53 protein-coding genes and 1 pseudogene are annotated in these 51,737 nt (G+C 56.3%); 34 read left to right on the top strand and 20 right to left on the bottom strand.

Going from position 1 to position 51,737, the window contains the following annotated elements; genetic code table 11:
* Positions 1-256: 256 nt before the first annotated feature.
* The 5 genes from mazF to V7730_RS11975 all read right to left on the bottom strand — a co-directional run bounded on the left by mazF (position 257) and on the right by V7730_RS11975 (position 4,661).
* Positions 257-583 (bottom strand): endoribonuclease MazF, encoded by a 327-nt coding sequence (gene mazF / locus V7730_RS11995; RefSeq protein ID WP_335747831.1) that lies wholly within the window; start codon positions 581-583, stop codon positions 257-259.
* A gap of 1 nt (position 584) precedes the next feature.
* A complete protein-coding gene (locus V7730_RS11990; RefSeq protein ID WP_335747830.1) occupies positions 585-827 on the bottom strand; it encodes an AbrB/MazE/SpoVT family DNA-binding domain-containing protein in 243 nt (80 codons plus the stop codon).
* A gap of 171 nt (positions 828-998) precedes the next feature.
* Positions 999-2,882 (bottom strand): TRAP transporter permease, encoded by a 1,884-nt coding sequence (locus tag V7730_RS11985; RefSeq protein WP_335747829.1) that lies wholly within the window; start codon positions 2,880-2,882, stop codon positions 999-1,001.
* Between the two features lie 14 nt (positions 2,883-2,896).
* Positions 2,897-3,841 (bottom strand): TAXI family TRAP transporter solute-binding subunit, encoded by a 945-nt coding sequence (locus V7730_RS11980; protein WP_335747828.1) that lies wholly within the window; start codon positions 3,839-3,841, stop codon positions 2,897-2,899.
* Between the two features lie 25 nt (positions 3,842-3,866).
* The gene (locus V7730_RS11975) at positions 3,867-4,661 is read right to left on the bottom strand and encodes a maleate cis-trans isomerase family protein (protein WP_335747827.1); all 795 of its coding nucleotides are present in this window, start codon (positions 4,659-4,661) and stop codon (positions 3,867-3,869) included.
* A gap of 124 nt (positions 4,662-4,785) precedes the next feature.
* On the opposite strand from V7730_RS11975, the gene V7730_RS11970 reads away from it, so the two are divergent.
* Entirely contained in the window at positions 4,786-5,643 is an 858-nt protein-coding gene (locus V7730_RS11970; protein ID WP_335747826.1) for an isocitrate lyase/PEP mutase family protein, read from the top strand.
* Positions 5,644-5,663: 20 nt separating this feature from the next.
* On the opposite strand, the gene V7730_RS11965 is transcribed toward V7730_RS11970, so the two are convergent.
* On the bottom strand, positions 5,664-6,407 hold the full coding sequence (locus V7730_RS11965) for a GntR family transcriptional regulator (protein ID WP_335747825.1): 744 nt from the start codon (positions 6,405-6,407) through the stop codon (positions 5,664-5,666).
* A gap of 17 nt (positions 6,408-6,424) precedes the next feature.
* Entirely contained in the window at positions 6,425-7,621 is a 1,197-nt protein-coding gene (locus tag V7730_RS11960) for an FAD-dependent oxidoreductase (protein ID WP_335747824.1), read from the bottom strand.
* Between the two features lie 104 nt (positions 7,622-7,725).
* Between V7730_RS11960 and V7730_RS11955 the strand changes: the two genes are divergently transcribed.
* Together V7730_RS11955 and V7730_RS11950 are read left to right on the top strand one after the other, a co-directional pair.
* Positions 7,726-8,451 (top strand): SDR family NAD(P)-dependent oxidoreductase, encoded by a 726-nt coding sequence (locus V7730_RS11955; RefSeq protein WP_335747823.1) that lies wholly within the window; start codon positions 7,726-7,728, stop codon positions 8,449-8,451.
* Positions 8,448-9,251 (top strand): SDR family NAD(P)-dependent oxidoreductase, encoded by an 804-nt coding sequence (locus V7730_RS11950; protein ID WP_335747822.1) that lies wholly within the window; start codon positions 8,448-8,450, stop codon positions 9,249-9,251. Before V7730_RS11955 ends, V7730_RS11950 begins: the two co-directional genes overlap by 4 nt.
* Here the strand turns inward: V7730_RS11950 and V7730_RS11945 are convergent.
* Positions 9,244-9,885 carry an isochorismatase family protein gene (locus V7730_RS11945; protein WP_335747821.1) on the bottom strand — a complete coding sequence of 214 codons (642 nt, stop codon included), beginning with the start codon at positions 9,883-9,885 and terminating at the stop codon, positions 9,244-9,246. The two genes, V7730_RS11950 and V7730_RS11945, sit on opposite strands and share 8 nt — an antisense overlap.
* 125 nt (positions 9,886-10,010) lie before the next feature.
* Between V7730_RS11945 and V7730_RS11940 the strand changes: the two genes are divergently transcribed.
* The 15 genes from V7730_RS11940 to V7730_RS11870 all read left to right on the top strand — a co-directional run bounded on the left by V7730_RS11940 (position 10,011) and on the right by V7730_RS11870 (position 24,767).
* Positions 10,011-10,241 (top strand): hypothetical protein, encoded by a 231-nt coding sequence (locus V7730_RS11940; RefSeq protein WP_335747820.1) that lies wholly within the window; start codon positions 10,011-10,013, stop codon positions 10,239-10,241.
* A gap of 231 nt (positions 10,242-10,472) precedes the next feature.
* A complete protein-coding gene (locus tag V7730_RS11935) occupies positions 10,473-11,795 on the top strand; it encodes an ABC transporter substrate-binding protein (protein ID WP_335747819.1) in 1,323 nt (440 codons plus the stop codon).
* A gap of 76 nt (positions 11,796-11,871) precedes the next feature.
* The gene (locus tag V7730_RS11930) at positions 11,872-12,774 is read left to right on the top strand and encodes a branched-chain amino acid ABC transporter permease (RefSeq protein WP_335747818.1); all 903 of its coding nucleotides are present in this window, start codon (positions 11,872-11,874) and stop codon (positions 12,772-12,774) included.
* Positions 12,771-13,712: a branched-chain amino acid ABC transporter permease gene (locus tag V7730_RS11925; protein ID WP_335747817.1), complete on the top strand. Its 942-nt coding sequence runs from the start codon at positions 12,771-12,773 to the stop codon at positions 13,710-13,712. The genes V7730_RS11930 and V7730_RS11925 overlap by 4 nt, the downstream gene beginning before the upstream one ends.
* The gene (locus tag V7730_RS11920; RefSeq protein WP_335747816.1) at positions 13,709-14,461 is read left to right on the top strand and encodes an ABC transporter ATP-binding protein; all 753 of its coding nucleotides are present in this window, start codon (positions 13,709-13,711) and stop codon (positions 14,459-14,461) included. The genes V7730_RS11925 and V7730_RS11920 overlap by 4 nt, the downstream gene beginning before the upstream one ends.
* Complete coding sequence (locus tag V7730_RS11915) at positions 14,458-15,141, top strand: ABC transporter ATP-binding protein (RefSeq protein ID WP_335747815.1); 684 nt, start codon at positions 14,458-14,460, stop codon at positions 15,139-15,141. The genes V7730_RS11920 and V7730_RS11915 overlap by 4 nt, the downstream gene beginning before the upstream one ends.
* Positions 15,110-15,979 carry a FadR/GntR family transcriptional regulator gene (locus tag V7730_RS11910; RefSeq protein ID WP_335747814.1) on the top strand — a complete coding sequence of 290 codons (870 nt, stop codon included), beginning with the start codon at positions 15,110-15,112 and terminating at the stop codon, positions 15,977-15,979. The genes V7730_RS11915 and V7730_RS11910 overlap by 32 nt, the downstream gene beginning before the upstream one ends.
* Before the next feature lie 27 nt (positions 15,980-16,006).
* A complete protein-coding gene (locus V7730_RS11905; RefSeq protein ID WP_335747813.1) occupies positions 16,007-17,512 on the top strand; it encodes a class I adenylate-forming enzyme family protein in 1,506 nt (501 codons plus the stop codon).
* A 123-nt stretch (positions 17,513-17,635) separates the two neighbouring features.
* A complete protein-coding gene (locus V7730_RS11900; RefSeq protein ID WP_335747812.1) occupies positions 17,636-18,826 on the top strand; it encodes an acyl-CoA dehydrogenase family protein in 1,191 nt (396 codons plus the stop codon).
* Entirely contained in the window at positions 18,823-19,896 is a 1,074-nt protein-coding gene (locus tag V7730_RS11895; RefSeq protein ID WP_335747811.1) for a phosphotransferase, read from the top strand. The genes V7730_RS11900 and V7730_RS11895 overlap by 4 nt, the downstream gene beginning before the upstream one ends.
* An 86-nt stretch (positions 19,897-19,982) precedes the next feature.
* On the top strand, positions 19,983-20,681 hold the full coding sequence (locus tag V7730_RS11890) for an enoyl-CoA hydratase/isomerase family protein (protein ID WP_335747810.1): 699 nt from the start codon (positions 19,983-19,985) through the stop codon (positions 20,679-20,681).
* A gap of 37 nt (positions 20,682-20,718) precedes the next feature.
* On the top strand, positions 20,719-21,834 hold the full coding sequence (locus V7730_RS11885; protein ID WP_335747809.1) for an NADH:flavin oxidoreductase/NADH oxidase: 1,116 nt from the start codon (positions 20,719-20,721) through the stop codon (positions 21,832-21,834).
* 119 nt (positions 21,835-21,953) lie between these two features.
* On the top strand, positions 21,954-22,634 hold the full coding sequence (locus V7730_RS11880) for a GntR family transcriptional regulator (RefSeq protein ID WP_335747808.1): 681 nt from the start codon (positions 21,954-21,956) through the stop codon (positions 22,632-22,634).
* Entirely contained in the window at positions 22,631-23,515 is an 885-nt protein-coding gene (locus V7730_RS11875) for an HpcH/HpaI aldolase/citrate lyase family protein (RefSeq protein ID WP_335747807.1), read from the top strand. Before V7730_RS11880 ends, V7730_RS11875 begins: the two co-directional genes overlap by 4 nt.
* Positions 23,508-24,767, top strand: a complete 1,260-nt coding sequence (locus V7730_RS11870) for an amidase (protein ID WP_335747806.1) — start codon at positions 23,508-23,510, stop codon at positions 24,765-24,767. The genes V7730_RS11875 and V7730_RS11870 overlap by 8 nt, the downstream gene beginning before the upstream one ends.
* A 9-nt stretch (positions 24,768-24,776) precedes the next feature.
* On the opposite strand, the gene V7730_RS11865 is transcribed toward V7730_RS11870, so the two are convergent.
* Genes V7730_RS11865 through V7730_RS11840 form a run of 6 tightly spaced genes read right to left on the bottom strand, consistent with a single transcriptional unit; the run spans position 24,777 to position 30,612 of the window.
* Positions 24,777-26,297 carry a malonate--CoA ligase gene (locus tag V7730_RS11865; protein WP_335747805.1) on the bottom strand — a complete coding sequence of 507 codons (1,521 nt, stop codon included), beginning with the start codon at positions 26,295-26,297 and terminating at the stop codon, positions 24,777-24,779.
* A gap of 3 nt (positions 26,298-26,300) precedes the next feature.
* Positions 26,301-27,182 (bottom strand): FAS1-like dehydratase domain-containing protein, encoded by an 882-nt coding sequence (locus tag V7730_RS11860; protein WP_335747804.1) that lies wholly within the window; start codon positions 27,180-27,182, stop codon positions 26,301-26,303.
* Positions 27,183-27,184: 2 nt separating this feature from the next.
* Positions 27,185-27,997 carry an enoyl-CoA hydratase gene (locus V7730_RS11855; protein ID WP_335747803.1) on the bottom strand — a complete coding sequence of 271 codons (813 nt, stop codon included), beginning with the start codon at positions 27,995-27,997 and terminating at the stop codon, positions 27,185-27,187.
* A 16-nt stretch (positions 27,998-28,013) separates the two neighbouring features.
* A complete protein-coding gene (locus V7730_RS11850; RefSeq protein WP_335747802.1) occupies positions 28,014-28,781 on the bottom strand; it encodes a short-chain dehydrogenase/reductase in 768 nt (255 codons plus the stop codon).
* Between the two features lie 18 nt (positions 28,782-28,799).
* On the bottom strand, positions 28,800-29,162 hold the full coding sequence (locus tag V7730_RS11845; protein ID WP_335747801.1) for a cupin domain-containing protein: 363 nt from the start codon (positions 29,160-29,162) through the stop codon (positions 28,800-28,802).
* A complete protein-coding gene (locus V7730_RS11840) occupies positions 29,155-30,612 on the bottom strand; it encodes an MmgE/PrpD family protein (protein ID WP_335747800.1) in 1,458 nt (485 codons plus the stop codon). Before V7730_RS11840 ends, V7730_RS11845 begins: the two co-directional genes overlap by 8 nt.
* Before the next feature lie 437 nt (positions 30,613-31,049).
* On the opposite strand from V7730_RS11840, the gene V7730_RS11835 reads away from it, so the two are divergent.
* The 8 genes from V7730_RS11835 (at position 31,050) to V7730_RS11800 (ending at position 39,721) form a co-directional block, all read left to right on the top strand.
* Positions 31,050-32,216: an ABC transporter substrate-binding protein gene (locus tag V7730_RS11835; RefSeq protein WP_335747799.1), complete on the top strand. Its 1,167-nt coding sequence runs from the start codon at positions 31,050-31,052 to the stop codon at positions 32,214-32,216.
* A 75-nt stretch (positions 32,217-32,291) separates the two neighbouring features.
* Entirely contained in the window at positions 32,292-33,140 is an 849-nt protein-coding gene (locus tag V7730_RS11830; RefSeq protein WP_335747798.1) for an ABC transporter permease, read from the top strand.
* 10 nt (positions 33,141-33,150) lie between these two features.
* Entirely contained in the window at positions 33,151-34,038 is an 888-nt protein-coding gene (locus V7730_RS11825) for an ABC transporter permease (RefSeq protein WP_335747797.1), read from the top strand.
* Between the two features lie 20 nt (positions 34,039-34,058).
* Positions 34,059-35,156, top strand: a complete 1,098-nt coding sequence (locus V7730_RS11820; protein ID WP_335747796.1) for an ABC transporter ATP-binding protein — start codon at positions 34,059-34,061, stop codon at positions 35,154-35,156.
* 21 nt (positions 35,157-35,177) lie between these two features.
* A complete protein-coding gene (locus tag V7730_RS11815) occupies positions 35,178-36,095 on the top strand; it encodes a polysaccharide deacetylase family protein (RefSeq protein WP_335747795.1) in 918 nt (305 codons plus the stop codon).
* A complete protein-coding gene (locus V7730_RS11810) occupies positions 36,092-37,285 on the top strand; it encodes a CaiB/BaiF CoA transferase family protein (RefSeq protein WP_335747794.1) in 1,194 nt (397 codons plus the stop codon). Before V7730_RS11815 ends, V7730_RS11810 begins: the two co-directional genes overlap by 4 nt.
* Before the next feature lie 17 nt (positions 37,286-37,302).
* A complete protein-coding gene (locus tag V7730_RS11805) occupies positions 37,303-38,493 on the top strand; it encodes an acyl-CoA dehydrogenase family protein (protein WP_335747793.1) in 1,191 nt (396 codons plus the stop codon).
* Positions 38,494-38,503: 10 nt separating this feature from the next.
* Positions 38,504-39,721, top strand: a complete 1,218-nt coding sequence (locus V7730_RS11800; protein WP_335747792.1) for an MFS transporter — start codon at positions 38,504-38,506, stop codon at positions 39,719-39,721.
* An 803-nt stretch (positions 39,722-40,524) separates the two neighbouring features.
* Here the strand turns inward: V7730_RS11800 and V7730_RS11795 are convergent.
* A complete protein-coding gene (locus tag V7730_RS11795) occupies positions 40,525-41,505 on the bottom strand; it encodes an IS5 family transposase (protein WP_335747791.1) in 981 nt (326 codons plus the stop codon).
* A gap of 273 nt (positions 41,506-41,778) precedes the next feature.
* Here V7730_RS11795 and V7730_RS11790 point away from each other — a divergent pair, with 273 nt between their 5' ends.
* The gene (locus tag V7730_RS11790; protein ID WP_335747790.1) at positions 41,779-42,039 is read left to right on the top strand and encodes a hypothetical protein; all 261 of its coding nucleotides are present in this window, start codon (positions 41,779-41,781) and stop codon (positions 42,037-42,039) included.
* 193 nt (positions 42,040-42,232) lie between these two features.
* Here V7730_RS11790 and V7730_RS11785 read toward each other — a convergent pair whose 3' ends face one another.
* A complete protein-coding gene (locus V7730_RS11785) occupies positions 42,233-42,952 on the bottom strand; it encodes a helix-turn-helix transcriptional regulator (protein ID WP_335747789.1) in 720 nt (239 codons plus the stop codon).
* Between the two features lie 55 nt (positions 42,953-43,007).
* Between V7730_RS11785 and V7730_RS11780 the strand changes: the two are divergent.
* A pseudogene (locus V7730_RS11780) lies at positions 43,008-44,024 on the top strand (alpha/beta fold hydrolase).
* Between the two features lie 144 nt (positions 44,025-44,168).
* Here V7730_RS11780 and V7730_RS11775 read toward each other — a convergent pair.
* The gene (locus tag V7730_RS11775) at positions 44,169-44,738 is read right to left on the bottom strand and encodes a TetR/AcrR family transcriptional regulator (RefSeq protein ID WP_335747788.1); all 570 of its coding nucleotides are present in this window, start codon (positions 44,736-44,738) and stop codon (positions 44,169-44,171) included.
* Positions 44,739-44,843: 105 nt separating this feature from the next.
* Here V7730_RS11775 and V7730_RS11770 point away from each other — a divergent pair, with 105 nt between their 5' ends.
* Positions 44,844-45,614: an SDR family NAD(P)-dependent oxidoreductase gene (locus V7730_RS11770; RefSeq protein WP_335747787.1), complete on the top strand. Its 771-nt coding sequence runs from the start codon at positions 44,844-44,846 to the stop codon at positions 45,612-45,614.
* Positions 45,615-45,739: 125 nt separating this feature from the next.
* Here V7730_RS11770 and V7730_RS11765 read toward each other — a convergent pair whose 3' ends face one another.
* On the bottom strand, positions 45,740-46,171 hold the full coding sequence (locus tag V7730_RS11765) for a DUF4345 family protein (RefSeq protein WP_335747786.1): 432 nt from the start codon (positions 46,169-46,171) through the stop codon (positions 45,740-45,742).
* A 122-nt stretch (positions 46,172-46,293) separates the two neighbouring features.
* Between V7730_RS11765 and V7730_RS11760 the strand changes: the two genes are divergently transcribed.
* A complete protein-coding gene (locus tag V7730_RS11760) occupies positions 46,294-46,908 on the top strand; it encodes a TetR/AcrR family transcriptional regulator (RefSeq protein ID WP_335747785.1) in 615 nt (204 codons plus the stop codon).
* Positions 46,909-46,910: 2 nt separating this feature from the next.
* On the opposite strand, the gene V7730_RS11755 is transcribed toward V7730_RS11760, so the two are convergent.
* Entirely contained in the window at positions 46,911-47,813 is a 903-nt protein-coding gene (locus V7730_RS11755; RefSeq protein WP_335747784.1) for a LysR family transcriptional regulator, read from the bottom strand.
* A gap of 132 nt (positions 47,814-47,945) precedes the next feature.
* On the opposite strand from V7730_RS11755, the gene V7730_RS11750 reads away from it, so the two are divergent.
* Genes V7730_RS11750 through V7730_RS11740 form a run of 3 tightly spaced genes read left to right on the top strand, consistent with a single transcriptional unit; the run spans position 47,946 to position 50,259 of the window.
* A complete protein-coding gene (locus V7730_RS11750) occupies positions 47,946-48,650 on the top strand; it encodes a DUF4386 domain-containing protein (RefSeq protein ID WP_335747783.1) in 705 nt (234 codons plus the stop codon).
* 12 nt (positions 48,651-48,662) lie between these two features.
* The gene (locus tag V7730_RS11745) at positions 48,663-49,700 is read left to right on the top strand and encodes an NAD(P)-dependent alcohol dehydrogenase (protein ID WP_335747782.1); all 1,038 of its coding nucleotides are present in this window, start codon (positions 48,663-48,665) and stop codon (positions 49,698-49,700) included.
* Positions 49,693-50,259, top strand: a complete 567-nt coding sequence (locus V7730_RS11740) for a DUF4386 family protein (RefSeq protein ID WP_335747781.1) — start codon at positions 49,693-49,695, stop codon at positions 50,257-50,259. Before V7730_RS11745 ends, V7730_RS11740 begins: the two co-directional genes overlap by 8 nt.
* 260 nt (positions 50,260-50,519) lie before the next feature.
* Here the strand turns inward: V7730_RS11740 and V7730_RS11735 are convergent, their stop codons facing one another.
* Positions 50,520-51,068, bottom strand: a complete 549-nt coding sequence (locus V7730_RS11735) for a hypothetical protein (RefSeq protein WP_335747780.1) — start codon at positions 51,066-51,068, stop codon at positions 50,520-50,522.
* A 419-nt stretch (positions 51,069-51,487) separates the two neighbouring features.
* Between V7730_RS11735 and V7730_RS11730 the strand changes: the two genes are divergently transcribed.
* Positions 51,488-51,718: a hypothetical protein gene (locus V7730_RS11730; RefSeq protein ID WP_335747779.1), complete on the top strand. Its 231-nt coding sequence runs from the start codon at positions 51,488-51,490 to the stop codon at positions 51,716-51,718.
* Positions 51,719-51,737: the final 19 nt, after the last annotated feature.

The raw sequence follows: 51,737 nt of genomic DNA, 5'->3' as shown, positions 1-51,737 counted from the left end.
GCGACGATCAGCGTTGAATTTGTGCGGCATATACAGCATCCTCAAGAAGACAGGCCGCAACCAATATCAGCCGAGTGGGGGTCCCTGCAACAACGCCATCAATATGAAAGTAACATAAGATAGGCTATCAAACTTTTCAAAATATTACATAATGTTGATTACAGGTAATTCTCTAATACATTGAAATTACAGTAGTATTGCTGGCATTTTCATGCCCTGAGTGCGTGAAATTCCCTTGCTTGCGCACTGGCAGGCCTCAACCTTGGATCAGCGCCACGGACTTGGCGCGCACTTCCGCAAGCTCCGATGAAGTCACCTGGCCCTTCCGCTTAGCTTTTCTAACTTTCCAATCCAAGCTTTTCACCTGATCGGCAAGCGCTGCGCTGTTCTGCGGCCCTTGGATAACCACTTCAAATGGATATCCTTTAACTTTGGTCGTCATCGGACAGCACAGCATCAATCCAATCTTGTTGTACTTTGCCGGGCTCAAGACGAGCGCCGGACGGTGCCCGGCTTGCTCGTCTCCCGCTTGCGGATTGAATTGTAGCCAGACAATGTCACCGGCCTCTGGAATGTAGGCCATATCAGAGCGCTTCTTGGCCCAGTGGTACGCCGGTCTCGATTGCTTCGTGAGCGTTTTCGTTGGTAATCCCATCCAGCAAATCGTCCAATAAGAACTCTGGCGATTGATCCGGCTCGATGATTATACGTCCGTTTTCCTCGCGAACATCGACGGGTGTGTCGAGCGACAGCTTTGCCGCCTGCATAATGGCTGCAGGTATCCGAACGGAGGCACTGTTGCCCCATTTTTTCACAATCACGCGCATCTCTTATCCTCAACTTGAACCCAAGATATAGGCGTTAAGCGAGTATGTGTCAACATTGTTGATACGCCTGTAATCAACATTATGTAATTTGTGGAGCTTGACCAGTCTGACAGATCGGCAGCGTGGGTCGATTCAAATTCTGCTTTTTGGCAAATTGCCTGCTGGTAGGAATCATGCCGGTTTGCGCAGGCGAAGCGTTAAGTAGCTCAACGCAAATAAAAGTCCGGCTGCATTCAGCCATATAGAACCTGCAAACACCTCCAATGGGCATAAAATGGCGAGCCCACAGATTACAACTATGATCCGTTCGTAGGCTAACAACTTGCGAACCAAAAAGCCGACAAGACCTGCGGTGACTGCATATACACCGACCAATGCCTTGATCGTTGTTAGAATGATAAGCCAAAGCGGACCATCAAAAAGCAGAGCTGGCGACGCTGCAAAAAAGAACGGGATCAAGTAGGCGGGCCAACCGATACGAACGGCCTCAACAGCTGTGGACATCGGTGGTGCTTTGGCCATGTTGGCAGCTACAAAAGCCGCGATCGCAACAGGTGGCGTTAACATCGATAACATCCCGAAGTACAACACGAATAGATGCGCGGCCATGGGCTGTAGGCCAAGCTCCACAAGCGGTGGGGCAGCAAGAGATGCAAGCAGCAGATACACGCCGACTGTCGGCAAACCCATGCCCATAACGATGCACACCAACGCGGTGATCAGCAGCAAAAGCAGCAGGCTGGATTGACCGATCTGGACCAAGAAGAACCCCAACCCGAACGAAAGACCGGACCGGGCAACCAGCCCAATTATCATCCCTGCGATGGCGCAGATCAGGATGATTTCCACCGCCGCTTTTCCGGCAGAGACCAACACACAGATTAACACCGAGAGGCTTATCCGGCTGCCGTCGTAGGTTTTGATCAAGGACAATCCAAGCAGCACGAGAACAGCGACAAGTGCTGACGTTTCAGGGCGTAGATTGAATTGGAATAGCCCCACCAGCAACACCACAAAGGGGGCAAAAACATACCAGCCTTTGCGCATGACAGAACCCATAGGCGGGATTTTATCTTCGGCAACCCGCGCGATATCGAGGCGTCCGGCCTCCAGATCCGCAAAAACGAATAGACTGAAATAATACAAGATCGACGGGATTAATGCGGCGAGCATCACGTCGACGTAGCTGGCTTGGAGGTTTTCAGCTAAGAGGAAGGCTGCGGCCCCCATGATCGGAGGCATCAACTGGCCACCTGTCGAGGCTGCCGCTTCAATCGCGCCAGCTGTTTTGGGCTTATAGCCGCCGTCCTTCATCATCGGGATGGTGATCGCACCGGTAGAGGCCACGTTGGACACAGCACTGCCCGAAACCGAGCCGAAGAAGGCCGATCCAAGGATTGCAATTTTGCCCGCGCCACCACGTTTTCGCCCCGCCAACGCCAGCGAAAGATCCGAGAAAAAGGCCGAGCCGCCCGTCGCTAACAGCAATTGTGATAGGATCAGAAATGGCACGACAACCGCGACTGCAATCGACAATGCGGCGCCGGCAAGCGAGGCGCTGTCGAGCATCAGAAAGGTCAGTAATCGATCCGGCGCGATCGAGCGGCTTTGCAAAGGCCCAGAAAAGTTACTTGAGAACAGGGCGTAAAGGCAGACCGCCGCAAGAATAACGATCAAGCTCCAGCCCATCGTGCGCCTGACTGCATCCAGAAGCAGAACAAAGCCCACAGCCGAAATGATCAGTGCCTCGGTCGGGTGATAGAATACATTCTCGGAAAGAACGGGAAATCTTGCCGCGAGCCACGCGCCAAAAACAAGAGATGCAAGCGCTGCAAACCGTGTCCACCAAAGAGGCCCTGATTGGCTCGTGATAAACGCAACGGCCATGGAAAACGACAAGGCAGCAATCAAAACTTGTTCGGAATAGACACGCCAGCCAATCCACAGAGGGGCGCCGGAGGACCACAAAATGGCTGTTAAGGTGATTAGCGCGGCGAGGATGGCCGTAATCGGTACTCCGCCGCGCGTCTGTGTCTTAATGCTCTGGTCTAACAAGGCTCTGCTCTGCTTTACTCAGCCCATACACCCATTTCCTTGTAGAACTTGATCGCACCCGGGTGGTAGGTCAGCCCGACATCCTTGCCCATGGCTTCCTTTGCGAAACCATTCCAGAATGGCCCACCGCCAAGCAAATCCGCCTCTTTTTCCCAAAGCGCTTTGGCGGCTTTGTATACCATGTCTTCGGAGACATCTTTGCCCGCAAAGAAGGTGTAATCGAACACGTTAACATTGGTTGCTTCTTCGATACCGGGGACCGAACCTGCGGGCATTTCCTGCATGTATGTTTGGGGCAGAAGCACCCGCATGCGTTCTAGCGCTTCGGGGCTATCATCGAAGGAGAGGTAACGAATGCCAAAAGATGCATCATACTCGCGGCTATTGCCGGCCCCGACCACGACGATGGCAACATCTGCTGATCCTTCTGCAAAGCTGGCCCACATGCGCGGGAAGTTCGGGACTGCAACACCTTCGACCTCTTCGAGGCTGACATCTGCATTAGCAAAATAGCCTTTGGTCACGTAATCCCCCAAGGCTTTGTCGGCGAAGACAGGTACGCGTTTCCCTTTGAGGTCCGCCACCGTTTTGATGTCGCTGTCTTTGCGCACGATGTAGGCATTGCGGAACGGCATGAGCGTGGCCACCATCTGCAAGTTGTCGTTGGGCCGCCCTTCTGACATGCCAGTGCCGTTGACCGCGTAGGTAAGCTGCACGACATTGGCGATGCCAAACTCAATCTCACCGGCATTCACAAGAGGGATGTAATCAGCAGTATTGGCGAGTTCCTGCGGGCGCATTTGCAGATCACCTACTTCCGAGATTGCAGCCGATAGCGTTCTGCCAATTTGACTTGTGCCGCCACGCGCGGTGGATCCAAGCGCTGCAAGCTCTGCGGCGACAGCGCCTGCGGTAAGCGTCAATGCAATTGTGAGACTTGTAAGGTGTTTCAGTGACATAAGTTCAATCTCCCCATTATTTTGTTTAGTGTTTTTCGAATAGTGTTCCATGGCCCGAGAACTGGTCCGTGATCCCCATAGCGCGCAAAGCATGCCAGTAAGTCGCGGCGTTAATGGCGACAAAGGGCTTTCCATATTCCGTTTCTAATTCTGTGCACAGGCTGCACATGCTGAGGTTCGTGCCGACCTGCACAAAGGCATCCACATCATCGCCGTCCATCTCAGCGATATGCGCACGCAACTCATCCTCCTGCACCTGCGCAATCGCGACAGGGCTAGAGCATTTCAGCCCTCGAAACCGCACAACCTCAAACCCACAATCCTGAAAGAACAGCGTTACGTTTTTGTCCGATATCGGGAAGTAGGGCGAGATCACCGCAATCCGCTTGGCCCCCGTCAGGTTCAAAGCAGCTTCGCAGGCAAACGACCCCGCCGAGACTTGCAAGCCACAATGATCAGATAGTTCCTGCATCCGTTTTTCAGACGCGGCCCGTCCATCCCAGAACATCAACGCCGACATGCCCATGATCAAATAATCGGGTTCAGCGGTGGAGCATCTGTCAACAGCATCATAGAGCGTCGCGCCGATTGCCTCGACGAGGGCTACAAATTCATCGTCATTGCTGACCTTCATGTTGGGCACATAAATACGTCCAAAATGGTTGGTGACCCCCCTCACCCGAAAGTCGTCCATATCGGGCTGCACAATGGTATTTGTGGAAGGAGCCACGACCGCGAATTTGCTTCGCCATCCACGCGCATCTTTTGCCATTTCCCGCCCCTCGACTTGATCCATCCCTGAACGAATAAGATATCGCATTTACCCATCCGTCAAGAATTTGTCTGGACAAATTCTTGACCACAGGCCGCATCGCGCACTATGCACTGTGGAAACGCCGTATTTTTGCGGTAATTTTAGCAGCAGACCTGATCGGAGAAGACAGATGGCCGACCCAAAACTAAAGCAAATGATCGAATCGGGCGAGTTTATTGCAGCTCCGGGCGTGTTTGATATGATTTCGACGCTTGTCGCAGACCGCATGGGTTTTCCGGCGCTTTACGTCACCGGCTATGGCATTGCCGCTTCGCATATGGGGCTGCCCGATGCGGGGATCATGACCTACACGGACATGGAAACCCGCGTGCGCCAGATTGTGCAAGGCTCCACCACCCCTGTGATTGCCGATGCGGATACAGGGTATGGCGGACTGCTGAATGTGCGTCATACGGTGCGCGGTTACGAGGCGGCTGGTGTTACGGCGATCCAAATCGAAGATCAGGAATACCCCAAGAAATGCGGCCACACTCCGGGGCGCCGCGTTGTGCCACTTGAGGATATGGTCGCTAAGATCAAAGTTGCAAACGACAGCCGCTCTAGCGCGGATTTTTTGATCATTGCACGCACGGACAGCCGCACCGCCCTCGGCTTGGATGAAGCGTTGCGCCGCGGTGAAGCGTTTGAGAAAGCTGGCGCTGACGTTGTGTTCATCGAGTCGCCCGAAACCGTCGGAGAAATGCAAACGATCAATGATCGTATTGGCAAACCTACTCTGGCCAACATGGTTTCTGGTGGCCGAACGCCGATCCTGCCATCGGCTGAATTGGCCAAGCTTGGATTTGCCATTGGCATTCACCCCGCTTTGGGGTTCTTGGCCGTCGGACAAGCGTTGAAAGAGGCTTACGGTGCGCTGGCTACAAGTGGTGATGTGTCAGAGACAAACCTCGAAGATTTCGGCGAATTCAGCAAGTTGATGGGATTTGAAGACGTCTGGGAATTCGACAAAAAATGGGCCGAGGTTTGAATCCGCACTCAGAGCGGAAATCAGTCTGACCCCAAGCTAATCCGCGTCCGGTGAATGTAGCGATCACCACCGTAGTGCCAGTTGAAAGATGCGATCAGGAGGCTGGAAGCGGTGGCGTAGCGCCGTAATATCCTCAGGGTGGGCGCGTGCTCCGCGATGCCTAATGCTTCGGCAACATGATAGGGCGCGGGCAGCGCTTGGGTTTCTTGATCAACGCGATCAATATCGGCGCCTGCGACCTCGGCCAGCCCTTTGTAGATTGGCCCGTTGCTATGGACCAAATCAGGCGCAATCTCTTTGAATTGCTGGGCGATGTAGCTTTCAACCAGCGCAAGGGGCGCCCCTTCAGGTGTGCGGCGCAAAGCCCTCATGAGCACCCAAGTCTCGCCGGCTTTTTGCCCAAGTCGCTCCGCAAGGTCATCGTCCAGCACCGTATCCTCGATCTTGAGCAATTCGAGCTCAGTTTCGGCCGCATATTGAGTCAGGTCCGAAATCGAGCGGTAGTTCTGCACAAATATGCCCGACGGTGCATCGCGCAACACCCGACTGCCCGCCCCTTGTATCCGTGAGACCATACCATCCGATTGCAGACGACGCAGCGCCTCGCGCACCGTAAAACGCGACACTTCGAACCGCGCGCACAGGCTTGCTTCACTGGGCAAAAGCGCGCCTATGGCAAATTCACCAGACCCGATATCTGCGCGCAGTGCCTTGAAAATTTCAATGTAGCGTGGCGTTTTCGCGGTGCGTGCCGGTTCTGACATCAAGGTGGTCCTTTATCTTAGCACACGTCCTCAAGATCACGCAAAGATTGGATCATCGACGAGCGCATCACATATGCTAGGTGCCTTTTGGGGTCATCGACGGTTGCGCGCAAGTCGTCGTGGTGCGCGCGGCGCTTGTCCGGATCGGTTTCGTTCAACACAGCACGGTTGCGCAGCGCCAATGCCTGCACAGTTTCAATGGCAACTTTACGTCGCTGACGCTCATAGCGGCCCATCAACTCAATCGTTTCACCACGCCAAACCTGCGCCAGCTTATCGGTCAGGTTTACAGCATCATGAATGCCCCCGTTCATCCCCATCCCGCCCAAAGGATTATTCAAATGCGCGGCGTCCCCTGCCAAAAAGACACGGCCGTGCACATAGTGATCAGCGACGCGCTCGTGCACGCGGTAGGCTGTTTTATGCGCTATCTCATAGGGTTGGCCGGGCAATAGCCCTTGCATCCGCTCTTCGATCCTGGCGGGATTAAGGACCGCCTCGTCGCTTAGGGTGGGGTCAGTCGGAAACAGCACCCGCCACAGTGTTGGTGTGCGCAGCAGTACCAGCCATTCCTCGGGATCAGAGATATAGCAGATATCCGCCAGCCCCTCGATCGCTTGGTCGTAGCGGAATGGTGTAGAGAGAGAGAGGAAGATTTCAGGGATCGTCAGCCCGGGAAATGCGGTGCCCGTGGATTTACGCACGGTTGAGCGCGCGCCATCCGCGCCAATCAGATAGGCCCCCGTGAAAGTCTCAACTTCACCCGTCTTTCGCCGCGCTGTGACTGTTACGGTGTCGGCATCCTGCGCCACATCTTCAACCAGAATATCGGTTATCAACTCCGCCCCTACGTCAGCTTCCAACCGCGCACGCGCCGCTTCTGTCAACTTCCATTGCTCCGCTTGTAATCGGTAGGGATGCGCCGTTTCATCCGCCAACAGGCCCAAATCAAAGGTTGCAACCTCCCCCTCCTTACGATCGCGAAATTGCCAGAGCGGACATTTGATGCCGCGCTCAATCAGACCCTCTGCCAGACCCAGCCGATCCAGAAAATCCATTGTGGGCGGATGAAAGGTCGAGGCGCGCAGGTCCACTGCAAGGTCAGCCGATGCTTCCAATACGGTGACGGGTATGCCCTGTTCCAGCAATGACACGGCTGCGACAAGGCCGACGGGGCCAGCCCCTGCGATTAAAACACGGTCTTCGGCTTTCATTCACGAACCTTCCCTCGGCTTGGCCCTAACGGTAAGTGTGCAGCAAAGATCGTCAAGATAAATTTGTCTGGACAAATTCAATGGGGTGCTCAAGATTTGGAACCATGACAGGTAAACTTGCCATATTATGCGGTGCAGGCGGCATTGGACGTGCGTTAACCTTGCGCGCCGAGGCCGAGGGTTGGGACATAACCGTGTTGGATTTGCAGGCATCGTTGTCCGCGCATCCCGTTTCCGACGGTGTGTCATCGGCTGCCATCGATGTTTCTGACCCAAGTTCGGTTTATGCAGCCTTCAACACGCTTGGCCCGCTGAATGGTTTTGTAAACCTTGCTGGGTTCATGTCTCCCCATCAAACGCTCGCAAACACGCCGCTTGAAGACTTTGACGAAGTGATGACCGGAAACTTGCGAGGGGCGTTTTTAGCGGCGCAAGCAGCCCTGCCACTTCTGCAACGGGCATCCGGTGCGATGGTCAATGTCGCCTCAGGCCTCGGGGCGCATGCGCGTCCCGGCTTTGGTCCCTATGCCGCCGCCAAGGCAGGAATGATCAGCCTGACAAAGACGCTCGCCCTTGAGGCAGCACCGCATGTGCGCGTCAATGCGGTCGGACCAAGTGCAGTCGATACGGCGTTTCTACGGGGTGGCGAGGGGCGCGACGCCACCAAACCTGTACCCGTTGATCTGAAGGCAATGGCAGCGGCCACACCGCTTGGGCGCGTTGCCACCCCTGACGATGTGGTCGGCCCAATCCTGTTCCTGCTGGGCAAAAATGCGTCGTTCATGACGGGCCAAGTTCTATGGATCAATGGCGGAGGGTATATGCCGTGAGCGATGCGTCGTTACTGAATCGCGTGGTTCTGATCACCGGTGGGTCGCGTGGGTTGGGTCGGGAAATGGCGCTTGCATTGGCCGAAGCTGGAGCCAAAATTGCGATTACGGGTACGATTGAATCTAAAGCAATGGAGGCAACCCTCGAAGAATTGGGCAAAGGTGCCATCGCGTTGCCCGCCGATGTCACAAACCCAGAAGCTGCGGCTGATGCCGTGGCCAAAACAGTGGAGACTTTCGGGCGCCTCGATGTCCTCATAAACAACGCGGGGATCGGGATGCGCCTGATCTCGGAGACGTTCAACACGCAACCTACCAAGTTTTGGGAAACGGACCCAGACGTTTGGCGCCGCATCGTGAACACGAACGTCAATGGCACGTTTCTCATGGCCAGCGCAGCGGTCCCTCACATGCTGGCGCAGAGCTTTGGCAAGATCATAAATATCTCGACTTCGGATCAAACCATGGTGCGGCAGGGCTATGCGCCTTATGGGCCAACCAAGGCTTTTCTTGAGGCCACAAGCCGCGTTTGGGCCGCAGATTTGGCAGGCACAGGCGTTGACGTAAATGTACTGCTTCCCGGTGGGGCCGCCGATACCGATTTGCTGCCGCCCTCGCCAAACAAAAAGGGAGCAGATGGCAATCTCTTATCCCCAACTGTGATGCGAGCCCCTGCCCTTTGGTTGGCGTCGGATGCATCAAACGGGATCACTGGTGCGCGCTACATCGCGCGTCTTTGGCAGGACACAAATCCAGACGCCGCCCGAGATGATGGCGGCGAAAAGCCTCGGATCATGTGACCGCGCAAGACTGTAAATAGGCCACTGCATCCGTCGTTGTGATCAGGTCAGCGTATTTGGCGCTCATGTCGAAAAGGTTTGCTTCATGCGGACCACTTGCACGGTCGCCGCAAGCCTCATGCGCGATCAAAGTTACAAAACCGGACGAAATGCTGTCGATACAAGTCGCACGCACACATCCTGACGTCGTGAGACCGCCAATAATCAGCGTGTCGATTTTATGAAATTGCAGCGTTGCCGCGAGAGAAGTACCAAAAAATGCACTGGGATATTGCTTGGTGATCATCAGATCGCCATCCTCAACGTCCAGTCCGTCCACCAGCTTTTGCGTATCGCGCCCCGCATCAAAACATGACAACGCAGGAACTTTGGCATAGAAGGCTCCACCATCGCCACCACCGCGAAGGTATTTTACTTCTGTAAATATAACCAGAATACCTGCTGCACGCGCAGCATCCGCCAGTGCAATCGCATGATCACGGGCCGCAACGCAGCCTTCTCCGCCATAAAGTGGCGCGTCCGGATCGAAGTAAGCCTGCGCGAAATCTACCAACACCAATGCGGGCCGTACGCCATGCGTTTGCTTGGCATGGTAACCAGCTTTATCGTAATTCTGCTCTAGTGATTCAGTCATGTGGTCATCTCCCTAGCTTCATTTTAGTTTGATGCTTTCAAACGAGTTGTCCAGATTCTTCTGGTCTGTGCGCTGTCTATATTGAATGCTCTTTTGGGGATATCCCTTCGAGACGGAGGCAAATCGTGGTACATAAAAACAAGGTAATCCAATCGGTCAACGGGCCTGATGGATTCGTGTGTGTGGACGTATTCCGCCGCCCCGATGGCAGCTTTGGATTTGACGAATTCCGCCGTGACCCGGAAGACAACCGCGGATGGTATAGCATTGGCCATCACGGGTCTTTGATCTTTGCGAATGAAGTAGAGGCGAGGGCGAAAGCCAAAGAGACAATCAATTGGTTTGCTGAACTTTGAAAGCCCAAAGTGCGCGACTCTCGCCTGCACCATTCGGTAGGTCTCAAAATCGCCCCGACACACAGGGCGGAAAGATTCCAGTTTGACAGAATCGGAATTGGCCTTAGTGTCCAACAATCGGACACTAAGATGACATCGACGCTTAAGCCGTCCAAGCTACCAAAACTTGAATTCGGACCTAAGCCCTACTCACGCTCAACAGACATCCATTCATACTTCTGGGAGGAAAACATGATGACACGAAAGACAGGAATTGCGGGCGCATTGAGCGCTCTGGCTTTAACGGCAGGTCTTGCCGCGCCAGTTGCGGCTCAGGATGATACGTTCAAGATTGGCGTGATCACCTTCCTTTCTGGCCAAGCGGCAGAAAGCTTTGGCGTGCCTGCGTGGAATGGTGGCAAGTTGCTGGTCGATATGTTGAACGAGGGTGGCAAATTGCCCGCACCTTATGACACCACGGGTTTTGGTGGCATGAAAATCGAAGTTGTCGTGGTCGACGAAGCCGGCGGTGCGACCAAGCAGGTGCAGGAATTCCGCAACCTTGTGCAACGCGAAGAAGTCGACGCGGTTGTGGGCTATGTCTCTTCGGGCGACTGTCTGGCGATCCCGCCTGTCGCGGATGAGTTGAAGGCGTTTACGATCCTTTATGACTGTGGCACGCCGCGTGTCTTTGAGGACAACAGCTTTGAATATGTGTTCCGCACGGCGGCGCATGCCACGATGGATAACGTCAGCCTTGCCCGCTATTTGAAATCGCGTGATTTCGACGTACCCAGCTTTGCTGGGCTTAATCAGGATTACGCATGGGGTCAGGACAGCTGGGCCGATTTTAAAGGCGCAATGAGCCAACTTTACCCCGATGCCGAAGAAAAAACCGCCCTGTTCCCAAAATTTGGCGCGGGTCAGTATGGCACTGAAATCTCGGCATTGCTGCGCGAAAAGCCTGCTTTGGTTCATTCCTCAAACTGGGGCGGTGACTTGCAGGGCTTCCTTATTCAGGCAACGGCACGCGGCTTGCACAAACGCTCGCAACTGGTGCTAGCGGCAGGCGATCACGTGATCCCGCAGTTGCAGGATAAAATGCCTGATGGCATTTTCCTTGGTGCACGCGGTGTGAACGGATTGGCGGCGAATGCGCGTGGCGGCGATCTGAAAGAGCTGACTGACACGATGTGGAGCGCCTATGAGGCTGAATATGACACCTTTCCGGTTCAGGCCCCCTTCCGCATGTGGCAGGCGATCTTTGGTCTGAAGACCGCTGTGGAAAAAGCGATGGCCGACAATGGTGGCACCAAGCCGACCGACGAACAGCTGGCCGCGGCGATGCAAGGGCTGGCGTGGGATGCGCCCTCTGGCCGGATCGAAATGGCGCTGGCAGGTGGGCATCAGGCAATCCAGCCCAATGCCATCGGCACCACCAAGTGGAACACCGAAACCGGCAAGATGGAGCTGGTGGATGTTGAATACTACAACGCCCGCTGCGTGAACCCGCCAGAAGGCATGAAGTCTGCCGATTGGCTGGCTCAGGGTTTCCCCGGCGCTCAGTGTGACTGACACCTGACGCCAAACTGGCCAGTCGCCGCAAGGGGACGGGCCAGTTTCTCACTCCCATCACTTGGACATTTGACCTATGGACCTTGTTGCCACCATCCTTGTTGATGGCCTGATCTATGCTGGCTGGCTGTTTATCGTCTCTGTCGGCCTGACGCTTGTTTTTGGCGTTCTGAATATTCTCAACATCGCGCATGGCAGCCTTTATGCGATTGGCGCTTATGCCTCTGCATCACTGGTTGGTGCGTATTTCGGCGCTGGCGGTGACGCCTTTCCGTACGGCAGCTACGTGGCCTTGATCCTGGCCGCCGTACTGGTCGCTGTTGTTCTGGGCCCCCTGCTGGAGCGAGGGCTGTTGCGTTACTTCTATGGCCGTGACGAGGTGTTGAACGTGCTGGTCACCTATGCGGTTTTCCTGATCCTTGAGGATGTGATGAAGCTGGTCTGGGGCGTGAACCCCTATTTCGTTTATGAGCCCTACACACTGCTGGGCACCGTCGAGATGGGATCGCTGTTCTATGTCGGCTATGATTTTGCGGTGATCGCAGCGGCAATTATCGTGGGGCTGGCCGTCTGGCTGACCCTGAACCGCACGCAGATCGGCAAGGTGGTTCTGGCCGTGATCCATGACGCCGAAATCAGCCAGACCATGGGTGTGAACGTCAAACGTATCTATCTGGGTGCCTTTATGGCGGGCGCGTTCCTTGCCGCACTTGGCGGGGCGCTGACCGCTCCGATGATCTCGGTCACACCGGGGCTGGGGGTAAATGTGGTTATTGTCGCCTTTGCGGTAGTGATCATTGGCGGGCTGGGCTCGGTCCCAGGTGCCGCGATTGGCGCATTGATGGTGGGTATTAGCCGCGCGGCGTCGGTGCATTTGCTGCCAGAGGCTGAACTGTTCATCATCTATTTCGTAATGGCCATCGTGCTGGTCTTCCGCCCCGAGGGGCTGTTTGCCAAAACACAGGCGAGGAAAATATGATGCGTTTCTCTGTCTTTACCTATGCCGCTGTTGGCTTTGTCGTGCTGGCAGCAGGCGCGATTGTGCTGCCCGATTGGGCGATGTTCCTGTTTGCTATGGCGCTGGCCAAGGGCCTTGTCTGTCTGGGCATCGTTGGCATGATGCGCGGTGGCGTGGTGTCATTCGGCCAAGGGCTCTACTATTGCCTTGGTGCCTATACCGCGACGCTGGCGGCGAACTTCCTCGGTGTCTCTGACATCTTCCTGCTGACCTTACTCAGTGCGGCGGTCTGTCTGGTGGTGGGGCTGGTCTTTGGACCCCTGCTGTCGAGCTATCGCGGCATTTTCTTTGCCATGCTCTCATTGGCGCTCTCGATGGTTCTTTATGGGTCACTCTCCAAGATGAGCTTTATCGGCGGCACAGATGGCCTTAACATCGGGGCACCAACGTTCCTTGGCTGGGCCCCCGAAGGGCGCCCGCTGCAAACCGCGCTGTATCTTTATGTGGTCACCATCGTCGTGATCTCGGGCGCATTGATGCGGGTCTATTTTGACAGCGAACAAGGGCTGATCACGCTGGCCACCCGCGACAATGAATTGCGGGTCGAATACCTGGGTGCCTCCGTGCGCAATGTTATGGCCTACAACTATGTTTTTGGCGCACTTTTGGGCGGTATCGGCGGCACCATTGCGGTGTTGGCCCTTGGGCATGTGGACCCTGAATTTGCTTTCTGGACCACCTCGGGTGAATTTGTGTTTGTGGCCATTCTGGCGGGCTATCTGTCGGTGCCTGCCGTCTTTGTCGCGGCGATCATACTGGAGCTGGTGCGGTCGTTTTCCAACCTCTACTTTCCCAACACATGGCAGTTGGCGCTGGGTATCTTTTTGCTCATTGTCATCGTCGCCCTCCCCGGTGGCCTTGGGTCATTGGTCAGCCGCCGCAAAGGACAAGACACATGAGCAGCGGCGTTTTAGAAGTACGCGACGTCCAAAAAACCTTTGGTGCGGTAACAGCGGCCAAGGATATTTCAGTGTCGGTGCCGCAAGGCTCGATCTATTCGCTGATCGGCACCAACGGCGCGGGCAAGACCACGTTTGTGAATATGGTCACCGGCTATATCAAGCCCGATGCGGGCACCATCAACTTTGGCGGGCGCAACATTGCGGGCCTGCCACCGCGCCAGATCACGCGGCTGGGCATCCACCGCTCGTTCCAGATTGCGCAGCTGTGCAACGAGCTGACGGTTGAGGAAAACATGCTGGTCGCGGGGGCCATTCACGGACAGACCCGTCCGTCGTTCTTGCGCCGCAGCGATGATGCGCAGGCCCGCGAACGGGCAATGGCCACGCTGGAACGGTTCAACATCGCAGAACACCGCAACCGGCTGATCCCCGAACTGTCGGGCGGCGTGAAAAAACTGCTGGATATCGCGATGGCCATGGCGGGTGAGACGCAGATCATGCTGCTGGACGAACCCACATCGGGCGTTGCGGCGGACGAGAAATTTCCGATCATGGATCTGGTCATCAACGCACTGCGCGACGAAGGGGTGACGGTGATCTTTGTGGAACATGACATGGATATCGTGAACCGCTACTCCGAACGGGTGCTGGCGTTTTACGACGGCCAGATCATTGCCGATGACACGCCCGATGTGGTGCTGTCGGACGCCGAAGTGCAACGCTATGTCACGGGGGCACCAGCATGACATTGAAGCTGGAAAACGTCGAAGTCACCATTCAGGCCGCCCCTATTCTGCGCGGTGTCAGCCTTGAGGTAGCGGCGGGTGAACGCATGGGGCTGGTGGGCCGCAACGGTGCGGGCAAGACGACCGTGATGCGCACCATCACTGGGCTTGCGACGTTGGCAGGCGGCAAAGTGTTCTGGCAAGGCGAAGACATCTCGGTCATGGAACCACGCGACCGAGCGCAGCTGGGCTTTGGTTACATGCCCGAGGACCGCCGCCTGATCCCCGATCTGACGGTTGAGGAAAACATGCTGCTGCCTTCGTGGGTCAATGATGCCATAGACGGACCCAAGGGGCTGGCCTTTGTCTATGACCTGATGCCTGAGCTGACCCAGATGTCGGCGCGCAAGGCGCTGCTGCTGTCGGGGGGGCAGCAAAAAATGGTGGCCTTGGGCCGTGCGCTGATCGCGGGCAAACAATTGCTGCTCCTGGATGAACCATTTGAGGGGGTCGCGCCCGCGCTGGCCATGCGCATCTCGGACGTAATCACATCACTCAAGGGCGAAGGCCTTTCCGTGTTGATCGCGCAATCCGAGCTCAGTCATTCCGTCGATCTGCTGCAACGCGAAAGCGTGATCGAGCGGGGCGAGATCATCAAGGTAAATGTGATTGACCCCAGCCTCAAAGAACAACAAGCCTGACCGCGAGGGACGCAGGTATGAAACCACTCTGTCCACCCTTTTTGGAAACGACACAAAAGGCACTAGGACCGATATGGCGCTCAAAGCAAAGCCACTGCGCGTGCAGCATGCCTATGAACAAGTATCTCGCGAGATCGAGGCGCAAATTCTGACAGGTTCTATGAAACCTGGCGACCAGCTTCCTGGTGAGGTCGAGATGGCGAGCATGTTTGCCGTCAACCGCTCCACCGTGCGTGAAGGGATCAGACGGCTGGAAAGCGAAGGTTTCGTGCGCCGGATATCACCGCGCAAGATGGTGGTCAGCATCCCGCGCATGGCCGAATTGGCGTCGCGCCAGACCCGCGCGCTCAGCATGTTGGAGGTCAGTTTTAGCGAGCTGTGGAATGTGGTGGTCGAAACCGAACCGCTGGCGGCTGAGCTTGCCGCTATCCATGCGGATGAAAAAGATCTGGCAGCCCTGTATGACATTCACGCGGCTTTGGTGGCAGCCGAAGGCGAAGGGCGCGCTTCCGCCGAGATTGATACCGCCTTTCATTCGCGCATTGCCGAGGCGGGCAAGAACCGCGTGCTGCAACTCGCCCGCGAACCGATTGGATTTTTGATCTTTAGCGGAATTGACGCGCTGATCCCCGAACTGCCCCAAGCCATGTCGCGCCAAGTAGTTGCCCACAGTCATGTAATCGAGGCAATCCGCAACCGCGATCCTGCAGGCGCGCGCGACTGGATGCGCCGCCATATCGACGATTTCAAACGCGGATATGTCCTTGCCGGTTTGCCCTTGGATGCGCCAATTGCGGGCGTTGCAAGCAAGCTGGTTGATCTGGGGCACGATCTGTGATGCCGCGTTCAGAACGCGAGGATGCCCATGCCTGACAGCAGTGCCAGTGCTCCGTTGCGGTTCGAGCATCACTACGGTGACTGCGTCGTCTCCTGCTATGCGGAGCGACCGCCAAATGTCTACGGGCTCTTGCGCGATGCCGTTGCCAGCTATCCGGACAATACGGCGCTGATCTGTGATGACACGCGCCTGACCTACGCCGAACTAGACATTGAGGTGCGCAAGGTTGCCCCAGGTCTTGCAGCGCGCGACGTTGGGCGCGGTGACCGAATTGCAATGCTGCTGGGCAATGGCGTGCCCTTTGTGGTTGTCACCTATGCCGCGGCTTTCCTCGGTGCCGTCACGGTGCCGTTGAACACCCGCGACCAGATGCCGGGTATCCGCCATGCATTGCTGAACTCCGAAGCAATGGCGCTGATCGTCGATGCCGAATTCTGCGATCTTGTCCCGCCGCCCGCTGATACGCCAACCCTGACAGCACAGTTTTCTGTGGGCAAGGCTGATGGTTTCGACGCCTATGAAACGCTGTTACAGCACGCATCCGCTGCAAACCCTATGCAGACGCAGGAGGATGCGCCCACGACCATTCTTTACACTTCTGGAACCACAGGCACGCCCAAAGGCGCGATGCTGACCGGCCTCGGGATTGTCCATTCCGCCACAAATTTCATGCAGACCATGGCGCTGGGACCAACAGACAGCACCATCGTTGTGGTCCCGATGAACCATGTGACCGGATTGGTCGCGGGGATACATACGATGGTCCGCTGTGCGGGTTGCATTATCGTAATGCGCACATTTAAGGCGGTGAATTTCCTTGCCTGCGCCGCAGAGCACGGCATGACCTACACGCTTATGGTGCCCGCGATGTATAATCTGTGCCTGCATCAGGCCAAACTCGAAGACTATGACCTGTCCGCATGGCGGGTTGGCGGTTATGGCAGTGCCCCGATGCCCGCCGCTACGATTGAAAGGTTGGGTACAGCCTTGCCCGGTCTTGGCCTGATGAACGCCTATGGTGCCACCGAAACCACGTCCCCCGCCACAATCATGCCCTCCGATCAGACTGCGATACGCCGCCTGTCCGTGGGCCGTCCGGTGCCGGGGGCAGAGATACATGCGATGGATGACGCAGGCCGCGAAGTGCCACGAGGCGAGACAGGAGAGTTGTGGATACGCGGAGCCATGGTTGTGCCGGGGTATTGGCGCAATCCCGAAGCAGACAAGCGTGAATTCGCGGCAGGGTTCTGGAAATCCGGCGACATCGGATCAATCGACACCGAGGGGTTCGTACATGTGCTTGACCGTAAAAAGAACATGGTCAATCGCGGCGGTCACAAGATTTTCACCGCTGAAGTGGAAAGCGTGCTGACAGCCGTGTCAGGCGTGATCGAGGCCGCAGTGGTTGCCAAGCCTTGCCCCATTCTGGGCGAAAGGGTGCATGCGGTGCTCTGTATCGCGCCGGATAGCGTGGCGACGCAAACGCTCAAGGATCACTGCGCCAGCCAGTTGGCCGATTACCAATGCCCCTAAAGCTATACCCTGCGCGATACGCTTTTGCCGCGCAACGCCAATGGCAAGATATTGAAACGACTGATCAAACAAGAGCTTGGCTTTGACAGCGTACCGCCCCCAGCCCCAAAGGAACCCTGAGAGATGAACAGCCAGTTGGAACGCCACGGCATTTCGCAACGTGCACTTGATATCGCGGACAAGGTTGAGGATTTTGTGCGCACACAGGTCGTCCCGTTTGAGGGCGACCCACGCTGCGGGGCGCATGGCCCCTCGGATGATCTTGGCAATGAACTTAAGGCGCTGGCACGGTCCGCCGGTGTGATGACGCCGCATATTCTTGAAGATGGTGGCCACCTGACCCAGCGTGAAACCGCCGCCGTGCTGATCCGCTCTGGCCTGTCGCCGCTGGGGCCTTTGGCCTGTCACACCTGTGCGCCGGACGAAGGGAACATGTTCCTTCTGGGCAAGGTCGCCTCACCCGAGCTCAAGGAACGGTTTCTGCCGCGCATGATCGATGGCACCATGCGGTCCGCGTTTTTCATGACTGAACCCGCCGAAGAAGGCGGCGCAGGATCGGACCCGTCGATGATGATGACCACCTGCAAGATGGATGGCAATCACTGGGTCATCAACGGACGCAAGACCTATATCACCGGTGCCGACGGCGCGGGCATGGGCATCATCATGGCAAAATCCGATGACGGGGCCTGCATCTTCCTAGTCGATCTACCCGATCCCGCGATCCACATCGAAAGGGTATTGGACACGATTGACAGCTCCATGCCCGGTGGCCATTCCGTGATTGCGATCGACAACTTGCGGGTGCCTGCGGACCAGATGCTGGGCGCTTCAGGCGAAGGGTTCAAATACGCGCAGGTTAGGCTGGCCCCTGCGCGGCTGAGCCATTGTATGCGCTGGCTGGGCGCTTGCGTACGAGCCAATGAAATCGCAAGCGACTATGCCAATCGGCGCATGGCATTTGGTAAACCTTTGGTGGATCACGAAGGGGTCGGCTTTATGCTGGCGGAAAACCTGATGGATCTGAAACAGGCCGAGTTAATGACATATTGGTGCGCCGATGTGCTGGACCGTGGGGAGCAAGGCGGCGCGGAAAGTTCAATGACCAAAGTTGCGGTGTCAGAGGCCCTGATGCGAGTGGCGGATCGATGCGTGCAATGCATGGGCGGTCAGGGCGTCACGTCAGACACAATTGTCGAACAGGTGTTTCGCGAAATCCGCGCCTTCCGCATCTATGACGGCCCCACCGAAGTGCACAAATGGAGCCTTGCCAAAAAGATCAAACGCGACTGGAAAACGGAGAACGCGGGGTGAACGCAACCGCCACCAGTGCTGACGAAAATATCGGCGTGATGCCGGTGCGTGCAGGCTTCGGTTTTGACCAAGCTGCCTTAGTCCGTTGGATGACACAGCATGTTGCCGGTTTTGCTGGACCGCTGGAAGTGTTTGAATTTCGCGGCGGTCAATCCAACCCGACCTACAAAGTGGTAACGCCTACCAAGACCTATGTGCTGCGCCGCAAACCACCCGGTGTTCTGGCCAAAGGGGCGCACGCCGTCGACCGCGAAGCGCAGGTGCTGACCGCCCTTGGCAAGTCCGGTTTCCCCGTGGCCCATGTGCACGGCCTGTGTCTGGATAACAGCGTCATCGGTAGTTGGTTCTTTATCATGGACATGGTGGAGGGGCGCATCTTCTGGGACGCAACCTTACCCGATGTGCCCGCTATGGACCGACCCGCCTATTTCGCGGCGATGAACGACACCTTGGCGCAGTTGCACAGAATTGATCCACAAAACGTGGGGTTGGGCGATTTCGGCCGTGGCGGCAATTACTTTGAACGTCAGATCAGCCGCTGGACAAAATCCTATCTGGCTGACACCGACGCGGGCCGTGATGCGGGCATGGACATGCTGATCGACTTCCTGCCCGGTGCCATCCCAGACAGTAATGAAACCGCAATCGTCCACGGGGATTTTCGCTGTGACAACTTAATCTTTCACCCCACCGCACCGCGTATTCTTGCCGTACTGGATTGGGAGCTTTCGACCCTCGGCCATCCCTTGGCTGATTTCACCTACCACGCCATGATGTACCGCATGCCGCCGCAGATCGTCGCCGGTCTGGGTAATGTCGATCCGACCCGCCTGAACATTCCCGATGAAGCCGCCTATGTCGCGCAATATTGTGCCGCGACAGGGCGCAAGGGCATTCCCGACTACGAATTCTACATCACCTTCAATTTTTTCCGCATGGCCGCGATCTTTCACGGGATTAAAGGGCGGGTGATCCGGGGCTCTGCGGCTTCCGCCCAATCGGCGGCGCGGGTCGCGCACTACCCAACACTTGTCAAACTGGCGGTCGACGCCGAGGAGACTTACGCATGACCACTCCTGTCCTACTCGATATCACAGACGGTATCGCAACAATAACCCTGAACCGCCCCGACAAGGGCAATGCGTTGGATTAGCCAATGGCGGATGCGCTGCTGGCGGCCGCCCTGCTTTGTGCCAACGATCCAAAGGTGCGCTGTGTGGTGCTGACAGGGGCGGGCAAGATGTTCTGCGTTGGCGGTGACATCAGCGAATTTGCCTTGAACGGTGATGCGATTGACCCGTTTCTGGCACGGCTGGCGGGCACATTGCACCAAGCGCTCAGCCAGTTTGCGGCCATGAACAAGCCGATGATCGCGCTGGTCAATGGCACTGCCGCAGGGGCGGGTCTCAGCATGGCAATCTCTGGCGATATCGTGCTGGCTGACCCAAACGCCAAATTCACCACCGCCTATCTGGGCATCGGGGTCACGCCAGATGGTGGTATGACATGGCTGTTGCCGCGCCTTGTAGGCATGCGCGCGGCCCAAGAAATGATCCTGACCAACCGCCGTCTGGACGCTGCCGAGGCCGCAAGCATCGGCCTGATCACCCGCGTCGCCACCACCGATGCGCTGATGGAGGAAGGTGCCGCATTGGCCGCCCAACTGGCGCAGGGTGCCGTGGGTGCCATGGGTCAGGCACGCAGGCTCTTGCACGACAGTTTCAGATCCGGTTTCGCCAGCCAGATGGATCGTGAACTGTCGTCGATCACCGCTGCCGGAAACGGGCCGGAAGGGCGCGAAGGCATCGATGCTTTCCTCAGCAAACGAAAACCAGATTTTCAGGGCGGCGCATAAACGCCTTCCTCCCCTCACTCCCACAGGAAATATCCTTATGAGCCTTCTATTTGAACCGCTGACCATCGGCACGCTGGCCTTGTCAAACCGCATCGTCATCGCGCCGATGTGCCAGTATTCGGCCATCGACGGCTCTGCGCAGGACTGGCACTTGATGCACCTTGGCCATCTGGCCATGTCCGGTGCCGGGATAATGATCATTGAGGCCACGGCAGTATCGCCAGAAGGGCGCATCACACCGGGTGATCTGGGGCTGTATTCCGACGATAATGAAGCCGCCCTTGCCCGCATGATGACCGCCATCCGCAGCCAGTCCGACATGCCATTGACCATCCAGATCGCTCATGTGGGCCGCAAAGCGTCCAGCGAGGCACCTTGGGACGGCGGTGGTCAAATCCTGCCGGATGCAGCGCGGGGCTGGAAGGCTGAAGCGCCCTCTGCCTTGCCCCATTCACCGGATGAAGACGCGCCCATGGCGCTGGACGCTACGGGACTGGCGCGGGTCAAAGACGCCTTTATGCAAACGGCCCCGCGCTCGGTCCGCCTTGGGTTTCAGGGCATCGAGGTGCATATGGCGCATGGCTATTTGCTGCACCAGTTCCTGTCGCCCCTGTCCAACCAGCGCAGCGATGGCTATGGCGGCGATCGGGCGGCGCGGATGCGGTTTCCGCTTGAGGTGTTTGACGCGGTTAAAGCCGCGGTGCCTGCCGACCTGCCCGTCTGGGTGCGGGTGTCCGCCACGGATTGGGTGCCTGACGGTTGGGATCTGGACAGCACGCTGGCGCTATCACAATTGCTGAAAACGCGCGGATGTGCGGCAATCCATGTGTCAACAGGCGGTGTCTCGCCCTTGCAGAAAATCCCCGTCGGTCCCGGTTTCCAGGTCCCCTTTGCCGCCAAGATCAAAGCCGAGGTCGGCCTGCCCACCATGGCTGTGGGTCTGATTGCAGAGCCTGAACAGGCCGAGAAAATCCTGCAAGACGGCGACGCGGATATCATCGCGCTGGCCCACACCATGCTTTACGATCCGCGCTGGCCTTGGCATGCTGCTGCGGCCCTTGGTGCTCAGGTTGAGGCCCCTAAACAATACTGGCGCTCGCAACCGCGTGAATTCACCAACCTGTTCAAAGATATGAGCGTCGGACAACGCTAGAAACAGGACCGACTCCCACAACGTCAACTTCCATGTCGTCTTTGCTGTACAAGATCTGTCGCACGCATGATATGACTGCCAAATTCATAGATAGCGAACACATGCCGGAGCGGATCTAAGTGCGACTTGCCGAAAGAAAAATGCCCGCAGCAGAGCAGGCCTATCGTCAGATACGTGCTGCAATCATCAGCGGTGAATTCGAAGAAGGCGCACGCCTGATCGAAGAGCGCCTTTCCAAGGAGTTGGGGCTCAGCCGCACGCCCATCCGCGATGCGATCCGCCGGTTGTCTCTCGAAGGTTTCATCGACCAGCAAGAAGGCTACAGCACCCGTGTTGCAACTTTTCCCGCCGACGAGATGGAGCAGACCTTTCACATCCGCCAGTTTTTGGAATCCTACGCCGCAGAGCGCGCCGCACGCCTGGCCACTCCCGAAGACATCGCCGCGATCCGCGCCTTGAGCGATGAGATCAAACGCCTGACCCCCCCCAAAAACGCCGAGGACTATTTGCTGATTTCCACCGCCAACGAAGCCTTTCACCGCAAGATTGTCGAGGTCTCACGCTCGCCCCGTCTGACCGCCCATATGACGATGGCTTTTGACATAGGCATGGTTGACAGAACCTATCGCCGTTACAGCGAAGAAGAGCTGTTGCGCAGCGCCAAACATCACGTTGAAATCGCCGATGCGATTGCCGCCCATGCGCCCGAATGGGCCCGGACCGCCATGCAAACCCACGTGCGTGCCGCCGAAGTTGCCGCCGCACGTTCGGTCGATGCTGTGGCCAATAATCCCTCATGATGCCCGATGACACAGAGTCCACACGGCCCCGCCGCTCTTTGCTTTTCACACCTGCCAATCGGCCCACGGCGTTTACCAAAGCATTGGCCAGTGGTGCCGATATCGTCTGCCTTGACCTTGAAGACGCCGTGCCGCCGGATCAAAAAGCCGCCGCCCGTGCGCCGGCCATCAACTTTCTGATGCAGTCAGATGCTGACGGCCCACAACATGCGCTTCGCATCAATGCGGTGAACAGCCATGTTGGCCTCGAAGACCTGACGGCTGTTTTACGCGCCGCGCCGCGCCATGGCATGATCCTGCTGCCCAAGGTTTCCGAGGCTGCTGAATTGCACTTGGTCGATACTCTGCTTAGTGAAGTCAGAAGTTCCCTTGAACTTGGTGCCTTGATCGAAACGCTTGACGGTTTGGAAAACGTCGCAGCGATTGCACAAGCCACACCGCGCCTCAAGTTGATGGTGTTTGGGGCCGTGGATTTCAGCGCCGAACTGGGCACCGACAACGCCGACGCGCCGCTGGCTTATGCCCGTGGCAAGGTGATCCATGCGGCGAAACGAGCGGGCATCGACGTGATGGATGTGCCCTCCCTAAACTTCTCCGATCTTGACGGGATCGGGCAAGCCGCGCGGCATGCGCAACACCTTGGCTTCACCGGCAAAGCGGCGATCCACCCGACGGGTGTGGATGAGATAAACACTGCCTTCACCCCAAGCGCCGAGGAAATCGAACAAGCCAAGCGTGTGATCGCCGCCTATGAGGCCTCGCCCAACGGGTTGGCCGTGCTGGACGGACGTCTTGTCGAAGCACCTGTGGTCAAGGCAATGCAGCGCCGTTTGGCTATTGCTGCAAGCCATGCACAAAACGAGGCTGATCCGGATGCGTGACTATCCCAATGACCAAAACCTACAAGACCTTCAGGAGCGGTATCATCTATTCGCCCACATGGACGCCGCGATAATTGACGCTGAACGGGACAAGGCATGCCCCGAAGGTCCGCTGCAAGATCTGGTGGTTGGCCTCAAGGCAAACATTGCATCCATCGGTGCCAACTGGAGTGCCGGACTGCGCCACCGCATTGCGATCACCGCGCAAAGTGATGCACACCTGACCAAACGCCTACGTGATCACGGGGCACGTATTCTCCCCGGATTGAACATGGACGCCGCAGCCTTGGGCGGCGGCACCGACAACCCCGATCTTGGCCGCACCGCCAATCCGCATGCGCCCGATCATTCCGCAGGTGGCAGTTCTGGTGGATCAGCAGCAGCGGTTGCAACCGGCCTGTGCGACGTGGCAATCGGCACCGATACGCTGGGGTCGATCCGCATTCCTGCGTCCTATTGCGGGGTCTTTGGCCTGAAACCTACTTTTGGGCTGATTGGGCGTTCTGGCATCGTGCCCTTGGCGCCCAGTCTGGATACGGTAGGAATATTGACCGCACGGGCAGGTGACGTATGGCCCGTCCTGCAAGCACTGGCGGGACCGGATGGCGGTGACACCGACAGCCAGCCAGCACCAGCGCAATGGGCAAACCAGACGGCGACACCTGATGCACAAGGTTTGCGCATTGGCATCCCCCAACAAGTTTCCACGGTAGAGTGCACGCCCGAAACCCTCGTGGCTTTGGCGTCGGCACGCACGACCTTAGAACAAGCAGGCGCACACGTAGAAACCATAGATATGCCGGAATGGAACCCTGCCAAGCTGCGCCAAAAGGCGTTCCTTATGACCGAAGCCGAAGGGGCTGCGACCTTTGCGGAGGCTCTCGGCACAGCAGGTACATTGCCCCGCACGGTCGAGAGACTGCTGACCTACGGCAGTACTCTCAGTGCGGCGAAGCTGGTCGCGGGGATGGCGGAAATCCGCGCCGCCCGCGTGCAACTTGCCCGCAGCTTTGCTCAGGTCGATGTGCTGCTCATGCCCACAACACCGCAGCGCGCATTTCAAGCAGATGCACCCGCTCCCGCCAATCAGGCAGATTTCACCGCTTTGGCAAACGCAGGTGGTGTGCCTGCTTTGGCCGTGCCGATTGAAGTTGCGGGACAGGCCCTGCCCGCCTCCGTCCAACTGGTTGGCCCAGCGTGGTCGGAACCTAGGCTGATCAGGCTGGCGATGGTGCTGGAAAGCGCCTTTTAAAACACAGCCTCAGGCTTTCCGCGCAAACAAATCGCGATGCAGATCGCGCAGCACGTTCTTTTGGACCTTGCCCATTGTATTGCGCGGCAATGCCTCGGTCACGATAATCTTCTTGGGTTGCTTGAACTTTGCCAGTCGCGTGGAGATGACCTCCGTCAAAGCGACCATATCCGCAGCCGCTCCGGCCACCAAAACAACCACGGCAACCACCCCTTCGCCAAAATCCGGATGCGGTGCGCCGATGACTGCGGATTCTCGCACCCAATGTACGTCATCGATCACCATCTCTACCTCTTTGGGATAGACGTTGTAGCCACCCGAAATGATCAGGTCCTTGCTGCGCCCGACAATGTGAACATAACCTTCGTCGTCAATGCGCCCCAGGTCACCGGTGATCAGAAAACCATCAGCGCGCAGCTCTTCTGCGGTTTTTTCCGGCATCCGCCAGTAGCCTTGAAAGACATTTGAGCCCGCCACCTCGATCATGCCAATATCGCCCTGCGCCACTGCCGCACCCGTAGCCGGATCAGTGATGCGCAGCGTGACACCGGGCAGCGGATGGCCCACCGTGCCTGCCCGCCGTTCACCAGCGACGGGATTAGAGGTATTCATTCCCGTTTCCGTCATACCATAGCGCTCAAGAATGCGGTGACCGCTGCGTTCCTCAAACTGCGCGTGAGTTTCCGCCAGCAGCGGTGCACTGCCCGAAATGAACAGGCGCATGTTGCCAACCACCTCTTTGCCAAACCGCGCATCGTCCAACAGGCGAGTATAGAATGTCGGCACACCCATCATCGTGCTTGCCTGCGGCAAGGCGGCAAGCGCGTTATCGATGTTGAAGGCTGGATGAAAGATCATGCTACTGCCGCTTAGCCATGTGGTGTTAACCGCCACAAACAGGCCATGCGCATGGAACACTGGCAGCGCATGCAGCAGGCGATCGCTTTGGGTAATCTGCCACAGGTCCACCAGAACCTCCGCATTTGACAGCAGGTTGGCGTGGGTCAACATCGCGCCCTTCGACCGACCCGTGGTGCCGGAGGTATAGAGCAAGGCAGCGATGTCATCGGGGCCGCAAGCGACCGCAGTTTCAAGAGGTGCGCAAGCCCGCGCGATGTCGGAAAAACTGCCGCTCCCACTTTTTGACAAGGTCAGCAGCTTAGTGTTGTGACGCGCTGCAATCGGCGCAAATTCGGCTTCGCGGCTGGGGCTGCAGATAAAGGCACCTGCTTCAGCATCACCAAGGAAATAGTCGATCTCCTCCGCCGTATAGCCCGTATTCAAGGGTAGGAAAAGCACACCAGTCATCAGACAAGCGGCATAGATTTCCAACACTTCCACAGACTTTTCCGCCTGAAGCGCAAGCCTGTCCCCCTTTCGTAAACCGCACTGTGCCAAAGCACCCGCCGCACGGTTCACGTTGATCATGAATGCGCCATAAGTTTGCGTTGTCCCGTCAGGGTGGATCACAAAAGGCGCATCACTGCCCAGATGAGGGGCCAACAAGGTATCGAACAATGGGTTCGTCATAGGTCAGGTTTCCTGTGGTCCGTTGGCAAATGTCAGATCGACGGTCATGGCAAGATCGCCTGTCGGGCCGCGCACCCATGTCTGCGTCGTGTCTGCATTGCTGCGGGCCTCGACATGGAAGGGCGTTGGCGCAAACAGCGGGCTGAGAGCGCGGATGCTCATGGATTTTAGCGGCTGATCTAGGTGAAGGCTGCGACCCAACTCACCGGCAAGGGCGGCCATCAACGGGCCATGCACCACAAGACCGGGATAGCCTTCGATGTCGCAGGCATAATCCAGATCATAGTGAATGCGGTGGCTATAAAAGATCAGCGCGGAATAGCGAAACAGCATGATTTGGTCCGGCGTAACGGTAAACCCGTCGGTGGGGTCAAGCGGCGCGGCTTTGCCCTTGTGTGGCTCTGCACCTGCTGCGGGCATATCGCGGTAAACGATGTTTTGCCGCTCGGTCAGCCGGTGTTCGCCCGCCACGGTGAAATCATGATCCACGGTGACAAAACACAATGGCCCGCTGCGCCCTTGCTTCAAAGCCACATCGCGGATGGTCGAGGTTTTGGTGCAGGTTTCTCCAATACGCAGTGGCTTCGTGATATCAACCGTGCCGCCCGCCCACATGCGCCGTGGCAAAGAGATTGGCGGTAGGAAGCGGCCCAGTTTCTCGTGCCCGTCTTCTTTGAGCTCTGACACTGGCACCTGCGGATTGAAGTAAAGGTAGTGCCAGAACGGCGGCAGCTCGGCCCCCTCGCGCATGTCCGCGACACGGTCCAGCGTGACCTGCATGCGCTGTGCGGCCCCTGCATCAAGATGGTCGACCATGACCTCGGTCCGGCCAATCCATTGCTGCAAAACCGCGATATCCAACGTTAGCTCTATTTCGGCCTGCATGCTCATCGACCTTTGAACACAGGTTTGCGTTTTTCTGTAAAGGCGCGTCGGCCTTCGGCGTAGTCTTCGCTGGCAAAACATTGGGCGACAAGCGCGTCGATGTCCGATTTCTGTGGCACTCCATCCGCGCCACCAATGGCCCTAATGGCCGCCTTGGCCGTCATTACGGTCAGCGGTGCATTCCCCGCAATCCGCTGGGCAAGATCATTGACGGTTACGGACAGCGCATCCCGCGCGACAACCTGTGTGACCAGCCCCATCGCAAGCGCCTGATCCGCGGGAAACAGCTCGGCAGCATAGAGGATACGCGCGGCAACCGACGGCCCCGCAAGCTCCACCAGTTTGTGTACCCCGTAGTAGTTATACCCCAAACCCAGCCGCCCGGCGGTGATCCCAAGCCGCGCATCATCGGCACAGATGCGGAAATCACAGGCAACGGCCAACCCCATACCACCGCCAATGCAATAGCCTTTGATCTCGGCGATGGTCGGCTTCGGGAAACTGTAAAGAGCCGCATCGGAAGCTTCGGAGATTGCGTTGTAACGCTGCACGCTGTCCTCGGACGAACGCTGGGTTTCGAATTCCGAGATATCGGCCCCCGAGACGAACGCCTTGTCCCCTGCTCCGCTCAGCACAACAACCCGCACACTGTCATCAACCGCAAGGCCGTCCAACACCGCGTGCAACGCTTCCCACATGTCCAACGACATAGCATTCATCCGCTCGGGCTTGTTAAAGGTGATCCGCGCGAGGGCACCCTCGCGGGTCAGCAGAAGGCGGCCACCTGCGTGGCTTTCCATTTGATCCGACTGCATTTTTATGACCTTTCCACTATCCACGCCACTGCCCGCCACCGTCCAGATCAACAACAGTACCAGACAGATACTGCACAAGCGGCGAGGCTAGCATGACAGCAAGAGCCGCCACTTCATCTGGACTTTTGGGGCGGCCAAAGGGGAAGGCATCGGGGTTCACCAATTCCTCCCAACGGCTTTCGTCGCCCAGCTCTTCGGCGGCGCGGGTGCGGAACATCGTGGTCATCCGGTCGGTCAACGTTGGCGACGGATTGATACCAAAGACCCGTACATTGCTGGCAGGCGTTTCGGCACCCAATGCATTGGTAAAGCCGATCAGCGCGGCATTGCCAGCAGCACCGCAGATATAATTTGGCCTAACCGCGCGCCCGCCCATCCCGATTATATTGATGATGGTGCCAGAACCGCGTGCGGTCATCGCGGTGGCATAAAGCTTGCACAGATGGATATAGCCAAAGACCTTCAGCTCCCACCCGCTGCGCCAGTCCGCCATGCTGAAATCGGCCAAACGCCCCGCCTGAATGGCACCGGCGTTGTTCACCAGAATATCCGACACAGGATAGGCCGCAAACAACGCCTCACGGCCTGCGTCTGTGGACAGATCAGCAACGCAAACATCCGCGGCATCCCCAATCTGCGCCTGTGCCTCTGCCAGTGCAGTGGCCGAACGTGACACCAGCGTGACCCGCGCTCCTTCAAAGGCGAATTGTTTGGCAATTGCCAGCCCAATGCCTTTGGAGGCACCGGTAACAACGACATTTTTCCGCGCAAGTTGAAGATCCATCTGTGGGTCCACCTTTCCTCAAACGTAATATTGTATTTCAAAAAACACGCAGCCTTCGGGGGAGGCAAACGGCCCGTGCGGCGTGCCCGGTGGTCGACAGGCATAGCTGGGCGCGTGAAAATCGTCACCCCCTACATTCAGATGTCCGTCGATCAGATAAACCTCTTCCCAATAGTCGTGCACGAAGACATCATTTGCCACCGTGCCCGCGCGAAAACGGATCAGCCGCGTGCGCACGCCGACCTGTGCAGGCTCGTCCAAAGCACCTGATAACATCTTTTGCTCGACGCCTTCGGCACCTCCCGGGACTTGTTCCCATCCGCTGTCCAGATCGACAGGGCCAAAGGGAACGGGTGGTTTCAGGCTATGAATATCAGTCATGGGTTTGACCTTTCTGAAGAGGATGAGAGACGTTGCGCAAAGCGGCGGTTAAATCATCCAGCGTCGTTTGAACTGTTAGATCGTTGATGCAATGTTCAAGCTGGGTTGCATGCGCCTTCGCGATGCCAACGCTGGCAAGATTGCTGTGGAATTTTTGCGACAGGGCGGCAGCATCCAGCGGGTGTTCGGGATCACCGGGGGCATTGTCAGCAGCGGCTTTATGCAGCGTGCCGTCTTGCGCTGTGATGGCAAGGGCCGCGCCCATTTTGCGGGGAAAGGCGGCGGTCAGGTCCGGCGCTTCGATGATATGGGTTTTGCAGCGCAGGGCAGCGACCCGAGGATCGGCAAGTACCTGCTGCGAGGTATCCCGCGTCCCCAGGTTGCCCTGCGTCAGCGCAACCGCAACGCAGTGCTGCAAACTGAACCGCGCGTCATGTGGCGTTTGCGGATCGGGCTGATCGCAGAACTCAATCGCGGCGGCGTAAGTGGTAATTTCAATGCGGGCGATCTGATCAATCTCTAGCTTCTCCCGCAGGTCTATCGCCAAACCCATCGCTGGATGAACATGGCGGCAGGCAGGCCAAGGCTTAAAACTGACGTCGTGGATCAGCCAATCGCGCTCCACCCCGTGCAACACGTCATCTTGACTCGCATTTGGATAATAGCTGGCGAAAAACCCCAAGGTTCCGTCAAGGATACGGCGCGCACCGCGCACCCCATGCTGCGCCAGCACGGCAGCAGTGACGCCCGCGCGGGCCGCATGGGCCGTAGCAACCGGTTTGCTGTCGGTAGGTTCCAACCGGCATTGCCACAGGCCCGACGCCATCATCCCGGCCTGCCCCAAAGCATCACGCTTGACCAGATTACTGGCTCCCGCTGCATGGGCCGCTGCCATCGCCGCACCAAACACGCCGCAGATCGCTGAATTATACCACGCGGCATAGCCTGCTGATGCGGCCGCTTGTCCAATCCGCAACGCAACCTCATAGCCAAGGACGATTCCCTCGGCCAATTGCCGCCCCGATGCATGAGAGAGCTGTGCCGATGCCAGTGCGGCGGGGATCACCACGTCGCCTGCGTGCATAATTGAGGCGCGGTGCAGGTCGTCCATTTCCAGCAAGGTGCCCAGCGATCCGTTGACAAAGGTGGCTTGATCCGCAGGCAAATCGCCAACTGCAAAAGCGGTGCATGGCCCCGTCGGCGCAGATCCGTGCCCCGCTAGCGCCTGTGTTGCCTGCCGGATTTCAATGGCACCATCCTCATTAATCGCCGCCAGCGAGATGCCACACCAATCCAGCAACAAGCGCTGCGCTTGGTCCGTGGCGGCAACATCGATGGGGCGGGCACAAAGTGAAATGAGACTTTCTGACAGGCTTGGTGCCTCCTGCCCGCCAAGAGGAAAGGACGGCCCAACCGTCACATCTGATTCAGCATGAGCCTTTGGTTGCATTCTATATTCCGTCCATTTGTTGGGATTCTCGATACATCAATGTCGGGGGGCTGTCTAACTATGTATACGAAAATTGAAGCGTCGCGTGAAGTGATGAAAATTAGTCCATACGCATTTTTTAGATATAATACTTTTTAATCAAGTTGTTGAGTACAAATGGTATATAAATTTGCGCAAATACCCAGTTTTCCTTTGACCATTCACTTTATTCTCTTCCTTTTTTTGTGCACGAAACTATGGTCAAGAGGGCCGGTACAGCGTGATGTGCGCAGCGTGGTCGGCTGAGTGATGAAGGATCAAGACCCGCGCACAAAGATCACGGCACCAAGGCCTGCGCTGTGCAGTGCCCGACTGCTTTTTGAGACATATGCAGACGCAAAAGCGCGTTTGTGATAAAGCGGCCGGACGTGCCGCAAGAACAAACAGGGTGGATCATCATGAACCAAATGGAATTCAATCGCCGTCAGCTGATGACGCTTATGGGATCAGCTGCTCTGGCCGCAGGTCTGCCGCGTAGCCTTGCGGCACAGACAAATGCGCTCAAATTCTGGGCACCAGGCATCGCCCGTGTGGGCGAGCAGGACTGGAGCACGATGGCCAACCAAGCCGGTATCGACATTGCTGCCATCGCCAAAAGTGCGCGCGCGGACGAGTCGATCCAGAAGATGGTCGTCGGCGACGGCAACGCGCTTTATGACGCGATGACAGACAATGGTGGCGGCATGGAAGACGCGCTGGCCAGCCAAGGCGCGATTGCTGAACTGGACGTCTCGCGCATCCCGAACTGGGCCAACGTGGAAGATCGCTACCTCGAAGGCGGAGCCGCGGCGGATACGATCCGCTATGAAGGCAAGGTTGTCGCGATCCCCTATATCTCCAACGCCGACGCGCTCGCGTTCAACTATGACGAGATCGGCGAAGAGCTGAACTCGTGGGAGGTTCTGTTTGACGAACAGTTCAAAGGCCGCGCCGCCTTGCAAAATGATTTTGGTCCGACCCTGACCAACACGGCCATTTACCTCAAGCAGTCGGGCAAGCAGGACATCGAGAACCCCTCCGACATGTCCGAGGCTGAGGTCAAAGGCGTCTGTCAGTTCCTGATCGAGCACAAGAAAAAGGGCCAGTTCCGCACCTTCTGGGACGGGTTCCAGAACGGCGTTGACTTGCTGGCCTCAGAAGAAGTGCTGGTCATGTCCACGTGGGAACCAATCCAGATTGTCGCCGGTCGCAAAAGCGAAAAAGACATTCGCTATGGCACCATGAAAGAGGGCCATCAGGCGTGGAACAACATCGTTATGCTGACCAAAGGCGGCATGGAACGCGGCATGGACGAGGCGTTCTACAAGTTGGCCGATGTCTATCTGTCCACATGGTTCGGCGCACGTACACTGGCCGGTCTGGGCTTTACCCCCCAGATGAAAGGTGTGGTTGAATACGTTGAAGGCAACACGGATGACTTTGACGAAACCGCCCGCGCCCAGATCATCCAACGTCTGGCCCGCAAGCAAGAACGACTGGCCGTGCCCGGCAACTCTTGGCAGAACGTCTTTCCGACCAATATCCGCGCCTATCAGGACTGGTGGGCCCGTGTTCAGGCGGCATAAACGCTAATGCAGCCCAAGGGTGCATCAAAAAACAGCGGCGGGATAATCCCCGCCGCAATATATAAACCTAGTCTGATGGAGCGTTCCTCGGGCTGGGTTTTCTATGTGCCGATTGTGTTCATGATCCTGTTTTTTGCCATCCCGATGGCGCTGACGGTTGTGTTCAGCTTTTTCGAGCGAACGATGTTCTGGATGGAGCCGGGGTTCAGCCTCAAGGCCTACGAGAACTTCTTTTTCTCTGCACGGCTCAAGAATTTTCTGTCGTCTATGTATTACTCGCTGATTGCTGTGGTGATCTGCTTTGTGCTGGGCTTTCCTATTGCGGTCTTTTTGCGCCGATCTGTGCCGCAGGTCGCACAGCACCGCGTTATCCTTTTGTTTATCCTTCCCTTTATGGTCTCCGAGATCATCCGCATCTTTGCCTTGCGCCCCGTGCTTCAACGCAACGGATTGATCAATACCGCGCTGGAAAACCTTGGCATTATAGACGAGCCGCTGACATTCCTGATCTATTCGCATACCGGCGTGATCATCGGCGAGGTGTTGTCGTTCCTGCCCTTCATCGTCTTTGCAGGTTTCCTCGCGATGGAGGCAGTGCCCAAATATATCTTTGAGGTTTGCGACGACATCGGTGCAGGCCCCTTTGCCCGTTTCCGCGATGTGATCCTGCCGCTTGCTGCACCGGGCATCTTTGCGGGCAGCGTGTTCATCTTTGTGAACGGTATTGGTGTGGCGCTGCTGCCCAACATCCTTGGTGGTCCGGGTGCCGTGAACGCCGGTCTGATCGCGACACAGGCGATTGCTGCCCTCGACTTCCCACTCGCCATGGCAATCAGTGCGATCATGATGCTGACGTTGATGGGACTGCTTTATATTGGCCACAGGATTTTCGATCTGACAAAAATTCTGGCACCAATCAACTGAGGGGCGGCTAATGAACGACTATGACAATATCTGGGGCCACCGTGCCAAATGGGCCTATCTGCTGCTGATCGTTTTTGTGCTGATGAGTCCGGTGTTCTATGTGATGTATATCTCGTTCAATCTGAACGGGTTTGGCGCGGCAAGCTATATCTTTACGTGGAAATGGTACGGGATGATCTTCTCTGACCAACTGCTGATGCAGGCCTTGCGCTGGACGATGACGCTGGCGGTGATGACGATGATTGTAACTGTGCCTTTCGCACTGATGTCGGCCAAGCTCTATAAAACGTCAGAAAAGAAGCTGCTGATCGTCTTTTTGATGCTGGCACCGCTGTTTGTGGCACCCGACATTCTGGGCTCCGCCTTGCTGGTATTTTTCAAAAATGTGAATGGCAGCTTCAAATCACTGGGCGTCCTGTTGGGCACCGATATGTTTGACGCTTGGTTCCGGCTCAGCTTTCTGACTGCGTGGATCGGGTTGGTGATCTATACGATCCCTTACGCGTTCATCGTGATCCTGATCACCATGGGCCGGTATCGCACCGAACAAACCGAAGCGGCCCGCGACTGCGGGGCAAGCGGCTGGCGCGCGTTTTGGGACATTGAATTCCCGCAAATCAGGGCAGGGGTGTTCAGTGCATGTTCCTTTACACTCATCCTCTGCTTTAACGAATATACCCGCACCAGCCTGCTCAAGGGCGGCTTTGACACTTTCACCACCGTGCTGGTCAGCCAGATGCTGAACGAGGGCATGTCAGAACAATCTTACGCCATGTCCAGCTTTATGAGCTTCGTCGCCATCGTCTTTATCGGTGGCATCATTCTTTACACTCTGGTCCGATCCGAGGCGCTGGCGCGCGTGGCTCGGGCCAAGGCAGAACCGGTCATGTCCACATGAACGCTTTGGGAAATACCAATATGACAGCCACCAAACCCGCAGCGGTCGAAGTGCGCGGCCTTGCCAAACATTACGGCAGCGTTGTTGCCCTGCAAGATGTGAACATCAAGATCGAGGCGGGCGAGTATTTTGTCCTACTGGGGCCCAGTGGCGGCGGCAAGACCACCTTGCTGCGCACGATTGGCGGGTTTCACAAGCCAACCAAAGGCGCGGTTTTGCTGCATGGCCAAGACGTCAGCCACCTGCCGCCAGACAAGCGACCAACGTCAATGGTGTTTCAATCCTACGCGCTGTTTCCCCATATGAATGTCCTGCAAAACGTGGGCTACGGACTTAAGGTCGCGGGCCTGTCCAAGCGCGACAACCTGGAGAAAAGTGCGGCCGCCCTTGAGCTGGTCGGGCTGACAGGCTTCGAGAGCCGCAAGCCGCATGAGTTGTCGGGTGGTCAGCAACAGCGCGTGCAGCTGGCCCGCGCGATGGTGCTAGAGCGGGACATTCTGCTGCTGGACGAACCGCTTGCCGCGCTGGACGCGCAATTGCGCAAAGACATGTGTCTTGAGTTAAAGCACCTACAGGAAAAGGTCGGCATCACCTTTATCCACGTCACCCACAACCAAGAAGAAGCGATGACCGTCGCAGATCGCATCGCCTTGATCGCCTCGGGTGAATTGGTCGAACATGGCAATGCCCGTGACATCTACCGCGCGCCGGACCGGACGTTCACTGCCTCCTTTGTTGGTGAAAACAACATGATGTCGGGTGCCGTGACAGAAGTGTCTGTGGACAAGGTTACCGTCCAGATCAACGGTACAGATGTGCAGGTGAACCGCCGCGGCAAAACAGTCAGCACCGGTGATAAAGTGTCCCTGTCGATCCGCTCCGAACTGACGCGCATGACACTCGACCCCAGCGATGCGCAGGCGCAGCCCGGTCACGCCGTCACGGGCAGCTACCGCGAAGCTGTCTATCTGGGGCTGACGACGTCGCATCTGGTTGATGTGGGGGTTGGGCACGACCTTGTCTGCCGCGTCGTGGATGACCTTGATGTTATCCCGCAAAAGGATCAGCCTGTAACGCTCTACTGGCGTGCCGGTGATCTGCGCCTGCATACGCAATAACGCACAGCAAGGAACGATATCATGTGGCCTAATCCTCGTGTGCCCTATCAAATGGCGTCGCAGCGGCACAAACTTGTCCCGCTCAAAGGCAAACCCCTGATGGTTCATCTGGCGATGAATATTGAATACTGGCCTTTTGACCGCCCCATGCCCCGCGGTATTATTCCCGCCCCGCATGGTGCCACCCCTGCCCCACCCGATGTGCCAAATTATTCATGGGTCGAATACGGGATGCGTGTGGGCATGCCACGGATCATGAAAATGACGCAGGACCGCGATTTGCCAGTCTCTGCCTTTATGAACGCACAGGTGGCTGATGTGTATCCATCTCTGTCCCAAGCCGTGGTGGATGCCAACTGGGAGTTGGTCGGCCATGGCTGGTTCCAGCAATCGCTGAAACAGGTCGAGGATGAGGGCGCGGTGATCCGTCAAAGCCTTGACCGGTTGGAGAAAGCCAGCGGCAAACGCACCCGCGCATGGTTGGGGCCAGGTTTGGGCGAAAGCAATGATACGCCTGATATCCTCAAGGCCGAAGGGCTCGATTTTCTACACGACTGGGTGCTGGACGACCTGCCCGTCTGGATGCGCACGAAACACGGGCCAATGGTTGGCCTGCCCTATACGTTCGAACTGAACGACGTACCGATCTATGCCATCCAGCAAAGCACCAGCGCCGAGATGCTGACGCGACTCAAGGCGACCTTGGCCGTGTTCGAGCGCGAGTTGGACCAGAACCCGCGTGTCCTGACGCTGGCGCTGCACCCCCACATCATTGGCGTGCCACATATCGCCCATTACTTTGAACAGGCGTTGGATTTGCTGATGAAACGCGACGATACTGTCTTTGTCACCTCCAGCACGCTGGGCGATTGGTTCATTGAGGCCGACGGCACAAATGGTGCCGAAGTGGCGCAGTACAACGTAGGGTTCCCGACGTGAGCGCGCCGCAAGCCTCGGCCGCCCTCGCCGGATTGCGCGTGCTTGACCTGACCCGCGTGCGGGCGGGGCCGCATTGCTGCCGCGTGCTGGCGGATTTCGGGGCCAACGTTGTGAAAATCGACGCCCCCGAAGGGATGGATACAAACGCCGGTGTCAGCGGCAGCCGTGATGGTTATGACATGCTGAACCTGCACCGCAACAAACGATCGATGCTGCTCAACCTGAAAAATGCCGATGGACGTGCCTTGTTTCTGGACATGGTGAAACAGGCCGATGTGGTAGTCGAAAACTTCCGCCCCAGTGTGAAAACGCGGCTGGGTCTGGATTACGAAGCCTTGCGTGCCGTGAACCCGCGCATCATCCTCGCCTCCATCTCGGGCTTTGGCCAAGACGGTCCCTATGAGAACAAGGCAGGCTTTGACCAGATTGCCCAAGGCATGGGCGGCCTGATGGGCACCACCGGTTTCGAGGACGGGCCACCAACCCGCGCAGGCACCGCCGTGGCAGATCTGTCAGCGGGGCTGTATGCGGCAACAGGCATTCTGGTGGCGATCACGGAACGCACCCAATCCGGCCAAGGGCAGTGGGTGCAAACATCATTGCTGCAAGCGCAGATCGCCTTGATGGATTTTCAGGCCGCCCGCTATCTGGTGGACGGCGAGGTGGCGGGACGCGCGGGCAACGATCACCCCACGGTCACGCCGATGGGAGTTGTGGCCACCAGCGACGGGCACATCAATCTGGGCGTGGGCGGAGACGGGCAATGGCGCGCGTTGTGCGAGGCCCTTGGCGCGCCTGACTGGGGCAACAACCCAGTCTATGCTACAATGGGTGATCGCACCACAAACCGCGCCGAAATCTGGGGATTTTTGCGCCCGATTTTCGCGACAAAAACCACCACCGAATGGATTGATCTGTTGGATGGTTGCGGTGTACCCGCAGGCCCGATCTATACGATGGAAGAAGTGTTCGACGACCCGCAGGTCCAGCATCTGGGCATGGCGCAATCGGTGGAACATCCGGTGCGCGGCAATGTCCGCTTGGTAGCACAACCCATTGATCTGTCTCGGACACCTGCATCAATCGTCTCAGCAACACCCGATGCAGGAGAACACACGGACGAGATTCTGAACGAATTCGGGATCAGCGCCGACCGCATCGCATCCCTGCGCAGTAATGGCGCAATTTAAGTTTAACAGGACAAAGAATGAACAGCATGGACATGGACAGCATTTCGATTCCGGCATCAGAAGGTTGGATCGACATCCGCGATGCAGTGGCAAAGCTGTGCGAGGATTTTCCAAACGACTACTGGCTGAAGCTGGACAAGTCGGACACCTATCCAGCCGAATTTGTCGAGGCACTGACGCAGTCGGGTTTTCTCGGAGCCCTGATCCCCGAAGAATTCGGTGGTTCCGGCCTTCCGCTAAGTGCGGCTGGTGCTGTGCTGGAAACCATTCACGAACGCGGCTGCAACGCCGCCGCCTGTCATGCGCAGATGTACACGATGGGCACGGTGCTGAAATACGGTTCAGACGCGCAAAAGCAGCACTATCTGCCGGACATCGCCAGCGGGGCCGTGCGCTTGCAAGCATTTGGCGTGACAGAGCCGACAACCGGCAGCGACACAACACAGCTCAAGACCAAAGCAGAGCGCACACCAAGCGGCAGCTACATTGTGAACGGTCAAAAGGTTTGGACCAGCCGCGCGTATCAGTCCGATCTGATGCTACTCTTGGCCCGCACGACCCCTGCCGCAGATGTGCAAAAACGCTCCGATGGCATATCAGTATTCCTGTTGGATATGCGCGAGGCTTTGGGCAAAGGACTGCAGCTACGCAAGATCGACGCGATGATCAATCACAACAGCTGCGAAGTGTTCTTTGACAACCTTGAAATCCCCGGCGACACGCTGGTGGGCGAAGAAGGCAATGGCTTTCGTTACATCGTCGACAGCATGAACGCCGAACGCATCCTGATTGCATATGAGTGCATTGGCGACGCAAAGTTCTTTATCCGCAAGGCCGTGGAATATGCCAAGGACCGCACTGTGTTTGGCAATCCGATCGGGTCAAATCAGGGCATCCAGTTCCCCATTGCACAGGCCTATGCCGCTGCCCAAGCTGCGGAACTGATGGTCAAAAAAGCCGCCGCGATGTTTGATGCCGGCCACAAAGCCGCGGCTGAGGCTAACATGGCCAAGATGCTTGCCGCAGATGCTTCGTGGCAGGCCGCTGAGATGTGCATGCAGGTTTACGGCGGCTTTGCCTTTGCCCGCGAATACGGGATTGAACGCAAATGGCGTGAGGCGCGGCTGTACCAGACCGCCCCTATATCCAAAAACATGATCCTTGGATATTTGGGCCAGCATGTCCTTGGCCTACCGCGCAGCTATTAAGCGTAGGGGCATGAACACAGCGCCAGTCGTTCCAGAGCAAACGCGATTTCGCTGGTTCATCCTGTTTGGCGTTTGGCTGATCTACTTTTCTTTTGGTGTAGCCATCGCCTCAATGGCACCGATGATCGCCCCTATCAGTGTGGATCTGGGGGCGGGCTATACGCTGATGGGCGGCATCCTTGGCGCGTGGCCACTGGCCTATATCGTCGCGGCCATCCCTTGCGGCATTCTGCTGGACAAGTTCGGAGTGCGCTCGATGCTGTTGGTGGCAACGCTGATCATGGCTGCATCACTGTTTGCACGCAGTTTTGCCGACACGCCAATGCAGATGATGCTGGCCGTAGCACTCTTTGGGCTGGGTGGGCCGCTGATCTCGGTCGGTGCCCCCAAGACGATCGCCCACCTGTTTGACGGGACACAACGGGCCACGGCCATGGGCATCTATGTGACCGGTCCCTATCTGGGCGGCATCTTTGCGTTAGGGTTGACCAACAGCGTGGCGCTACCGCTGGCAGACGGTGACTGGCGCGGGGTCATGTTGATTTATGCGGGTCTGGTGCTGACGGCCGGCGTGATCTGGTTTGCCATTACCTGCCATCCTGAGTTTGACAAACAAGGCAGCGGTGCGGAACAAGGAAAAAAATTCAATCTGGCCGCCTTTCGCGACATCCTACACCTGCCCGAGGTGCGGCTGATCCTTGCCATGAGCATTGGGATTTTCTTCATCAACCATGCGCTGAACAACTGGTTGCCCGAGCTGCTGCGCGACCGTGGGTTTACGCCGGTTGAGGCAGGACTTTGGGCCGCGATCCCGTCAGCGATGGGCGTGTTGGGCGTATTGGCAATCCCGCGTTTGGCCACACCCGAGCGCCGCTTGGCGATCATGGGAGGCCTATTTTGCATGTCGTTTCTAGCCAGCCTGCTGCTACAATCAAATGCATCTGCGGTATTGGCAAGCGGGCTGGTCCTGCAAGGTCTGGCGCGCGGATCAATGATGACCATCGCGATCCTGATCTTGATGGAAACGCCTAACATCCCCCCCGAAAGGCTGGGACTGGCGGGCGGTATGTTCTTTACCTCTGCTGAAATTGGCGGTGTCTTGGGCCCGTTTTCGTTTGGGTTGCTGTCAGACCTGAGTGCAGGATTTGTTCTACCGCTGATGTCGATTTCCCTTATCAGCTTGGGGTTGCTTCTGGTTCTGTTCCAACTGCGCAAATCTCAAGCATGAAAGCAACTTTTGCAAAACTCTATTTTAATCAATATCTGACCCATCCCGCCAACATTATTCCATCTCTACAACAAAAGTAACATATGCGCCATTATCAGTATTTTGCCGCTTCCAAGGGCACCTTCTCGCCCAACCCACATCGATACTGGCCGCCGGTCTGCGCTTACTACGATCCCGGTGCAGATGCCATCGGTGACTTCAATGCACCTACTACTTTCAGTTGGTCGGTGCACTTGCTGCGCCTCCCATAGTCGCCGACTCAGGTGGGAACAAATCATCACGCTTCGATTGCATACAGGGCTGAGAAGCTGCAAAACTGCTTGACGAGTTAGGACCGCTCAGTAAATCTAAGCTGAGATATCCCCTTCTTCTCCAATCGGATGATCAAAGCCGCGCAGGGAAACTCTTCTAAGGGTCGTTTGCGGGAGAGTGTGGAATCCTATGCTAAGGGCAAAGCGGCCGTTGGTGATCAGCGCAGCGAATGGCGGCTGAGAGCCCATTTTACCGATTTTCGGTGGTGCGGCTAAGGTCCGCTTCCATGAAAATGGGATTTGCAACTCTACCGTTCTCGACCCCGTCAATCGGCTATAGACGAAATTTTGCGTTGAGCAGCCCTATGCAACTTATTCCTTAGCCGCCAACGCTTTTGCTGCTGCTGCAACACGCTCTTGAAACCAACGTATCTCTGGCTGGTCGCCTGCCGTTGCACTCGTAGACAGCGTCAACTCCATTGGTTTTATATTGAAAGGGCCTTGTTGCACAGATGACCTTGAGCACGGAACGCGCCCTACCCGAGACGGATTTCAGGCGGTGCGTTCGAAATTAGGCCTGCCAAGTTTGGTCATCCGGTTCAGAACTCGGACGCCAATCTTGGCCTCCGTTTTCTGGTTCTCGAAGCTGCGCGCCTTGAGCTTGGGCCCGATGACGGCCTTCCAACGGCCGATCTGCGTCTCAATGCGGCTGCGCTGATTGTAGCCCGATGACCTCTGCCATGCCATCCGGCCATGGGCAGCTATGTCGGCAATATGACGGTCACGTGCGCTCGGGCTTTGAGCCGCGTCAGGGCTCAGGATCGCGTTCTTGGGTGGTGGGATTGTGACTTTGATCGCCGAACCGAAGCGTTCACTGAGAGCCTGAACCGTTGGCTCACCATCATAGGCACCATCCGCCAAGAATAGGTCTACGGGGCCATCGATCTGATCCAGTAGGCACAGAAGGGCGGTTGGATCACCAATGTCATCTGTGGTCAAATCGGAGCAGACGATATGGCCGCTGGCAAGATCAAGGCCAAGGTGCAGCTTGCGCCATGAGCGCCGTTTCCTCTTTGTTTTATGCTTTTTCTCCAGCCATTCCCCCTCGCCGAAGATCTTTAGCCCGGTGCTATCCACCACGAGCTGCACGGGTTGTTTGGCGCTCCTGGATGTAGTTTGGGGAGGCAAGCTCAGCCCATTGCCCCTGCGTGACATGGTCGTGAAATGCGGCACCGTGATCTCAACGCCTAGAAGCTTGGCAATGGAGCGCATCAAGCCTTGTGTCTGCCGCAGTGGCTGCTTGAAAACCATGCGGAGAGTCAGACACATCTCAATCGCCAAATCAGAATAGACAGGCTGGCCACCAGGTGTTGTGCGTGGTGGAGCCGACCACACCGCAAGCGCGTCATCGCTGATCCAAACCGTCAGACCACCACGCTGCCGCAGGCTTTCGTCGCACTCTGCGCAATTGGTCACCCGGCGCTTTTGCTTTGGGATCTTGTCGCGACGATCAGCGTTGAATTTATGCGGCATCTAAATCATCCTCAAGAGAACAGACCGCAACCAATATCAGCCGAGTGGGGGTCCCTGCAACAACGCCCATCTTAGCCAAGCCGCAAAACTGTCCTAAAAAGCAGGACCACTTCAGGATACCTCATTAGCCAGTTCGACAGTCAGGACATAAATTGGCAAACAGCTAATTTTAGCTCGGAGTCTCATCTGAGTTACGAACGCAGCTTAGATTTTTTCGGAGACCAAAGCGTGGTTCTTGTCCCGATGGCGGGGCACACCGTTGGATCTGTTGGGATGTTTGTCAATCTCGGTGCGAAGGGTGTTTTCTTTTTCACCGGAGACACGACATGGAGCGTCGAGGGCTTCCAAAAACCTGCTCACAAATTTTCCCTGATGCGGAGCGTTGTTGATGCGAACGTCAGCGAGTTGGAACAAGAGATCCTACGCGTCCATGAACTGATGAAGCTGCAGCAAAACTTAACGATCATCCCCGCCCATGACCACGACGCTTATCCGGTGAACGCCATTTATCCTGAATTTATGGAATCAAATTGAAGGGCAAGTCGTCTTTCAATCACCAGATGAGTGATGCGAATTTGAATCATGTCGAGAAACGAGAGAAGAAGCTAAATAATTGATAAATTAGCACTTATTGTGCAGGAGAAACGGTTTGGTGTCTTCGGACGGATTGAGCCACCAGTGAAGGTTCAATCTATTTCATGGCTATGCGCAAAGTAATGCGAGGTGGTCAGCGCGGTAAATCGCGAATTGGGCGGACGTGATCCTCGAACGGCACATGGCGTCGCCGAAAGGTTGCGCCTTCAACGAATTCCGGTTTACCTATCCGGTCCATGCGGAAATATCGAAAATCTTCACGCGTAGGATCCCAAGCCACCAAATACCAAAGTGGTGGCAAGATTAGCATGGCTTGCGGTTCAACAATGCGGCTGGTTACGACCCCTTTTGCGTCACGGTACTGGAACCGCAGCTGTAACCGCTCGAGAAATGCAGTCTCGAATGCGGGCAGTAGCGCGGAGTCCATCGCGCCCATGTTTGATAGGTCGACCTGCGGCGCGAGCTCCCCGACGTACAAGCAATCCAGAAACCGGCGCAGGTCGCGCACCTTATCCGACGGCAAGGCTTTCTCGATCTTGGCAAGTCCGGCGTCTGCGAGACCGAAAAAGGGTAAATTTCCGGCCGCACGCATCGAAGCAACACTGATGAGAAGTGCGAAGACCTCGGCAACTGAAAGCCGCGCCGTGGCCTGAACGGATTGGGGATCAAGTTGCAGACCACCGCCGCGCCCCGGTTCGGAATGAATGACAAAACCCTCATCGCGCAGCGCGCTAATGTCGCGCAACACGGTGCGACGCGATGCGCCAACGTCCTGCGCCAGCTCGGCGATTGTCGAGGTCCCGTTGCGGCGAAGGCTGCGCACGATGGCGTCATGTCGGAGGCGAATGTTCATTTTGAAAGACTACCAGAAAATGGTGCCAGTATTTGGCACCATTAGATATTAGTCAATGGCAATGCATGTTAGCAAGGCGATTTTGAAAGTGTCTGACACATCCCAAAAAGTGATAAAGGAACAGAACATGTCTAACCCAACCGACTTTCCCAAGCCGACCCTGATAACCACCAACGGCATAGAGCTCGAGGTTTTTGAAGCGGGCCAGCACAATGCAGGAAATCCGATTGTTCTCTGCCATGGCTGGCCAGAGCATGCCTATTCATGGCGCTATCAGGTCCCCGCCCTTGTCGCAGCGGGCTACCACGTCATCGCCCCGAACCAGCGGGGGTATGGCAACTGATCCCGCCCAAGCGACGTCACAGATTATGACATCAAACATTTGACGGGTGATCTTGTTGGGCTTCTGGATCACTACGGATACGACGACGCCACCTTTGTCGGCCATGACTGGGGCGCAATGGTCGTGTGGGGGCTGACGTTGTTGCATCCAAACCGCGTAACTAAACTGATAAACCTGAGCGTGCCTTACCAGGAACGTTGGGAAAAACCTTGGATCGAGATGATGGAGCAATTCATGGGCCCCGACTTCTACTTTGTTCATTTCAATCGACAGCCAGGCGTCGCAGATGCCGTGTTGGGCGAAAATACATCCCAGTTCCTGCGCAACTTATACCGCAAGAACCAGCCCCCTGTCGCGCCTGCACCGGGTATGATTATGATCAACCTCGCCAAAGAGAAAACACCGCAAGGTGAGCCGGTTATGACCGACAGCGATCTGGCCGTTTTCGTCTCTGCATTTGAGACAACAGGGTTCACAGGGAGTATCAACTGGTACAGGAACCTTGATCGCAACTGGCAGTTGTTGGCGGACGTGGACCCGATCATCCAACAACCCGCGCTCATGATTTATGGCGACTGTGATCCAGTGGCGAAGTCCGAGAACCTGACAGATTTCGTACCCAATGTAGAGGTGGTCAATTTAGATTGCGGTCATTGGATTCAACAAGAAAAGCCGGAAGAAAAAAACCAAGCGATATTGGACTGGCTCAAGCAGCAGGATGCCAGCTAGCCCGCAGCAGGTTTCAAGTTTACCATAGCCCCGTTTGCATCTATGCAATTCGCTTCGAGCACGAAAAAGGCAACCCTTCGACTGACGCGTCTACACCACGGCCGAGAAGCGGGCATCGCGCATATTTTCAGGTTGATGCCTGCTTCACGGAACCGTGGGCTCCTCACTGATTTCAAATTGAAGAGCCGCATCGATCAAATAGCGTAATTGCCGCGCATGCGTGTCTGCGTCCACCTCGGCCATTCCAGGCATGAGAAGAGAGTGCCGCGCGACGGATGCGCCTATGATCACAGAGAAAAACATGGCCAATTGCGCCGCCCCGTGTTCACCGTCCATTCGGGATTCGAGCGGGGCAACGAGAGTGTCAAAAAGTGTTTGCCTAACCATGTCTCCGACTTGTGGATCACTGGCATTCATCACAATCATGCGCGTGATCGAGAACTTGTGATCCTCTGAAGATGAGGCGGTGTATTTCGCGATGGCAACTTTGATTGGGTCGTTGTCGGGATCAATCAATTCGGGCCAATAAAGGCCCGCTGTCAGTGCCGCTTCGAATAGCTTTAATTTTCCGCCAAAATACCGAGAGATGAGCGCAACATCCACATCAGCCATTCGCGCAATTTGGCGCAGCGATGTGTTGGAATATCCCTGATCCCAAAATACTTCTGTGGCAGCAGATAGGAGCTTTTCGCGTGTTTTGTCTGAATTTCGCATAGGCGCACATTATAGGAGAGGTGACGCTTGTCAACAGATGTTGACAAGCGACTCTGATGTCCATACCTGTATGTCAACACGCATTGACATATATTGGAGATTCACATGTCTAACACTGCTCTCGTCACCGGTGCCTCCTCTGGGATTGGCCGCGAGTTTGCCCGCTACCATGCCAGTAAAGGTGGCGATCTGATCATTACAGCACGCCGCATAAAAGAGCTGGACGCGTTGAAGGATGAACTAGAGAAGAAACACGGGGTTTCCGTGATGACCGTGCCGCTCGACTTGGCCGCTGAGGGAGGCGCAAAGGCGCTTTATGAGGCGATCAAAGGGCATAGGATCGACATCTTAATCAACAACGCCGGCTTTGGCAGGCACGGAAAATTCCTTGATCGCGGCCTTGAGGCAGATATGCCCATGCTTGATTTGAACATCAACGCGCTCGTGCAGCTGTGCCATTTGGTCGGTAAAGACATGGTCGCGCGCGGTAGCGGCAAGGTGCTTAACGTCAGCTCTACTGGTGCTTATCAACCAGGTCCACTGCAGGCGACGTATTTCGCATCCAAAGCTTTTGTCAGCACGTTGTCCCCCGCGCTTGATTTTGAATGGCGTCCCCACGGTGTGACCGTCACGACGCTAGAGCCGGGTTTCGTGGAGACGGGATTCGCGAAGACCGCCGCAATGGATAAAATGGCTAAGATGAATGACGGCGCTGCTCAACCGCAAAGCGTCGCAAAGTTCGGGTATGATGCGATGCTCAAAGGCAAGTTGCGCGTCGTCAATGATCCGAAAATGCGCTTCATGTTGAACTGGCTTGTCCCTCTCCTACCGCGCCGCATGGTGATGAAAATGGTCTATGACATGCAGATGAAATAAATCACGGAGCGGCGTTGCGACAATAGCTATCGTTTTGAACGAAGGGGATCGGCGACGCCGCAAACCAGCATTGGCTGCAACTTTGCTTGGGCAGGATATGGTAGGCGTGAACGCTCCGTTAACCGTCAGCTTTGATCCTCTCGTCTTCCCGACACGACGAGCCACCACGCAAGAAGCGGAAAGCCAAAAAGTTCCAGTGAAATGGACGGGGCAATTGCCGCGCTGAAGATCACATCGCTGTCCATGCCACTCAGTCGAAATAGGCCCGCGATCGCGATCATCGCGGACAGAATAATCAATGTTGGGCGGAACGTACGCATCTCAAAACCGCCGATTACGAAGACTGCACCAACACCAAACCAGATACCGCCAATGAACCTTATGTGGCTATCTTGAGCGTGGAATATCGCAGCATCCGTGATCGCCACGAAGTCGCGTGTGGTTTGCCAGCCGAGTGTTTTGATCCCACCTAGACCGACGTTCAGCCCGAGAAAAATAATGGCTACGCCGACAATGATGACAACCAGATTAAGTAAATTGATCTTTTTCATTTCCATGTTCCTTGTGGGCGTTTAGTTGGGCATCTCTTTTAATTGATACGCGTGCTATATTAATGTGACCTTGACAGCGCAAGCATTATTTGTGACGCGTACTAAAATACTATTGGAGAAACCAACCCATGGCTAAGACCGCAGGCAGGCCGCCCCGCAGCGAGAGTGATATTGCGGAGTACAGATCAAAGATCGCAAAGCAAGCACTCGCGATCTATCGCGCAGAAGGTTTTGATGCGGTTTCGATGCGCCGTCTTGCCAAGGAAGTTGGATGTGCCCCGATGACGATCTATGCGCATTTTGAGGGCAAACAGGATATTCTACGATATCTGTGGGCGGACGTACTTGCCGACATGTCCCGCGAAATTCAAAGAAAACTAGAACGGATCGATGCACCGGCTGAACGTCTACAAATGGCTGCTCAGGCCTTTGTATCTTATTGGGTCGATCATCCCGACCATTTTAGGCTCGTCTTTATGTCGAATGACGTAACGCGGTCGGACGTCAGCACATTTGTCATGGACGAAGAAACGTTGGCACACTTTCAGATGTTTTCGGATCTGGTGCAGGACATTCTTCAAAATGAGAGCAACGTCAAAGCAAGCACCGACACACTGATATCTGGAATGATCGGCATCGCACTTTGTCTCAATACGATCCGTGATTATCCGTGGGCCGACGCTACGATGATGACCGACAGATTGCTCACGAGCATTATCTCCCCTGTCGATACTGCGTCCTGAAGTTAACCCCGCCTCAATTCCTCTGCCAGAAAATCGTAGACCCTGCGAATGCGGCGGCTGGTTGTGAGTTCCCGGTGGGAGACGAGCCAGATCGGAAACACGAGCGGTTCGAGATCAGGCAGAACTCGGCGCACGACTGGGTCAGCGTCGCCGATATAAGCGTCCAGAATACCGATAGCTGCGCCTTGGCGCACAAGTTCCCACATGACCAGATAGCTCTCAGTTAGAAGTGGAAAGTTCGCCTCTGTCAGGCCAAGACCAAGCGTGTTGAGCCCTTTGATCATCATGCCACCATGGTCCATGTTCACAAATTCAGCGTGGCGCAGATCATAGGGCTTCGTCGGATTGCCTATCTTGTCGATATAATCCGGAGTTGCATATAAAATCGCATCCGCATCTCCGATCTTCTTGGCAATCAGATCGGGTTCAGTCGGTCGGAAGTTGCGTATCGCGATATCGGCCTCGCGGCGGCGAAGGTCGCTGGCATGATTGGCCACGACAATCTCAACCTGAATACCGGGCTCCTTGATGCGTAACTTGGCGATGATCGGGGGTAACAGCACAGCCGCGTAGGTCTCGCTCGCAGAGATGCAGATTGTGCCCTCTAACGCTTGCGACTGACCAAGGGCCGTCAACGAGACACGGCCAGCGGCCTCCCCCATGCTACGGACATGTTCCAGCAATTCCAGACCACTTGGCGTGAGTGTGAGGCCACGACCGACACGTTCAAACAAAACGATGCCGAGTTCTTGCTCGAGCCCGTCAACCTGACGGCCAAGGGTTGGCTGCGCCATGCCCAACGCTCGCGCAGCGGCGGACAATGATCCTTCTTCTGCGGTGACCAAGAAAGCCCGTGCTTTGTTCCAGTCGAATTTTACTGAACGCCAATCCATGCAGATATGCATATCAAATCACAGGATTTGGTCAATTCGCATAAATGCGTGCAGGGGCTAGACAACAGCCAACACCAACAACCTCATCCGGTCGCGCTTTGACCCATGAAAGGAAATCTCACGTCGAAGGACACTCAAAATACATTGAACCTGAAAGATGCCCGCATCGCCGGGGCCCTGTACCTCACCATTTCCGTCTGCGGTGGTTTCAGCATCGGCTATGTGCCGTCGCAGATCGTCGTGGCTGGGGATGCTGCAACCACTGCCGCCAATCTGATGGATCAGTTTGGGCTCTTTCGATTGGGTATCCTTGCCAATAGCGCCGTGATCCTACTTGAGATTGCGATCACGGTCATCCTGTATCAGATGTTTCGCACCACCAGCCCACGCCTTGCCCTAATCGCGATGGTCTCCCGTTTGGGTATGATCGTCGTCATGGGGATCAACCTGTTGCTGTGGGTCATGCCCTACGTGCTGTTGACCCAGCCGATGGGGCTTGACCCGACTGACAGTCAGGCTTTTGCGCAAATCTTTTTCGAGGCGCACGCCCTCGGCATTTACGTCTGGCAGCTTTTCTTTGGCGCACATTTGCTGGCCCTTGGATGGGTTATCCTGCGATCCAGATTGGTCCCGCATCTGCTGGGTTGGGGTCTGTTTATAGGAGCGTTTGGCTATCTGATCCAAGGCCTTGTTGAACTGACGTTCACTGATGTTGCCGTACTGGACATCACCATTATCGGGTTGCTCACGATTGTAACGATCTCGGAACTCGGCTTCGGCCTCTGGCTGCTCATCCGTGGCATGCGCGGCAACACTACCCAATCCATTTCCATACCTCAGTCAGCTTAAGGAGCCCTTGATATGTATGCCTATACTTATACTGAATACGGCAGCCCCGACGTCTTGAATTACGTTGAACTGCCAACCCCAACACCTAAAGCAAACGAAGTGCTGATCCGTATTGTTGCAACCACCGTCAGTGCGGGTGACTGGCGTGCTCGGAGTTTGACGATGCCCGCTGGGTTAGGACTAGTTGGACGACTTGTCTTCGGCATAACGCGCCCTCGCAAGCCGGTTCTTGGAACTGATCTATCCGGGGTAGTCGAAGCTATCGGTGCAGATGTGACCACTTTCCAACCCGGGGATGCCGTCATCGGTTTCCCAGGCGCAAAGTTTGGCGCCCATGCGGAATACATCACCATGCCTGCAGATGGAAAAATCGTCCTGAAGCCTGAAAACCTGAGTTTTGAGGAGGCAGCAGCCATCCCCTTTGGGGCCACGACCGCTTATGACTTCTTGATCAACAAAGGCAAACTGCGCGCTGGTGAACGTGTTCTGATCAATGGGGCGTCTGGGTCCGTCGGATCAGCCTGCGTGCAACTTGCCAAACACTTTGGAGCCGAGGTGACGGGCATTTGCAGCGCCGCGAACGCCGATTTAGTTCGCGAAATCGGTGCTGACCACGTCATCGATTACAACACACACGATTTTGCAAAAAGAGGGCCGCTGTACGACATGGTCGTGGATACCGTTGGCACCGCACCGTGGTTCCGGACGCGGCATGCATTGGTACCAAAGGGCCGCATGCTGATGATCGCGGGAAGTACATCCGATATGATCTTGGGTGGGTTGAAGGCACGATTGCGCGGCAAACGGATGATTGGCGGTGTAGCGTCGGAGGCTGTCAGTATCCTGAGCAAGGTCGTCGATCTCACAGCGGCTGGTGATTTCCATCCAGTGATTGATCGGAACTTTGACTTTACGCAAATGGTTGCCGCACATGCCCATGTCGATACTGGGCACAAGAAGGGCAACGTCGTCGTGACGGTCACTCCAACTGGCAAGATAGGTTTAAACGCTAACGAAGATCTTCAATTGATGGAGACCACCCATGTCTGATATTCTCAGGTTCCGGATCATTGGGCTGTGCATCTTGGCGGCATTCCCACTTTTCGGCGTTGGACAAGCCCTCTTGGGCGGTGAATGGCATTGGCTTGGTCTACTTATGTGCCTCAGCAATTCCGTGGCAGTCATCATCATCGGATTGCTGATGCGCCCGATAATCGCAACAACAGCGCCACGCAGCGGAGACATCTATCTCATGGCGCGTATTGCTGAAGGTATGTTGTTGGGCATTAGCGTTACGGCCTTACAGGGAATGTTCCTGGGACTGACGCTCACCGGAGACGCCTTCTATCAATTCGGCATGATTGCTCTCGGCCTTGGCAGCTTACCTATGTGCCTCTGGTTGATCAGGTCAAAGTTCATTCCCACGGTGCTCGGAGCGTTGGGTTTCGCGGGGTACATATGTCTCATCGCCGCGATGATTGCATCGACATACGGTTTCGAGACAGCGTCGATGGCACTGCTGCTTCCAGGTGCTGCATTCGAGGTCATGTTCGGCCTCATTCTTGTACTGCGTGGTCAGGGGATGTGGTTGCAAGCAACAGCACGTTAACCCGATCCGCCCGAAAGCCCGCCTTTCGCGCTCTTTGCGAAAGGCGGTATCACTAGGCCGCGCCCTTCGGTCTCATTTGAAACCTTCGCCACAACAACCTTGGACGGCAAATTTGGCTTCGACCGTCAGTTTGGTCGATGTGCGAAGGATTGGCCAGAAACGTCTGACATTTTTAACCCATTATTTGGGGTCTCAATGGCCATACCCCTTTACTCTGAAGTACGATATTGGCGCTTCCCGATGCGATCTTCAGCAGGCATCTACCGAGCGTAAGTACGCGCTCTTTTAGACGCCCAAAAGACAGCACTAAGCAAGACGGTCAAGACAGCAGCCGTCGTTAAGCCCGATTTCACAATGGAAGCGACACTTGCCGCCAGGACAGTGTTGGCTGATGTTTCTGGCCAACTCAGGATCATGAGACAGATGCCGGCGTTCTCTAGATAGTCAGCGATAGCTGCCGTAATCGAAAGCCAAGTTCCAATTCGAACAAGCTTTTGACTTACGTCTCGTGATCCAAGCCATTTGAGCAATGATACTAAGGTCAGCGCCATGAGCGAAGGATAAACCAGATCAAGTGGAATTTGTCGCGTGAGATAGTACCGCCTTCCACTGGATCCCAAGGCATTGATCAGCGAATTTGCCTGTTCAGCCGAATATCCGCCGGGGCGCATGTCGAAAGGGCGAAGGCCGGACAAAGCCTCAATGTGCGCCAACGTGATATAGATCATCAGCAGATAGAATCCGGCGGCAGCGAGACCGAAAAGTGCCGCTTGCCGCCCGTACTTCTTAGTTGGTATCATCATTTTCATTGGTTGTTCTCCTTACCATTAGCACTGTCGTACTGAGCGCGAGCAAAGCTGGCATTATCGTTTGATAAGGAATTCGCGATTTGGACCTGTTTACTTATCTGACATGTCCCCCGAATGCTTTGGACAAAGACACCGCGCGTGAGTTCGCGGCAGCATGGAGTGTTGAATATGTAGAAAGGGGGCGTCGCATTGCGACGCAGGGCGAACCAGACCCATTTGAACACATCATTCTTGATGGGCGCGCCACGAGCCAAATTTGCGACCCAGAAGGCCGAGCCGTTTGCGTCGGCTTCCACGCTGGTCCATGCGTGGTCGCACCAAATGTCGCGAGAACCAGAAACGGGACCTCGCTCGTATCAATAGATGTGATTGCGGATGCATTGGTTGCGCAAATGAACAGCCGCGCCTTGACTGAGCTTATGTTAGCATCTGAGCCAATTCGCGAGTGGGCAAACGGCATTTTGCAGCAAGAACTGGCCCGTAAGGCTGATCGGGAGTGGTGCCTTGCCGCACTTGGCGGCGCAGACCGCCTTGCGTGGTTTCGCGAAGACTTCCCACACCACGAAGGGCTATTCGGCCATTATTTGATAGCATCCTTTCTCGGTGTCACACCGGGTTTCTGTCGCTATTTTCAGCGCATGACGGAATGACCGATAACTTTGGACACAG

Origin of the sequence: Sulfitobacter sp., assembly GCF_036961165.1 — a bacterium.
GTDB lineage: Bacteria > Pseudomonadota > Alphaproteobacteria > Rhodobacterales > Rhodobacteraceae > Sulfitobacter.
The sequence above is the reverse complement of the archived record's forward strand: the minus strand, read 5'-3'. Positions and strand labels throughout refer to the sequence as shown.

What these genes read in the sequence shown, in the direction of transcription:
- mazF (WP_335747831.1), bottom strand. Translation starts at nt 583, where the DNA reads ATGGCCTACATTCCAGAGGCCGGTGACATTGTCTGGCTACAATTCAAT.
- V7730_RS11990 (WP_335747830.1), bottom strand. Translation starts at nt 827, where the DNA reads ATGCGCGTGATTGTGAAAAAATGGGGCAACAGTGCCTCCGTTCGGATA.
- V7730_RS11980 (WP_335747828.1), bottom strand. Translation starts at nt 3,841, where the DNA reads ATGTCACTGAAACACCTTACAAGTCTCACAATTGCATTGACGCTTACC.
- V7730_RS11975 (WP_335747827.1), bottom strand. Translation starts at nt 4,661, where the DNA reads ATGCGATATCTTATTCGTTCAGGGATGGATCAAGTCGAGGGGCGGGAA.
- V7730_RS11970 (WP_335747826.1), top strand. Translation starts at nt 4,786, where the DNA reads ATGGCCGACCCAAAACTAAAGCAAATGATCGAATCGGGCGAGTTTATT.
- V7730_RS11965 (WP_335747825.1), bottom strand. Translation starts at nt 6,407, where the DNA reads ATGTCAGAACCGGCACGCACCGCGAAAACGCCACGCTACATTGAAATT.
- V7730_RS11960 (WP_335747824.1), bottom strand. Translation starts at nt 7,621, where the DNA reads ATGAAAGCCGAAGACCGTGTTTTAATCGCAGGGGCTGGCCCCGTCGGC.
- V7730_RS11955 (WP_335747823.1), top strand. Translation starts at nt 7,726, where the DNA reads ATGACAGGTAAACTTGCCATATTATGCGGTGCAGGCGGCATTGGACGT.
- V7730_RS11945 (WP_335747821.1), bottom strand. Translation starts at nt 9,885, where the DNA reads ATGACTGAATCACTAGAGCAGAATTACGATAAAGCTGGTTACCATGCC.
- V7730_RS11935 (WP_335747819.1), top strand. Translation starts at nt 10,473, where the DNA reads ATGATGACACGAAAGACAGGAATTGCGGGCGCATTGAGCGCTCTGGCT.
- V7730_RS11930 (WP_335747818.1), top strand. Translation starts at nt 11,872, where the DNA reads ATGGACCTTGTTGCCACCATCCTTGTTGATGGCCTGATCTATGCTGGC.
- V7730_RS11925 (WP_335747817.1), top strand. Translation starts at nt 12,771, where the DNA reads ATGATGCGTTTCTCTGTCTTTACCTATGCCGCTGTTGGCTTTGTCGTG.
- V7730_RS11920 (WP_335747816.1), top strand. Translation starts at nt 13,709, where the DNA reads ATGAGCAGCGGCGTTTTAGAAGTACGCGACGTCCAAAAAACCTTTGGT.
- V7730_RS11915 (WP_335747815.1), top strand. Translation starts at nt 14,458, where the DNA reads ATGACATTGAAGCTGGAAAACGTCGAAGTCACCATTCAGGCCGCCCCT.
- V7730_RS11905 (WP_335747813.1), top strand. Translation starts at nt 16,007, where the DNA reads ATGCCTGACAGCAGTGCCAGTGCTCCGTTGCGGTTCGAGCATCACTAC.
- V7730_RS11900 (WP_335747812.1), top strand. Translation starts at nt 17,636, where the DNA reads ATGAACAGCCAGTTGGAACGCCACGGCATTTCGCAACGTGCACTTGAT.
- V7730_RS11890 (WP_335747810.1), top strand. Translation starts at nt 19,983, where the DNA reads ATGGCGGATGCGCTGCTGGCGGCCGCCCTGCTTTGTGCCAACGATCCA.
- V7730_RS11885 (WP_335747809.1), top strand. Translation starts at nt 20,719, where the DNA reads ATGAGCCTTCTATTTGAACCGCTGACCATCGGCACGCTGGCCTTGTCA.
- V7730_RS11875 (WP_335747807.1), top strand. Translation starts at nt 22,631, where the DNA reads ATGATGCCCGATGACACAGAGTCCACACGGCCCCGCCGCTCTTTGCTT.
- V7730_RS11870 (WP_335747806.1), top strand. Translation starts at nt 23,508, where the DNA reads ATGCGTGACTATCCCAATGACCAAAACCTACAAGACCTTCAGGAGCGG.
- V7730_RS11865 (WP_335747805.1), bottom strand. Translation starts at nt 26,297, where the DNA reads ATGACGAACCCATTGTTCGATACCTTGTTGGCCCCTCATCTGGGCAGT.
- V7730_RS11860 (WP_335747804.1), bottom strand. Translation starts at nt 27,182, where the DNA reads ATGCAGGCCGAAATAGAGCTAACGTTGGATATCGCGGTTTTGCAGCAA.
- V7730_RS11855 (WP_335747803.1), bottom strand. Translation starts at nt 27,997, where the DNA reads ATGCAGTCGGATCAAATGGAAAGCCACGCAGGTGGCCGCCTTCTGCTG.
- V7730_RS11850 (WP_335747802.1), bottom strand. Translation starts at nt 28,781, where the DNA reads ATGGATCTTCAACTTGCGCGGAAAAATGTCGTTGTTACCGGTGCCTCC.
- V7730_RS11845 (WP_335747801.1), bottom strand. Translation starts at nt 29,162, where the DNA reads ATGACTGATATTCATAGCCTGAAACCACCCGTTCCCTTTGGCCCTGTC.
- V7730_RS11840 (WP_335747800.1), bottom strand. Translation starts at nt 30,612, where the DNA reads ATGCAACCAAAGGCTCATGCTGAATCAGATGTGACGGTTGGGCCGTCC.
- V7730_RS11835 (WP_335747799.1), top strand. Translation starts at nt 31,050, where the DNA reads ATGAACCAAATGGAATTCAATCGCCGTCAGCTGATGACGCTTATGGGA.
- V7730_RS11830 (WP_335747798.1), top strand. Translation starts at nt 32,292, where the DNA reads ATGGAGCGTTCCTCGGGCTGGGTTTTCTATGTGCCGATTGTGTTCATG.
- V7730_RS11825 (WP_335747797.1), top strand. Translation starts at nt 33,151, where the DNA reads ATGAACGACTATGACAATATCTGGGGCCACCGTGCCAAATGGGCCTAT.
- V7730_RS11820 (WP_335747796.1), top strand. Translation starts at nt 34,059, where the DNA reads ATGACAGCCACCAAACCCGCAGCGGTCGAAGTGCGCGGCCTTGCCAAA.
- V7730_RS11815 (WP_335747795.1), top strand. Translation starts at nt 35,178, where the DNA reads ATGTGGCCTAATCCTCGTGTGCCCTATCAAATGGCGTCGCAGCGGCAC.
- V7730_RS11805 (WP_335747793.1), top strand. Translation starts at nt 37,303, where the DNA reads ATGAACAGCATGGACATGGACAGCATTTCGATTCCGGCATCAGAAGGT.
- V7730_RS11800 (WP_335747792.1), top strand. Translation starts at nt 38,504, where the DNA reads ATGAACACAGCGCCAGTCGTTCCAGAGCAAACGCGATTTCGCTGGTTC.
- V7730_RS11795 (WP_335747791.1), bottom strand. Translation starts at nt 41,505, where the DNA reads ATGCCGCATAAATTCAACGCTGATCGTCGCGACAAGATCCCAAAGCAA.
- V7730_RS11790 (WP_335747790.1), top strand. Translation starts at nt 41,779, where the DNA reads ATGTTTGTCAATCTCGGTGCGAAGGGTGTTTTCTTTTTCACCGGAGAC.
- V7730_RS11785 (WP_335747789.1), bottom strand. Translation starts at nt 42,952, where the DNA reads ATGAACATTCGCCTCCGACATGACGCCATCGTGCGCAGCCTTCGCCGC.
- V7730_RS11775 (WP_335747788.1), bottom strand. Translation starts at nt 44,738, where the DNA reads ATGCGAAATTCAGACAAAACACGCGAAAAGCTCCTATCTGCTGCCACA.
- V7730_RS11770 (WP_335747787.1), top strand. Translation starts at nt 44,844, where the DNA reads ATGTCTAACACTGCTCTCGTCACCGGTGCCTCCTCTGGGATTGGCCGC.
- V7730_RS11765 (WP_335747786.1), bottom strand. Translation starts at nt 46,171, where the DNA reads ATGGAAATGAAAAAGATCAATTTACTTAATCTGGTTGTCATCATTGTC.
- V7730_RS11760 (WP_335747785.1), top strand. Translation starts at nt 46,294, where the DNA reads ATGGCTAAGACCGCAGGCAGGCCGCCCCGCAGCGAGAGTGATATTGCG.
- V7730_RS11755 (WP_335747784.1), bottom strand. Translation starts at nt 47,813, where the DNA reads ATGCATATCTGCATGGATTGGCGTTCAGTAAAATTCGACTGGAACAAA.
- V7730_RS11745 (WP_335747782.1), top strand. Translation starts at nt 48,663, where the DNA reads ATGTATGCCTATACTTATACTGAATACGGCAGCCCCGACGTCTTGAAT.
- V7730_RS11740 (WP_335747781.1), top strand. Translation starts at nt 49,693, where the DNA reads ATGTCTGATATTCTCAGGTTCCGGATCATTGGGCTGTGCATCTTGGCG.
- V7730_RS11735 (WP_335747780.1), bottom strand. Translation starts at nt 51,068, where the DNA reads ATGAAAATGATGATACCAACTAAGAAGTACGGGCGGCAAGCGGCACTT.
- V7730_RS11730 (WP_335747779.1), top strand. Translation starts at nt 51,488, where the DNA reads ATGTTAGCATCTGAGCCAATTCGCGAGTGGGCAAACGGCATTTTGCAG.